General features: G+C 64.2%; 50 protein-coding genes (2 of these 50 running past the window's edge). 15 read left to right on the top strand and 35 right to left on the bottom strand.

All coding sequences use genetic code 11. The features are described 5' to 3' along the window. From xerC to LPA34_RS16765, 4 genes are all read right to left on the bottom strand, one after another. A protein-coding gene (xerC, locus tag LPA34_RS16750) for a tyrosine recombinase XerC (RefSeq protein WP_228980108.1) crosses the window boundary here: on the bottom strand, nucleotides 1-476 show its 5' portion. 448 nt of this gene lie to the left of the window's left edge; only the first 476 of its 924 coding nucleotides appear in the window; its start codon is at nucleotides 474-476; its stop codon lies off the left edge, out of view. A 36-nt stretch (nucleotides 477-512) separates the two neighbouring features. Beyond that, nucleotides 513-1,232, bottom strand: coding sequence for a DUF484 family protein (locus LPA34_RS16755; RefSeq protein WP_228980111.1), 720 nt, complete (start codon nucleotides 1,230-1,232; stop codon nucleotides 513-515). A gap of 70 nt (nucleotides 1,233-1,302) precedes the next feature. Beyond that, nucleotides 1,303-2,169, bottom strand: coding sequence for a diaminopimelate epimerase (dapF, locus tag LPA34_RS16760; RefSeq protein WP_228980113.1), 867 nt, complete (start codon nucleotides 2,167-2,169; stop codon nucleotides 1,303-1,305). Between the two features lie 89 nt (nucleotides 2,170-2,258). Further along, entirely contained in the window at nucleotides 2,259-3,143 is an 885-nt protein-coding gene (locus LPA34_RS16765) for a lipid A biosynthesis lauroyl acyltransferase (protein ID WP_228980115.1), read from the bottom strand. Between the two features lie 277 nt (nucleotides 3,144-3,420). Between LPA34_RS16765 and metK the strand changes: the two genes are divergently transcribed. Then, nucleotides 3,421-4,608 (top strand): methionine adenosyltransferase, encoded by a 1,188-nt coding sequence (gene metK, locus LPA34_RS16770; RefSeq protein WP_228980117.1) that lies wholly within the window; start codon nucleotides 3,421-3,423, stop codon nucleotides 4,606-4,608. Between the two features lie 150 nt (nucleotides 4,609-4,758). Here the strand turns inward: metK and LPA34_RS16775 are convergent, their stop codons facing one another. Further along, nucleotides 4,759-5,112: a hypothetical protein gene (locus LPA34_RS16775; protein WP_228980120.1), complete on the bottom strand. Its 354-nt coding sequence runs from the start codon at nucleotides 5,110-5,112 to the stop codon at nucleotides 4,759-4,761. 427 nt (nucleotides 5,113-5,539) lie between these two features. Here LPA34_RS16775 and LPA34_RS16780 point away from each other — a divergent pair, with 427 nt between their 5' ends. Continuing rightward, entirely contained in the window at nucleotides 5,540-6,319 is a 780-nt protein-coding gene (locus LPA34_RS16780; RefSeq protein ID WP_228980122.1) for a phytanoyl-CoA dioxygenase family protein, read from the top strand. A gap of 82 nt (nucleotides 6,320-6,401) precedes the next feature. Here the strand turns inward: LPA34_RS16780 and LPA34_RS16785 are convergent, their stop codons facing one another. Continuing rightward, nucleotides 6,402-6,605 carry a DUF3185 family protein gene (locus LPA34_RS16785; RefSeq protein WP_228980123.1) on the bottom strand — a complete coding sequence of 68 codons (204 nt, stop codon included), beginning with the start codon at nucleotides 6,603-6,605 and terminating at the stop codon, nucleotides 6,402-6,404. A gap of 160 nt (nucleotides 6,606-6,765) precedes the next feature. Here LPA34_RS16785 and mgrA point away from each other — a divergent pair, with 160 nt between their 5' ends. Next, nucleotides 6,766-7,809: an L-glyceraldehyde 3-phosphate reductase gene (gene mgrA / locus LPA34_RS16790; RefSeq protein WP_228980124.1), complete on the top strand. Its 1,044-nt coding sequence runs from the start codon at nucleotides 6,766-6,768 to the stop codon at nucleotides 7,807-7,809. Nucleotides 7,810-7,943: 134 nt separating this feature from the next. Here the strand turns inward: mgrA and LPA34_RS16795 are convergent, their stop codons facing one another. The 5 genes from LPA34_RS16795 to LPA34_RS16815 all read right to left on the bottom strand — a co-directional run bounded on the left by LPA34_RS16795 (nucleotide 7,944) and on the right by LPA34_RS16815 (nucleotide 15,856). After that, complete coding sequence (locus LPA34_RS16795) at nucleotides 7,944-8,129, bottom strand: hypothetical protein (protein ID WP_090534779.1); 186 nt, start codon at nucleotides 8,127-8,129, stop codon at nucleotides 7,944-7,946. 258 nt (nucleotides 8,130-8,387) lie between these two features. Continuing rightward, nucleotides 8,388-9,671 carry an MFS transporter gene (locus tag LPA34_RS16800; RefSeq protein ID WP_458796459.1) on the bottom strand — a complete coding sequence of 428 codons (1,284 nt, stop codon included), beginning with the start codon at nucleotides 9,669-9,671 and terminating at the stop codon, nucleotides 8,388-8,390. 169 nt (nucleotides 9,672-9,840) lie between these two features. After that, nucleotides 9,841-11,301, bottom strand: a complete 1,461-nt coding sequence (locus tag LPA34_RS16805) for an efflux transporter outer membrane subunit (protein ID WP_411179004.1) — start codon at nucleotides 11,299-11,301, stop codon at nucleotides 9,841-9,843. Nucleotides 11,302-11,372: 71 nt separating this feature from the next. Further along, nucleotides 11,373-12,662 carry an efflux RND transporter periplasmic adaptor subunit gene (locus LPA34_RS16810; RefSeq protein ID WP_407672588.1) on the bottom strand — a complete coding sequence of 430 codons (1,290 nt, stop codon included), beginning with the start codon at nucleotides 12,660-12,662 and terminating at the stop codon, nucleotides 11,373-11,375. Next, nucleotides 12,662-15,856: an efflux RND transporter permease subunit gene (locus tag LPA34_RS16815; RefSeq protein ID WP_228980127.1), complete on the bottom strand. Its 3,195-nt coding sequence runs from the start codon at nucleotides 15,854-15,856 to the stop codon at nucleotides 12,662-12,664. Before LPA34_RS16815 ends, LPA34_RS16810 begins: the two co-directional genes overlap by 1 nt. Nucleotides 15,857-16,279: 423 nt before the next feature. Between LPA34_RS16815 and LPA34_RS16820 the strand changes: the two genes are divergently transcribed. Both LPA34_RS16820 and LPA34_RS16825 read left to right on the top strand, forming a co-directional pair. Further along, nucleotides 16,280-16,492: a hypothetical protein gene (locus LPA34_RS16820; protein WP_228980129.1), complete on the top strand. Its 213-nt coding sequence runs from the start codon at nucleotides 16,280-16,282 to the stop codon at nucleotides 16,490-16,492. A 220-nt stretch (nucleotides 16,493-16,712) separates the two neighbouring features. Beyond that, entirely contained in the window at nucleotides 16,713-17,741 is a 1,029-nt protein-coding gene (locus tag LPA34_RS16825; protein WP_228980239.1) for a serine/threonine protein kinase, read from the top strand. A 21-nt stretch (nucleotides 17,742-17,762) separates the two neighbouring features. On the opposite strand, the gene LPA34_RS16830 is transcribed toward LPA34_RS16825, so the two are convergent. Further along, nucleotides 17,763-19,661 (bottom strand): DUF3857 domain-containing transglutaminase family protein, encoded by a 1,899-nt coding sequence (locus LPA34_RS16830; RefSeq protein ID WP_228980131.1) that lies wholly within the window; start codon nucleotides 19,659-19,661, stop codon nucleotides 17,763-17,765. A gap of 417 nt (nucleotides 19,662-20,078) precedes the next feature. Between LPA34_RS16830 and LPA34_RS16835 the strand changes: the two genes are divergently transcribed. Beyond that, nucleotides 20,079-20,825, top strand: coding sequence for a PepSY-associated TM helix domain-containing protein (locus tag LPA34_RS16835; protein WP_228980133.1), 747 nt, complete (start codon nucleotides 20,079-20,081; stop codon nucleotides 20,823-20,825). Nucleotides 20,826-20,843: 18 nt separating this feature from the next. Here LPA34_RS16835 and LPA34_RS16840 read toward each other — a convergent pair whose 3' ends face one another. The 17 genes from LPA34_RS16840 to LPA34_RS16920 all read right to left on the bottom strand — a co-directional run bounded on the left by LPA34_RS16840 (nucleotide 20,844) and on the right by LPA34_RS16920 (nucleotide 41,875). Beyond that, nucleotides 20,844-21,866 (bottom strand): XdhC family protein, encoded by a 1,023-nt coding sequence (locus tag LPA34_RS16840; protein WP_228980134.1) that lies wholly within the window; start codon nucleotides 21,864-21,866, stop codon nucleotides 20,844-20,846. Next, the gene (locus LPA34_RS16845) at nucleotides 21,839-22,420 is read right to left on the bottom strand and encodes a CoxG family protein (protein WP_228980136.1); all 582 of its coding nucleotides are present in this window, start codon (nucleotides 22,418-22,420) and stop codon (nucleotides 21,839-21,841) included. Before LPA34_RS16845 ends, LPA34_RS16840 begins: the two co-directional genes overlap by 28 nt. Beyond that, nucleotides 22,411-23,727 carry a vWA domain-containing protein gene (locus LPA34_RS16850; protein WP_228980138.1) on the bottom strand — a complete coding sequence of 439 codons (1,317 nt, stop codon included), beginning with the start codon at nucleotides 23,725-23,727 and terminating at the stop codon, nucleotides 22,411-22,413. Before LPA34_RS16850 ends, LPA34_RS16845 begins: the two co-directional genes overlap by 10 nt. A gap of 5 nt (nucleotides 23,728-23,732) precedes the next feature. Continuing rightward, entirely contained in the window at nucleotides 23,733-24,629 is an 897-nt protein-coding gene (locus tag LPA34_RS16855; RefSeq protein ID WP_228980140.1) for an AAA family ATPase, read from the bottom strand. A gap of 185 nt (nucleotides 24,630-24,814) precedes the next feature. Then, nucleotides 24,815-25,636 (bottom strand): FAD binding domain-containing protein, encoded by an 822-nt coding sequence (locus tag LPA34_RS16860; RefSeq protein WP_228980145.1) that lies wholly within the window; start codon nucleotides 25,634-25,636, stop codon nucleotides 24,815-24,817. 15 nt (nucleotides 25,637-25,651) lie between these two features. Then, nucleotides 25,652-28,039, bottom strand: coding sequence for a xanthine dehydrogenase family protein molybdopterin-binding subunit (locus LPA34_RS16865; protein ID WP_228980147.1), 2,388 nt, complete (start codon nucleotides 28,037-28,039; stop codon nucleotides 25,652-25,654). Nucleotides 28,040-28,049: 10 nt separating this feature from the next. Then, nucleotides 28,050-28,571 (bottom strand): (2Fe-2S)-binding protein, encoded by a 522-nt coding sequence (locus tag LPA34_RS16870; protein WP_228980149.1) that lies wholly within the window; start codon nucleotides 28,569-28,571, stop codon nucleotides 28,050-28,052. A 999-nt stretch (nucleotides 28,572-29,570) separates the two neighbouring features. Continuing rightward, nucleotides 29,571-30,956, bottom strand: coding sequence for an amino acid permease (locus LPA34_RS16875; protein WP_228980151.1), 1,386 nt, complete (start codon nucleotides 30,954-30,956; stop codon nucleotides 29,571-29,573). A gap of 276 nt (nucleotides 30,957-31,232) precedes the next feature. Then, nucleotides 31,233-31,892: a response regulator transcription factor RqpR gene (rqpR, locus tag LPA34_RS16880; RefSeq protein ID WP_228980153.1), complete on the bottom strand. Its 660-nt coding sequence runs from the start codon at nucleotides 31,890-31,892 to the stop codon at nucleotides 31,233-31,235. Beyond that, entirely contained in the window at nucleotides 31,889-32,932 is a 1,044-nt protein-coding gene (locus LPA34_RS16885; protein ID WP_228980155.1) for a sensor histidine kinase, read from the bottom strand. Before LPA34_RS16885 ends, rqpR begins: the two co-directional genes overlap by 4 nt. A 592-nt stretch (nucleotides 32,933-33,524) precedes the next feature. Beyond that, nucleotides 33,525-34,295 carry a ferredoxin--NADP reductase gene (locus LPA34_RS16890; RefSeq protein WP_228980158.1) on the bottom strand — a complete coding sequence of 257 codons (771 nt, stop codon included), beginning with the start codon at nucleotides 34,293-34,295 and terminating at the stop codon, nucleotides 33,525-33,527. 519 nt (nucleotides 34,296-34,814) lie between these two features. Further along, entirely contained in the window at nucleotides 34,815-35,459 is a 645-nt protein-coding gene (locus LPA34_RS16895; protein WP_228980163.1) for a LysE family translocator, read from the bottom strand. A gap of 121 nt (nucleotides 35,460-35,580) precedes the next feature. Continuing rightward, on the bottom strand, nucleotides 35,581-36,576 hold the full coding sequence (locus LPA34_RS16900) for an ABC transporter permease (protein ID WP_228980165.1): 996 nt from the start codon (nucleotides 36,574-36,576) through the stop codon (nucleotides 35,581-35,583). Between the two features lie 23 nt (nucleotides 36,577-36,599). Further along, nucleotides 36,600-37,625 carry an ABC transporter permease gene (locus tag LPA34_RS16905; protein ID WP_228980168.1) on the bottom strand — a complete coding sequence of 342 codons (1,026 nt, stop codon included), beginning with the start codon at nucleotides 37,623-37,625 and terminating at the stop codon, nucleotides 36,600-36,602. Beyond that, on the bottom strand, nucleotides 37,615-39,180 hold the full coding sequence (locus LPA34_RS16910) for a sugar ABC transporter ATP-binding protein (protein WP_228980240.1): 1,566 nt from the start codon (nucleotides 39,178-39,180) through the stop codon (nucleotides 37,615-37,617). Before LPA34_RS16910 ends, LPA34_RS16905 begins: the two co-directional genes overlap by 11 nt. 522 nt (nucleotides 39,181-39,702) lie before the next feature. Beyond that, a complete protein-coding gene (locus LPA34_RS16915) occupies nucleotides 39,703-40,707 on the bottom strand; it encodes an ABC transporter substrate-binding protein (protein WP_228980169.1) in 1,005 nt (334 codons plus the stop codon). A 115-nt stretch (nucleotides 40,708-40,822) separates the two neighbouring features. Then, a complete protein-coding gene (locus LPA34_RS16920; protein ID WP_228980170.1) occupies nucleotides 40,823-41,875 on the bottom strand; it encodes a LacI family DNA-binding transcriptional regulator in 1,053 nt (350 codons plus the stop codon). A 320-nt stretch (nucleotides 41,876-42,195) separates the two neighbouring features. Between LPA34_RS16920 and LPA34_RS16925 the strand changes: the two genes are divergently transcribed. Next, on the top strand, nucleotides 42,196-43,167 hold the full coding sequence (locus tag LPA34_RS16925) for an aldose 1-epimerase (protein WP_228980171.1): 972 nt from the start codon (nucleotides 42,196-42,198) through the stop codon (nucleotides 43,165-43,167). A gap of 37 nt (nucleotides 43,168-43,204) precedes the next feature. On the opposite strand, the gene LPA34_RS16930 is transcribed toward LPA34_RS16925, so the two are convergent. Together LPA34_RS16930 and LPA34_RS16935 are read right to left on the bottom strand one after the other, a co-directional pair. Next, entirely contained in the window at nucleotides 43,205-44,002 is a 798-nt protein-coding gene (locus tag LPA34_RS16930) for an endonuclease/exonuclease/phosphatase family protein (protein WP_228980172.1), read from the bottom strand. A gap of 31 nt (nucleotides 44,003-44,033) precedes the next feature. Next, entirely contained in the window at nucleotides 44,034-44,540 is a 507-nt protein-coding gene (locus tag LPA34_RS16935; RefSeq protein ID WP_228980174.1) for a hypothetical protein, read from the bottom strand. 365 nt (nucleotides 44,541-44,905) lie between these two features. On the opposite strand from LPA34_RS16935, the gene LPA34_RS16940 reads away from it, so the two are divergent. The 3 genes from LPA34_RS16940 (at nucleotide 44,906) to LPA34_RS16950 (ending at nucleotide 47,877) form a co-directional block, all read left to right on the top strand. Next, the gene (locus LPA34_RS16940) at nucleotides 44,906-45,883 is read left to right on the top strand and encodes an AAA family ATPase (RefSeq protein WP_228980176.1); all 978 of its coding nucleotides are present in this window, start codon (nucleotides 44,906-44,908) and stop codon (nucleotides 45,881-45,883) included. Between the two features lie 365 nt (nucleotides 45,884-46,248). After that, nucleotides 46,249-47,355: an NAD(P)/FAD-dependent oxidoreductase gene (locus LPA34_RS16945; protein ID WP_228980177.1), complete on the top strand. Its 1,107-nt coding sequence runs from the start codon at nucleotides 46,249-46,251 to the stop codon at nucleotides 47,353-47,355. A gap of 210 nt (nucleotides 47,356-47,565) precedes the next feature. Beyond that, nucleotides 47,566-47,877 carry a high-potential iron-sulfur protein gene (locus tag LPA34_RS16950; protein ID WP_228980180.1) on the top strand — a complete coding sequence of 104 codons (312 nt, stop codon included), beginning with the start codon at nucleotides 47,566-47,568 and terminating at the stop codon, nucleotides 47,875-47,877. Between the two features lie 70 nt (nucleotides 47,878-47,947). Here the strand turns inward: LPA34_RS16950 and LPA34_RS16955 are convergent, their stop codons facing one another. After that, nucleotides 47,948-48,250 carry a hypothetical protein gene (locus tag LPA34_RS16955; RefSeq protein WP_228980182.1) on the bottom strand — a complete coding sequence of 101 codons (303 nt, stop codon included), beginning with the start codon at nucleotides 48,248-48,250 and terminating at the stop codon, nucleotides 47,948-47,950. Here LPA34_RS16955 and LPA34_RS16960 point away from each other — a divergent pair. Beyond that, complete coding sequence (locus tag LPA34_RS16960; protein ID WP_228980184.1) at nucleotides 48,210-49,490, top strand: MFS transporter; 1,281 nt, start codon at nucleotides 48,210-48,212, stop codon at nucleotides 49,488-49,490. The genes LPA34_RS16955 and LPA34_RS16960 overlap by 41 nt on opposite strands. 54 nt (nucleotides 49,491-49,544) lie before the next feature. Here LPA34_RS16960 and LPA34_RS16965 read toward each other — a convergent pair whose 3' ends face one another. Both LPA34_RS16965 and LPA34_RS16970 read right to left on the bottom strand, forming a co-directional pair. Beyond that, nucleotides 49,545-51,062 carry an amidase gene (locus LPA34_RS16965; protein ID WP_228980186.1) on the bottom strand — a complete coding sequence of 506 codons (1,518 nt, stop codon included), beginning with the start codon at nucleotides 51,060-51,062 and terminating at the stop codon, nucleotides 49,545-49,547. 159 nt (nucleotides 51,063-51,221) lie between these two features. Beyond that, nucleotides 51,222-51,920 carry a dienelactone hydrolase family protein gene (locus LPA34_RS16970; protein ID WP_228980188.1) on the bottom strand — a complete coding sequence of 233 codons (699 nt, stop codon included), beginning with the start codon at nucleotides 51,918-51,920 and terminating at the stop codon, nucleotides 51,222-51,224. A 578-nt stretch (nucleotides 51,921-52,498) separates the two neighbouring features. On the opposite strand from LPA34_RS16970, the gene LPA34_RS16975 reads away from it, so the two are divergent. Continuing rightward, a complete protein-coding gene (locus LPA34_RS16975; protein WP_228980191.1) occupies nucleotides 52,499-53,644 on the top strand; it encodes a branched-chain amino acid ABC transporter substrate-binding protein in 1,146 nt (381 codons plus the stop codon). Between the two features lie 158 nt (nucleotides 53,645-53,802). Here LPA34_RS16975 and LPA34_RS16980 read toward each other — a convergent pair whose 3' ends face one another. Then, the gene (locus LPA34_RS16980; RefSeq protein WP_228980193.1) at nucleotides 53,803-55,014 is read right to left on the bottom strand and encodes an MFS transporter; all 1,212 of its coding nucleotides are present in this window, start codon (nucleotides 55,012-55,014) and stop codon (nucleotides 53,803-53,805) included. A gap of 173 nt (nucleotides 55,015-55,187) precedes the next feature. Between LPA34_RS16980 and LPA34_RS16985 the strand changes: the two genes are divergently transcribed. From LPA34_RS16985 to LPA34_RS16995, 3 genes are all read left to right on the top strand, one after another. Next, nucleotides 55,188-55,850 (top strand): HugZ family pyridoxamine 5'-phosphate oxidase, encoded by a 663-nt coding sequence (locus tag LPA34_RS16985; protein ID WP_228980195.1) that lies wholly within the window; start codon nucleotides 55,188-55,190, stop codon nucleotides 55,848-55,850. Nucleotides 55,851-56,242: 392 nt separating this feature from the next. Then, complete coding sequence (locus LPA34_RS16990; protein WP_090527228.1) at nucleotides 56,243-56,542, top strand: H-NS histone family protein; 300 nt, start codon at nucleotides 56,243-56,245, stop codon at nucleotides 56,540-56,542. 277 nt (nucleotides 56,543-56,819) lie between these two features. After that, nucleotides 56,820-57,671, top strand: the 5' portion of a protein-coding gene (locus tag LPA34_RS16995) for a cation diffusion facilitator family transporter (protein ID WP_228980197.1). The gene runs 390 nt beyond the window's last position; the window shows 852 of its 1,242 coding nt (coding positions 1-852); it begins with the start codon at nucleotides 56,820-56,822; the stop codon falls past the right edge of the window.

The following is a 57,671-nucleotide window of genomic DNA, read 5'->3' on the forward strand; positions in this document are numbered from 1 at the left end:
CGGTCGGCGAACGCGATGTCCAGCCCGATCAGTTCCGAGAGCCGCAGCCCGGACGAGTAGAACAGTTCCAGCATCGCGTGATCGCGTAGCCCTTCGGCGGTGCTCGCGGGGGGCGCTTCCATCAGCGTGTGCGCGTCGTCGACGGAAAGCGCTTTCGGCAGGGTTTTCGCCTGCTTTGGCGCACGGATGGTAGCGACCGGATTCACCGGCAGATCGATCCGCCCGGCGAGCCAGCGATAGAACGCGCGCCACGACGAAAGACGATGACTGATCGAGCGCGCCGACAGGCCGCCCGCGTGCGCCCGCGCGACCGCGCCGCGAATATCGGTGGCGGTGAGCTGCTGGAGCGGGCGACCGTTCGCGAGCTTCTTCAGTTCGTCGAGTTCGTGTGCGTAGCCGCGCAGCGTGTGCTCCGACAGCCGCCGCTCATGCTCGAGGCTCGAGAGATAAGCGGCGACGGGATCGGCGGGATTCACGGTCTCTGGGTGCGAGGGGTGGACGCGGGCAGGCGTTTAGCGCGGCAACAGGCGGCTCAGCGCCGCGCTGGCGAGCGCGCCGATCTGCGTGAGGAAATCGGTTGCCATGCCGTCGTGAAAGCGCCGGGTATCCGGCGAGCCCATCACGAGCAGACCGAACGCGCTTGCATCGGCGTCGGCTTCCGGGTCGCGCAGCGCGAGCAGCGCGATGGAAGCGATGGATTGCGCCGGAGCGTCTTCGGCAGGAACGTTGTTCTCGTCCGGGACCGCCGTGAGCGCGGGTGCGAGCCATTGCGCGGCCTCGAAACCGGTGTTCGCGCCGCAATACGGCGTGGCCAGACTATTCGCGAAAATGCGGACTTCCTCGCCGACGTGGCGCGCGAATTCCGCGTGCGCGTACGGCTCGGAGACGTCCCACACGCGCAGCGCCGCCTGTGGCACGTCAAAGATGTCGCGCAGGCCGTCGGCGATCGTGCGCGGCAGCGCGTGCGGATCGCGTTCTGACATCACGCGCGTCGTCCAGCGGCTGAATCTGGCCGCGATGCTGTCGTTTTCGTGACCGTAGCGCAGCAGCTCGGCGAGCCGCCGTTCAAGGTGTTTGTTCTTGTCGCGCAGCATGTCCATCTGCCGTTCCTGCAGCGACACCGCTGCTTTCCCGTGTGGATTCGCCAGGCGGATGGTCGCGAGCATTTCCGCGTGTTCGGCGAAAAAATCAGGGTTGGCAAGCAGGTATTCGGCGACTTCGCGATCGTTCATGGTTTCGGCTTAAGGGATGCGCGGGGCGTGGAGTGGTTAATGATGGATTCTTGATGGATTTTGTTTGCAGCTAGCCGGCCAGCTCGATCTCGCCTTCGAACACGGTCGTGGCCGGGCCCGCCATCATGAGCGGCGCGGCCTCGTCCCGGGCGCCGTTCCATGTAATGGTCAGCGCGCCGCCATGGGTATGCACTGTGACGGGCGAATCGAGCAGCCCGCGACGGATGCCCGCCGCGACCGCCGCGCACGCGCCCGTGCCGCACGCGAGCGTTTCGCCCGCACCGCGCTCATGGACGCGCAGCCTGATTTCGTTGCGCGTGACGATCTGCATGAAACCGGCGTTCACCTTCTGCGGAAAGCGCGGATGCTTTTCGATCGCGGGGCCGTCGGTGCCGACGGCAAACGCCTCGACGTCGCCGACGATCTGCACCGCGTGCGGATTGCCCATCGATATAACCGAAATCTCACGCGTGGCGCCGTTCACGTCGAGCGGCCAGAGCGTGTCGCCGCCTTCACGGCGCCCTTCGAGGCCACCGGCATCGAACGGGACGCGCGCGGGCTCGAACACCGGCGCGCCCATATCGACGGACACGTCGCCGTTCTCCTGCATGGTGAGCGTGACAAGGCCGTTCTGTACCTGCACGCGCACGGTGTGTTTGTCGGTCAGATGCGCGTCGCGCACGAATTTGACGAAGCACCGCGCGCCGTTGCCGCAATGCTCGACCTCGCCGCCGTCGCAATTGAAGATGCGATAGCGAAAGTCGACACCTTCCACGGTGGGTCGTTCGACCAGCAGCAACTGGTCGGCACCGACGCCGAAATGACGGTCCGCGAGCGCGCGCACCTGTGCCGCCGTCAGCGAGACAGGTTGCGTGTAGCCGTCGAGCACGACGAAGTCATTGCCCGCGCCGTGCATTTTGGTGAATTTGAGTTTCATCCCACTATTGTAAGGGACGCGCGAGTATGCGCGTGGGTGCCGGTTACGACATTGGTCATCTGGCCAGGGTGCCACCAGATGCGCCGCGTTCAGTAAACGCTCGGGTCACCGGGCGGGCGCGTCTTGAAACGCTTGTGCACCCAGTAGTACTGCTCCGGCATGTTAGGGATCTGCTCCTCGAGAAACGCGTTCATGCGGCGTGCATCAAGGTCATCGTCGCCGGTGGGGTAGTTGTCCCACGGCTTGAATACGTTCAGCCGGTAACCCTTGTAGTTCGGCAGCACCTCGCCGATGAACGGCACCACCTGCGCGCGGCCCACTTTCGCGAGCCGGCCGACGGCGGTCAGTGTGCACGCCGGCACGCCAAAGAAGGGCACGAACGTCGAATTGCGCATGCCGTAATCCATGTCGGCGCCGAGCATCACGGGCTTGCGATCGCGCAGCCAGCGCAGCACGATGCGCGCGCTGTCGGCGCGGCTCGCCATTTCGGCGTCGAACCGGCTGCGCGCGGCCTTTGCCACGGCTTCGAATTCCGGATTCGACATCGGCTGATAGAGGGAGCCGCAGGTCCGATGCAGCGAATAGTTCAGGAAAATCGAGCCTGCCTCGATGCCGACGAAATGCAGGCCGAGAAAGAGCGTAGGCGGCAGATCGGGATCGTTCAGATCGATTGCGCTGTTCACCTGCACCAGCTTTTCCAGTTTTCGCGCCGAGCCGAACCACTGGACGCTACGTTCCAGATAACTGCGGATCGCGTGGCGAAAGTGCTTCCGCGCGACGTCTGCGCGGCGTTCGTCGCTCCATTCCGGGAAGCACAGCTTCAGATTGATATGAACAATGCGTTTGCGGTTACTCGGAATCTGATACAGCAGCCAGCCGAGGCCGTCACCGAGACGCGCGACGAAACCGTACGGCAGAAGCGCAAATAATTTCAGCAGCGCGATCCCGAATTTGGCCCCATAGCGGCTCAGCATGCGGCTTCCCCGTGTGGGGTGCAGCACGGAAGCGTCTTCAGGAAATCAGAAAAAAGGACGTAATACATCACGCGAGGTCGTTCTGTGACAATCTGAGGAAGTCGCTATAATAAGGGCTTCGCCGAGTTAATAGACAACTTGCGGGGCGAAGCTGACGGGTGCCAACACAGTGTTTGCGCGTCCGACGGTTTGTAAATCCGCTAAAGCGTCGCCGCTTCAGGCCTCCGGAGCTGGCTACGTGAAACTCAACCGTAACCACATAACAGGAGTCTGCAACGTGGCAAACGATTACTTCTTCACCTCCGAATCCGTTTCCGAGGGTCATCCGGACAAGGTCGCCGACCAGATTTCGGACGCGATTCTCGACGCTATCCTGGCACAGGACAAATATTCGCGTGTTGCAGCGGAAACGCTGTGCAACACCGGTCTCGTCGTGCTGGCCGGCGAAATCACCACGACGGCCAACGTCGACTACATCCAGGTCGCGCGCGAAACGATCAAGCGCATCGGCTACGACAACACCGATTACGGCATCGACTACCGCGGTTGCGCGGTGCTCGTCGCGTACGACAAGCAGTCGCCGGACATCGCCCAGGGCGTGGACCGCGCGCACGACAACAACCTCGATCAGGGCGCGGGCGACCAGGGCCTGATGTTCGGTTACGCGTGCGACGAAACGCCGGAACTGATGCCGCTGCCGATCCACCTGTCGCATCGTCTGGTCGAACGCCAGGCCAATCTGCGCCGCGACGGCCGTCTGCCGTGGCTGCGTCCGGACGCGAAGTCGCAGGTCACGGTGCGCTACGTCGACGGCAAGCCGCATGCCATCGACACCGTCGTGCTGTCCACGCAGCATTCGCCGGACATCGAACTGTCGACGCTGCGCGAAGCCGTGATCGAGGAAATCATCAAGCCGACACTGCCCGCCGAGCTGATCAAGGGCGACATCAAGTTCCTCGTGAACCCGACTGGCCGGTTCGTGATCGGCGGCCCGCAAGGCGACTGCGGCCTGACCGGCCGCAAGATCATCGTCGACACGTACGGCGGCGCGGCACCGCACGGCGGCGGCGCGTTCTCGGGCAAGGATCCTTCGAAGGTCGACCGTTCGGCGGCTTATGCCGGCCGTTATGTCGCGAAGAACATCGTCGCGGCGGGCCTGGCTTCGCGCTGCCTGATTCAGGTGTCGTACGCCATCGGTGTGGCGCAGCCGACTTCGGTGATGGTCAACACGTTCGGCACGGGCCGCGTGTCGGATGCAACGATCACGCGTCTGGTCCTGGAACACTTCGACCTGCGTCCGAAGGGCATCGTCCAGATGCTCGACCTGCTGCGCCCGATCTACGAGAAAACCGCTGCTTACGGTCACTTCGGCCGCGAAGAGCCGGAATTCTCGTGGGAATCGGCCGACAAGGCGCTCGCGCTCGCGGAAGCGGCCGGCACCGAACCGGTTGCCGCACTGGCCTGATCCTGGTCCTGCACGCGAAGTTTGTGTTCTACACAGAAAAACCCCGCCGGCCTGCGCCGCGCGGGGTTTTTTATTGCAAATCCGGAAAATTGTGCTGCGGCGGTCTGGCCTTGCGCCAGCCGGGCTCAACGCCCGGCCACAGCCTTTGATTCAATGCGTCGCAAACGTAAACCAGCCCGTGCTCGTGACCGACACGCGACGCGGGCGACGGCTCGTGCTTCGAACCACCGCGGCCGGACGCGCGTTCAGCGTGCGCAGGGTCGTCGGCTTGCGCAGCAGCGTGCGCAGCGAGAAACGATGTGAACCGCTACTTACGCGAAGCGCCGCGAAAAACGAGTGAAACCACATGCGAAGACTGTCGACGGGCTTCGCGTCGCGCCATTGCCCGGCGAGTGCGCGCGTACGCGCTGAATGATGACGCAACGCACGCATGACGTGGCGGCGCGCGGGACGCGCAGCCTTCAACGCGGCGCGGGTAAGACTGGTGCTCGATAAGGTGTGCATGGTTTCAGTCAGAAAAATAGGGCATCGGACAAGCGATGGCAGGTGCGTTGAACGAAGCACCAAACAGGCCAGCGGGGTCGATGGAGAAACCGGGAAATGCGTGGATCGATGCCGCGGCAGCCGTCACAGGCCGCGCGCGCACCGCAGAGGCGGGATGGGCAATCAACATGCATGCAGGCTACACGCGATTCATGACGCCAGGAAGTCGGGTTTTTCCCCTTGAGAGTGCGGAAAATGCAGGTCATAACCCTGTTGCAAACACGGGCCATGAACTGCAATCGCGCGCCCGTGACCGTTTTTCGTGCGGGGCTGCCCCTCGGATGTGCGATACGTCAAGGTAGCCGTTTGCGCGGTCGCCGATCGCGCGCGCAGCAGGATCGGGTACGTTTTACAATCCGGTATTAGCCAGCCGAACCGGAATGTCTCCATGTCAGTACAGTCGCATCCTTCGCTTCATTCGAAAAAGGAACAGGTACAGGTGCTGCGCGAACGCGGCTTCGTGGTCGTGCCCGGCCTGCTTTCGCCAGAGCGCTGCGCGCAGATGAAGCAGGTGGCGCAGCGGCAGTTGCAGGAGGCCGCCGCGCCGCTCGAATTCGAGGCGGATCTGCGCTATCCGGGCGCGCCCGAATCGAAGCATGCGCCTGGCGGACACACCGTGCGGCGCCTGCTCGATGCTTACCAGCGCGATCCGCTCTTTCGCGAATGGGCGACCGCGCCGGAAATTCGTGGCTGGATGGAACTGTATTTCGGCGAGGAGCCGCGCCTGTCGCGCGCGCATCACAACTGCATGATGACGAAGCACCCCGCGTACGGCAGCCTGACGGGCTGGCATCGCGACGTGCGGTACTGGTCGTTCGAGCGGGATGACCTGGTGTCGGTGTGGGTCGCGCTCGGACCCGAAACGGTCGACAACGGCGCGCTCTGGTTTGTGCCGCTGTCGCACACCGCGCCGTTCACGTCGGAGCGCTTCGATCAGGCGAAATTTTTCCGCTCCGACCTGCCCGAAAATCAGGCGCTGATCCAGACGGCGATCTCGCCGGAACTGCAGGCCGGCGACGTCGTGTTCTTCCACTGCAACACGCTGCATTCCGCCGGCAAGAATATCAGCGACGACGTGAAATTTTCGCTCGTGTTCACGTATCACGGCGCGAGCAATGTGCCGCTGCCCGGGTCGCGGTCGGCGTCGATTCCGGAAGTCGCGTTCTGAAGCTCGACCGGCGATCTTCAACCGGTAACCGCAAACGATGAGCGGTGTTTCAATCGTCAATCGCCGCTCATCGCGCGCGGATCTAGCGCTTGCCCGACACGACGAGACCGGTGAGCCCGGCAAGTGTCGCGACCACGCCGCCTGCGATCAGAAAGATCGTCTTGTTTGTCGGTGCGCCCGTGAAGACGCGCGAGACATCGTTGCTGAACGAGTGGAACGACTGGCCACCGAAGTAAAGCAGCACCACGCCGCCAACGATCAACGCAAACGAGATCGCTCTGGTCATGAAAATCCCTCATCGTTAAACATGGTCGCCGCAGTTTAGGCGAGCGACGTGGCAACGTCCATCCTTCGTCCCGCAGTGTGGGGCGATGCAGTCGACGCCCCGATTGGCTACCATACACAGTTCAGCACGCCTTTTCAGCCTCTATCAGGGAATTCCAGCGATGGCTTACGAAGCAGCATCAGAACGCTATTCGGACATGCAATACCGCGTCTGCGGCAAGTCGGGGCTCAAGCTGCCGGCGCTGTCGCTCGGCCTGTGGCACAACTTCGGCGATACGACGCCTTTCTCGACGCAACGCGACATCCTGCGCACCGCGTTCGATCTCGGCATCACGCACTTCGATCTGGCGAACAATTACGGGCCGCCGTACGGTAGCGCGGAAACGAATTTCGGCCGCCATTTCAAGGACGATTTCAAGCCGTACCGCGACGAACTGCTGATCTCGTCGAAGGCGGGCTGGGACATGTGGCCGGGTCCGTACGGTCAGGGCGGCGGCTCGCGCAAGTACGTGCTCGCGAGTCTCGATCAGAGCCTGCAGCGCATGGGCCTCGATTACGTCGACATTTTCTATTCGCATCGTTTCGACGCCGACACGCCGCTCGAGGAAACCGCCGGTGCGCTCGCTACTGCGGTGCAACAGGGCAAGGCGCTGTACATCGGCATTTCGTCGTATTCGCCGGCAAAAACGCGTGAAATGGCGAAGCTGCTCAGCGAATACAAGGTGCCGCTGCTGATCCACCAGCCGGCGTACAACATGCTGAACCGCTGGGTCGAGCATGAACTGCTCGACACGCTCGATGGCATCGGCGCCGGCAGTATCGCGTTCACGCCGCTCGCGCAAGGTCTTCTGACCGGCAAGTATCTGAACGGCGTGCCGCAGGACGCACGCGTCAACAAGGCGGGTGGCGGTTCGCTCAAGCAGGAGCATCTGAGCGCGCAAAACATGGAGCACGTGCGCAAGCTCAACGAAATCGCGCAACGCCGCGGCCAGAGCCTCGCGCAGATGGCGCTTGCCTGGACGCTGCGCGGTGGCCGCGTGACGTCGGCACTGATCGGCGCGAGCAAGCCGGAGCAGGTGCGCGAGAATGCCGGTGCGTTGAAGAACCTTGAGTTTTCGAAGGAAGAACTGGCTGAAATCGATCGTTACGCGACCGAAGGCGGCGTCAACCTGTGGGAAAAGCCGTCGACCGATCAGCACGTCTGACCGGCTGCGCGGCCCTCGCGTTTGATCGCGCAGGTGTATCCGGAAAGCCGCCGCAAGGCGGCTTTTTCACGTGTGCTTCACGCGCGCTTCACGTATGCGGAGCGCCTGCCCCGGCGATCCGCGTGATCGGGTAGCTAGACCAGTGCGGGTAGGCCTTCGACCAGCAACACCGCAACGACCACGCCGAGTAGCGCGCCCAGCACGCGCAACACGTTATGCCTGAACTCGGTTGCACACGGGCACGCGCCAAGAAAGAGCGCGCCGGCTAGCGCCATCGGAATGACCAGAATGAAATCACCGATCGTGAAATAGGTCGTCATGCCCGTCTCCTTATGTGTTGCTGCATATTTCTGCGCGAGGCCCGCTGTAGTTGTAATGAAAGCGGAGCAACCGCGTGATTTGAGTATAGGCGACGGTTTGACGGACAGCGCCGTGATGCGGCGCCGCAGCGCCGCGTTTCGCATAGCCGGAGCCGCGCCAGGTGGGGCCCGACGCGATCTGGCACCTGTTTGAAGCGGTCACGAAAAAGTGTGACGGTGCCTTGCAACGACCTTTCGATGCGCGCTGCGGATCATGGTTTACGCGAGGCCTTGCCGTTCGCGCGCGCGCAGCCACCACGCCCCCGCGATGCCGCACAGCAACAGCAACGTGACGAGCGAAACCACGCCGTTCCAGCCGTGCTTCGCCCACACGTGTCCGCCGTACGAACCCACGATGCTTGATCCGAGGTAATACGCGAGCAGATAGAGCGCGGCGGCCTGGCCTTTCGCCGTTTTCGCCATCCGGCCGACCCAGCCGCTTGCCACTGCGTGTCCGGCGAAAAAGCCGAACGTCAGGCACGCGATGCCGGCCGCGATCGCCAGGATCGGTTGCAGCATCGTCAACGCCACGCCGCTCAGCATGAGCACGAGGCTTGCTATCAGCACGCGTGCCCGGCCGAACGTATCGGCCATGCGTCCCGACCACGGCGAGGCGACCACGCCGGTGAGATACACGACGAAAATCGAGCTGATTTCGGCCTGGCTCAGCAGGTACGGCGGCGCGAGCAGCCGGTAGCCGATGTAGTTGTACAACGTGACGAAACTGCCCATCAGCACGAACGCCATCAGGAACACGACCGGCAGTCCGGCGGTCGTGAAATGCTTCGCGAGCGCGGCTCGATGATGCGAAAAACCCAGCCCGCGACGAGGCACGAAATGGCGCGACGGCGGCAGCAGCGTGCGAAACGCGAGCATCGCCAGCAGGCCGAGCACGCCGATGACGGCAATCGACACACGCCAGCCGAACAGGTTCGCGACGACGCCCGTGATCACGCGCCCCGCCATGCCGCCGATCGCCGTGCCGCCCACGTACAGTCCCATCGCGAGGCCGAGGCCCTCGGGATGCACTTCCTCGGCGAGATAAGCCATCGCGACGGCCGGCACGCCGCCGAGCGCGAGCCCTTCGAGCGCGCGCAGCACCAGCAGCTGATGCCATTGCGGCGCGAAAGCCGCCGCGAGCGTGAGCACCGACGACGCCGTGAGCGACGCCGTCATCAGACGATGACGGCTCCAGCCTTCCGACACAAAGCCCGCGACGAAAATCGCGAACGCGAGCGTGGCCGTCGTGAGTGAGAGCGAGAAGCTGCTTTGCGCGGGGCTGACGCCGAACGCCGTCGAGAACGCGGGCAGGAGCGGCTGCACGCAATAGAGCAGTGAGAACGTCGCGTAGCCGGCGAACAGCAGCGCGAGACTTGCACGCCAGTAGGTGCGCGTGCCGCGCTCCAGGTACGGAATGCCGGAAGCGTCGTCCGGCGCATGACCCGAAGCAGTTGAAGAAACCGCCGGATCAGGCAGCCGGTCAGGTTTCTGTGAAGCGTTCACGAAGCGGTCTCCCGGAAAAGCAAAGACCTCAACGATACGCCGGTCACGCGTGAGAGGTGGCCGGCGCGGGCAATCGATGGCGTTCCCGCGGCTGCGCGAAACGCGCGCCGCGCACCGGATTCGATGCAACGCAACGCAACGCCGCTCGCCACGCGTACCGCGCGCGTCGCTATCCGCGCGTTGCCGGCGCGCTGGACACCGCACCGGTCGATGTGCCCGAAGGTGCATCGGGATGCACGATCTGCTCGTCGGTGGGCAGTTGCGACGCGTCCCAGCCGCCGCCGAGCGCCTTGATCAGCGCGACGCTCGAGGCCATCCGGCGGCGCGCGATGGCGACCGACTGGCGTTCGTTCGACAGCGCCGTGGTCTGCGCGACGACGACATCGAGATAGGTGATCGCGCCGTTTTTGTAGCGGTCCGAGATCACCGCGAGCGCGCGCTCCGCAGCCGTCACGGCATCGTTCTGCGCGAGCGCTTCCTGTTCGAGCACGCGCAATGCGGCGAGATTGTCCTCGACGTCGCCGAACGCGCTGAGCACGGTCTGACGATAGTTCGCGACGCTTTCGTCGTAGTGCGCCTGCGCCTCTGCCTTCACGGCCGCGCGTCCGCCGAAGTCGAGCAGCGTGCCCGCAAGCGTCGGCCCGAGCGACCAGAAGCGCGAGGGCGCCAGCAGCCACGAGCTGACGTTCGTCGCTTCGAGACCGCCGGTGACGGACAGCACCAGGTCCGGAAAGAATGCCGCGGTCGCAACGCCGATCTGCGCGTTCGTCGCGGCCATCTGGCGTTCCGCGGAAGCGATGTCGGGCCGCCGTTCGAGCAGCGCCGACGGCACGCCAGCCGGCGCCACGACCGGCACCGCAACGAGCGGCGCGACGGGCAGCGAGAACGTCGACGGACTCTGGCCCGTCAGGATCGCGATCGCGTGCTCGAGTTGCGTGCGCTGCACGTCGAGATCGATCGCCTGCGCCTGGGTGGTTCGCAGCTGGGTTTCCGCCTGCGCGACATCGGCGTCGGTGGCGATGCCGCCCGCCCGGCGATGCTGCGTCAGGTCGAGCGCATCGCGATATGCCTTGATCGTGTTGTCGAGCAGCTGATGCTCCTGATCGATACCGCGCAGCTCGAAGTAGTCGGTGGCGAGTTCGGCCTGCATCGACAGAAGCGCGGACTGCGCATCGGCGGCGCTCGCCTGCGCGCCCGCTTTCGCGCCTTCGACGCTGCGCGAGATGCGACCCCACAGATCGGGTTCCCACGATGCATCCGCCTGCACGAGGTAGTCGTTGAGCGTGAGGCCGGCGGTCGATTTGTGCAGCACGTTGGCCGACGAACGCGCGCGCGAATAGTCGCCGGATGCGGTCACGGACGGAAAGAAGCTGGAGCGGAACTGCGCGACCGTGGCGCGGGCCGCGCGAAAGCGCGCCTGCGCGGCCTGCACGTCCTGGTTTTCGGTGGCGACGCGCGTTTCGAGCGCGTTTAGCGCCGGGTCGCCGTAGACTTCCCACCACGCGCCGCGCGTGCCGAGGTCGGCGGGTTGCGCGGGCTTCCAGCCGGTGCCTTCGAGTTCCTTGTATGTCGCGGCGGTGGTCGAGGTCGGTTTGACGTAGTCCGGACCCACGACGCAGCCCGCAAGCATCGATGCCGCTGCAATCGCTGCCAGCGAAAGACGCAGCCCGCGCCGGTGAGACGAACGATGAAGTCGCATGTTCACTGCCCGGCCTGCCCTGACGAAGCGCCTTGCGCACTGGCCGTCGCCGTGGCGGACGCGCCCGCTGCGCCGCCTGCGCCATTGGGCCCGCCTGCGTTCTTCCGCTCGACGATGCGCACGGGTGCGCCGTTGACGATCGAATCCTGCGGATTGAGGATCACCTGCTCATCGCCCTGCAAACCCGATGCAACGGCCACGCGCGTGCCGAAGTCCGTCCCGAGGGAAACGGTCACCAGCTTGACGTGGTTGTCGGGCGTCACGGTGGCGACTTTCACGCCATCCGGCCGGAACAGGAACGCGTTGCCCGGCAGCGTGAACCGCGCGGCGCCCGTGCCGAGCGCGAAGTGCACCTGCGCATATGCGCCCGGCAGCAGATCGCCGTCGTGATTGTCGACATCGACTTCGACGAGCATCGTTCGCTGTGTCGCATCGACGGATCCAGCCGTGCGCGCGACCTTGCCTGGATAGTGTTTCGCGGGCGTTTCCGTGAGCGTGAGGTATGCGTTCTGCTGCGCATGGATCTGCTGCGCGTAAGCCTGCGGCACGTTGACGTACACCCGCAGCCGGTCCGCCTGCGCGACGTGGAACAGCTCTTTCGCCGGACCGCCCGAGCTGCCTGCATCGATCAGCGCGCCGACGTCGACGTTACGCGCCGTCACGATGCCGTCGAACGGTGCGAAGACCTTCTGGAACGACTGCGTCTTTTCGAGCCGCGCGACGTTGAAACGCGCCGCGTCGAGCGTCGCTTTCTTCGCGAGCATGTCGCCGACTTTCTCGTCGGTTTCCTGCTTCGAGACCGAGTTGCTTTTCAGCATGTCGGTCCAGCGGTCGGCGGTCGTTTTCGACAACGCGAAATTTGCCTGCGCATTGGCAAGATCGGCGCGCGCCGCGCGCAACTGGTCGTCGACTTCCGGTGTGTCGATCTCGGCGAGCAGCTGGCCGGCCTTCACGTGCGCGCCGATGTCGGCGTACCACTTGCGCAGATAACCGTTCGTGCGCGCGTAGATCGGCGTGTCGAGAAACGCCTGCACGTTGCCCGGCAGCACGAGATCGAGCGCCGCATCCGACTTTTGCGGATGCACGACCTGGACGCTCGTCTGGCTCGCGTGAACCGCATCGCGTTCGAGCGCGGCGTGCGCGCTGCGACGCGACCAGATGCCCTGCGCCGCGAGCACCAGCACGACGACGATCGCCACCACGACGGGCCAGCGCTTGCGCTTCGGCATCGCCGTTGCTTTAGCCTTCAGGAGGTGCGCGTCGTCGTGACGCTCCGGACCTTTGCCTTCCATCAATGCCCCACATCAGGATGTTTTTGAACCACGTTTTCCGACGCGCGTAGACGTCGCGCCGAGAGCTGTCTATAGATCAGCGAGAACACCACCGGCACGAAAATCAGCGTCGCGAGCGTGCCGACCGCGAGACCGCCGATCACCGCCCGGCCGAGCGGCGCGTTCTGCTCGCCGCCTTCGCCGAGGCCGATCGCCATCGGCACCATGCCGATCACCATCGCGAGCGCGGTCATCAGCACAGGACGGAATCGCGTGAAGCCCGCTTCGATGGCGGCGCGTGTCGCGTCGCCGTGTTCGAGCAGCTGTTCGCGGGCGAAGCTGATCACCAGGATCGAGTTGGCCGTCGCGATGCCGATACACATGATCGCGCCGGTGAGCGCGGGAATCGACAGCGTGGTGTGCGTGAGAAACAGCATCCACACGATGCCCGCGAGCGCGCCCGGCAACGCGGTGATGATGATGAACGGATCGAGCCACGACTGGAAGTTCACCACGATCAGCAGATACACCAGCACGATCGCGAACACGAGACCGGCGAAGAGGCCGGAGAACGAATCGTTCATCGTCTGCACCTGGCCGCGCAGCTTGATCGTCGAGCTCTTCGGCATGTCTGCTTTCGAGTCGGCGATGATCTTCGAAATGTCGTCGGAGACGCCGCCGAGATCGCGGCCGTCGGCGGTGCCGTAGATGTCGATCGTCGTTTGCGCGTTGTAGTGGTTGATGACGGCGTTGCCCGCTTCGCGGTGCATCGTCGCCAGCGAGCCGAGGATGTTGCTCTTGCCGTTCGCGTTGAGCGGAATATTCGCGAGCGCCTGCAGCGAATCGATCGTGTATTGCGGCGCTTCCGTGATCACGTTGTAGCTGACGCCGTTCAGCGGATTGAGCCAGAACGTCGGCGTCGTCTGCTGGCTGCCCGATAGCGTGATCAGCAGGTTGCTCGCCACGTCCTTCTGCGTGAAGCCGGCCTGCTGCGCGCGCGTGCGATCGACGTCGATGAAAATGCGCGGCAGGTCGGAGGGCTGCTGGATTCGGGCGTCGGCAAACCCGGGCACGGTGCGCAGGCGGTCGAGCAGGCGCGCGGCGAACGCACGGTTACCCTGCACGTCGCGCCCGACGATCTGGATATCGATCGGCGACGGCATGCCGAAGTTGAGCGTCTGGCTCACGATATCCGCGGGCAGGAACGCGAACTGCACGCCGGGAAATTCGTCGCTGAGCGTGCGGCGCAGGAGGCGGACGTAACCGGCGGTCGGATGATGATCGGCGTTCAGCGTGATGAGCACGTCGGCGTCGGACGAGCCGATCGTGCCCGTGTTGCTGTACGACAGGTTGATACCCGACACCGGCAGGCCGATGTTGTCGATGATCGAATGCAGTTCGGCAGGCGGAATCAGCTGACGAATCCGTTTGTCGACGCGATCCGTGACGACCGCCGTTTCCTCGACCCGCATGCCGGTTTTCGCGCGCAGATGGAGCGCGATCGTGCCGGCGTCGACCTGCGGGAAGAAGTCGCGGCCGAGAAACGGCATCAGCAGCATCGACGCGCCGCAGCACGCCAGAAACGCAATGACGAACACGCCTGGTTTCGCCACGCGCGCTTCCAGAAACACGCGATAGCGGTTGCGTACGTTCTCGAAGCCGCGCTCGAACGCGAGATGCGCGCGCATGAACGGATTGTGCGTCGTTTCGCTTACGTGCAGGTCTTCCTTGCGATGGTGATTGCGCAGCAGGTATTTCGCGAGGGTCGGCACGAGCGTGCGCGAAAAGAAGTACGACGCGAGCATCGCGAAGACGACGGCTTCGGCAAGCGGAACGAACAGATAATGCGCGACGCCCGTCAACAGGAACATCGGCACGAACACGATACAGATCGCCAGCGTCGACACCAGCGTGGGGATCGCGATCTGATGCGCGCCATCGAGAATCGCCTGCTCGAGATTCTTGCCCTGCTCCAGCTGATGGCTGATGTTTTCGATCGCGACGGTCGCGTCGTCGACCAGAATCCCGACCGCGAGCGCGAGCCCGCCGAGCGTCATGATGTTGATCGTTTCGCCGAGCGCGGACAGCGCGATGATCGACGTGATCATCGAAAGCGGAATCGACACGGCGATGATCAGCGTCGCGCGCCAGTTGCCGAGAAAGAGCAGGATCATCAGGGCGGTGAGGCCGGCGGCGATCAGCGCTTCGCGCAGCACGCCCTGCACCGAGGCGCGCACGAACAGCGACTGGTCAGCGACAGGATCGATGTTGAGCGACTCGGGCACGAGATTGCGCAGCGTCGGCATCATGTCCTTGATGCGCTGGACGATTTCGAGTGTCGACGTATTGCCGCTCTTGTTGATCGTGAGGAGCGATGCGCGCTGGCCGTTCACGCGCACGATGTTCGTCTGCGGCTGGAAGCCGTCGCGCACGTGCGCGACATCGCGGATATAAACGGTGCCGTTCGCGGTGGACTTGATCGGAATGTTGTTCAGGCCGGCGAGCGAATCGGGGCTCGCGTTCATCGTCACCGAATATTCAGTCGAACCGATTTTCGCGGTACCCGAGGGCAGGATCAGGTTTTGCGCGGTAATCGCGTTCACCACGTCCATCGGCGACAGGTTGCGCTCCTGGAGCTTGCGCGAATCGATGTCCACCATGATCTGGCGCTGCTTGCCGCCGTACGGCAGCGGCGCCGACGCGCCGGGTATGGTCGCGAGCTGCGTCTTCAGGAAGTTATTGCCGAAGTCGAACAGCTCCTGCTCGGTAAGCGTCGGCGACGACAGCGCGAGGCGCAGGATCGGCACTGTCGACGCGTTGTAGCGCAGGATGAACGGCGGCGTGATGCCCGGCGGCAGCGAGCGCACCTGCGACTGCGACAGTGCGGTGACTTCCGCGAGTGCCTCGTCGATATTCGCATGTGGCTGGAAGAAGATCTTGACGACAGCGATGCCGTTCAGCGAGGTCGATTCGACGTGCTCGATGTCGTTCACCGCCACCGAAAGCCCGCGCTCGTAGTTGAGCACGATGCGCTTTTCCATCTCGTCGGCGGGCAGGCCGTTGTACGACCAGATCACCGACAGCACCGGAATGTCGATGTTCGGGAAGATATCCGTCGGCGTGCGCATGATCGTCAACGGTCCGACGATCAGCAGCAGCAGGGCGAGGACGATAAAGGTGTACGGGCGCCGTAGCGCGAGTCGAACAATCCACATTGAACGGCGCGGGTCTGGGCTGGTCGGTTGAAAGCCGGGCTGGCTGCGCCGCGTGCACGGCCTGCGTTGCGCGAACGATGGCCGCGCCCGGCATGCGCGACAGCAATATAACGCGTATCGTAGTCCTCATGCGTCATTTTCGGATACGGGTTCCCCAAGGTTTATGATTGGTCCATTACGACGCATTACACAAGGGACCGCTGATTGGGATTTCGTAAGTGGAATGTACGAATTGAGGGGTGTTGGGCCCTTATTTTTCGCTTTCCCGGGCGGTACAAAACGTGAACAATGAGTTTGAAGGCCTTTTTCGCGGTTCGCGCGATGCAGGTTAGGTGCGCACGCAACGTTTCTGGCAACGCGGCGCTTTTTATCGCCACACGACCGGCGCTTCATTCAAGCCGGCAAAGAGAACGGGGAAACATCATGCAAGTCGGTTCTATCGTCCGCACCGTGCATATCGCCGTGCCCCAGGGCGCACGCGGCATCGTCATGCGCATTCTTGGCGACATGGCCATGGTGGCGTGGTACGCCGGTGAACCCGGTACGTCGATCCAGCTGAACACCGAACCCTTCTTCCTTGAAGACCTGATCGACACGGGCGAGCAGGTTCGCCCCGCCAGCGCGCAGATGCACTGAACGCGGTGCCGCGCGCAGCGCATCGACGCAGCGCGCAGTCGGGATAACGTTGTGTCCGGGGCGCGGAAAGCGTTGGCGCCCCGCGCGCCTGCTGCCTGCATCGGGGGCTTGATGCACACGCCGTTACATCCAGTGATGCGCTGGCATGCCCCTGCGTGACGCGTCACGCGTGTCACGTGTGTCGCTCGTCATCGCGGACGGCGCGGCGCACAATGCGGGCATGAACGACGACACTCCCGATCTCCAGGACGGCGCTTCCAGCACTGTCCCTTTCGCCCGGCTGACGCCGGAATGCGTGCTCGATGCCATCGACAGCGTCCTGATTCCCGCCGGCCAGCGCACCGATGGCCGCATGCTCGCGCTCAACAGCTACGAAAACCGCGTCTTCCAGGTGGGTGTGGAAGACGGGCCGCCCGTTGTCGCGAAGTTCTACCGTCCCGGGCGCTGGACGGACGAAGCCATTCTCGAAGAGCACGCGTTCGTCGCGGAACTGGCCGCGCGCGAGATTCCCGCGGTGCCGGCGCGCGTCGATAACGGCCATTCGCTGCATACGTTCGACGGCTTCCGTCTCGCGATTTTCGAGCGCCGCGGCGGACGCGCGCCCGATCTCGATCGCGACGGCACGCTCGAATGGCTCGGACGTTTTATCGGGCGTATTCACGCGATGGGCCAGCTCGAGCCGTACAGGTCGCGCCCGGCGCTCGATATCCAGAGCTTCGGCTACGAGCCGCGCGATTTCCTGCTGGAGCATCGCTTTGTCCCCGATGACGTTCGGACAGCCTGGGAAACGGTGGCCAATCTGGCGCTGGAAGGCGTCGAGCGCGCGTTCGAGCGCGCCGGCGATATCCGCTCGCTGCGCGTTCATGGCGACTGTCATCCGGGCAACGTGCTATGGACCGAAGCTGGCCCGCATTTCGTCGACTTCGACGACAGCCGGATGGCGCCCGCCATCCAGGATCTGTGGCTGCTGCTGCCGGGTGAGCGCGCGGCAGCGTCGCGCGCATTGACGGACCTGCTGGCCGGATATGAAGACTTCTGCGAATTCGAGCCGCGCGAGCTGTATCTCGTCGAAGCGTTGCGCACGCTGCGGCTGATTCACTATTCGGCGTGGCTCGCGCGGCGTTGGGACGACCCCGCGTTTCCCGCGGCGTTTCCGTGGTTCAACACGCAGCGCTACTGGGAAGACCGCATTCTCGAACTGCGCGAGCAGATCGGCGCGATGCAGGAAGGGCCGCTCTGGCCGGTTTGATTTTCGGCGCCCGGTGGTCGCTCACGGTGAGCTGGTCGCGACGCGCGCGCCATCGAGCGTCGATTTCACGATGACCTGCGCGCGCACATCGCGTCCGAGAGTTTCCATCGCCGGGCGCATCTGCGCGAATTCATCCGGCGAGCAGACGTCGCTGTCGAAATGCGTGCTGCCGTCGCGGGTGACGTCGATGACGTGCGTCGCCGGATCGAACGTGTACTGCGAGCGGAAATCGAGGAAACGGTCCTGCGTCTGCGCCGGCTCGGGCATGTCGAGCACGCGGAAGTTCGCCGGCAGCGTGATTTGCGTGTGCTCGTGCAGTTCGATATTGCGGCACACGAACGGCTGCGTGCGCTGGCGTTCGCCGAGCCAGTAGCGCGTGTCCGATTCGAAGCCGCCAGCGAGGCTCGTGAGCGTCGGAATCGATGCCGCCGTGCCGGGCACGACGAGATTCTCCAGCGTGCCGCGCATCGTGAGCACGAGCGGGCCGCCGGTCGCGGCGAGGTTGCTGGTGGTGAGCGTCGCCGCGCCGCGCAGGTTCGCATTGCGCAATTCGCCCTGAAGCGATTCCTCGCGCTGCGCGGGCGTTTGCAGGCGCAGCATCGTGCGACCCTGTTCAGCCGCCCAGCCCGTCGCTTCCAGCCTGTAGACGAACGTCGCCGAGCCGTCCGGCATCACGACGATCGACAGATCCGTGCGGCGTGCCATCGTCGCTGTCGAAGGTGTCCGTGCGAGCACGCCTTCGTTCACGAGCAGCGCCGGGCGGTTCATGTCCGTCGACGGCAGAAAACCGAACTCGACGTTCGTCGCCGTGGAATCGGCGTAGAGCTGCAGGTCGGGCAGCCACGAAATCACGTGATTGATGACGCCGTAGCCTGGCACCGTCGGCAGCGAATAGATGGTGCCGCTATTGATGAGCGCCGGCTCGTTGCGGATGCCGACGGCGTCGAGCAGCGCGCCGTAGAGCGCGACATGGTCCTTGCAGTCGCCGTAGCGGTACGCGAGGATTTCGCTCGCGCGATGCGGAATCACCGCGCCGCGCCCGACATTGATCGCGACGTAGCGCACGTTGCGGCGCATCCAGTCGTAGAGCGTCTTCGCCTTCGCGCGCGGTGTGGTGTCGTTCGCGGTGAGCGTGCGGGCCAGCGTGACGACAGCGGGATCGGCCGCGCTCGCATCGACCGACGAAGCGCGGTACGTCGCCGCGAACGCCGCGTAATCGGGAAACGTCGACACCATCAACCTGTCGCCGTACGACACGTACGCCACCGAGCCATATTCGAGCCGCCCGAAATGCGCCTTGTCATAGCGGAATTCGTAGCGCGTGCGTCCATGCGCGGTGACCGGCGCGATCGTCGTGAAGCCGCGCGCGTCGGCATATAACGGCTTGCCGGCGGGCAGATCGTAGATGAGCCTGAAATTGTGCGTCGGTGCGAGATCGGGCGGCGTGAAGTCGCTGAAATGGCCCGGCACGATCGGCACCTTCTGCGTTTTCCGGTACGTCAGATGGACGCGCGCGCCCGGTTCGACCGCCGGAAAGACGATCACCTTTTCCTGGATGTCCTGAAACATCGGGGCATCGAACGAACGCGCTTCCTGCACGTCGCGTATCTGCTCCGGCCCGACGTCGTGCCGTACGCCGTCCGCGCCCGTCGTCCAGGCTTCTACGATGTCGACGTCCGCCATGTTGCGGTTGAACCAGATGTACTGCTGCGCAACCCGCGCGACGCCGGCTTCGTTGTTCACGAGTAGCGTCATCGAATCGAGTTTGGTATAGGAGCCGTCCGCGTTGACGGTGAACGTCTGCGTTTCGCCTTCGTTCGTGTACGGCTCGACCGGCTGGGCCGAAGGCGTGGCGTATACGGCACGGGCGGCCGTCGACCAGACGAGCGTCAGGATGCAGGCAAGCTGAAGGAAGCGCATGGTGTGTTCAGGCATCCAGACGAACAGCGACAGCGGTTAGGGGCGGGTTCGTGTACTTAAAGGTCTGACGAAGCCAAAGTCAAGCGGTCACCCCGCATAGCGCGAGCGAACGTCTTCGGTGGGCGTCGTGGCGTGGGTCGCCGGTCTGTCATGCGCCGTAACGGCTGGACACCCCACGCCGGATTGAGAAAAAATCCGGTCTGTGTAATGATAGCCATTCTCATTTGAAAGGTTCCGCCAGCCACTGTCACATTTCTCCTCTGTGATGGCCAGCCAGCCACGCCTTTTGCCGGATGCGGCCGCTGTTCCAGTCTTGCCCATCTGATGCAATCCACCCTGTTTCACGCCAGCGGCGCGCCCGGCAGGGCCATCGTCGCGCGCTGTCGTGTGCTTTTGCCTTTGCGCCTGGAGCCTGATGTGAACGCGCCTGAATCGATCGAAGTACAACCCGTCGCGCCGGCCGGCACGACCCGCTACAGGCAGCACGCTGTCGAGCCGGACCATCATCTGATGGACGATGCGCAGCAGGCCGCGCGCCGGCAGCGTTCGCGCCGCGCGACGTTTATCAAGTGGCTGCGCAAGGTGCATGGCTGGGTCGGCCTGTGGGGCGCAGCCATCGGGTTGCTGTTCGGCGTATCCGGCTTCTTGCTGAACCATCGGGCGGGACCGCTGAAGGTATCGTCCGGCGAGCCGCAGGTCGAACAGCTGCAACTCGCGCTTCCCGAAGGCAGCCGGTTCAGGACGCCGATGGACATGGCGCACTGGCTCAAGGGCGAACTGAAGATCGACGGCAAGCCGGGCAAGCCGCGTCGCGAGCCGGCGCACCGGGCGGCGTGGGGCGACCATAGCGTCGTGCAGCCCGAGTACTGGCAGGTCGGCGTCTTCGGCACAAAAGAAAGCGTGCAGGCGGAATACTGGGTGGGCAACGACTACGTGTCAGTCAGGCGGGCGCAGAACACGTTCCTCGGCGAGCTGAACAACCTGCATCGCGGTGTCGGGATGAGCATCGGCTGGGTGCTGTTTATCGACACCTTCGCGGGCAGCATCCTGCTGCTGTCGCTGACGGGCGTGCTGCTGTGGACGGAGTTGAACCGCCGGCGCACGGTCGGCGTCGTGCTGGTACTCGGATCGATCGCGGCCGCCGTGCTCACCGGCATGTTCTAAGGCGCTTTCGCGCGATGGTCACACGCTGCAGGCCGCGTCGCCGCCCGCGGCGACTTCCCGCGCGGCCTTCGCGCCTTCCACCTGAAGCAGCGTGGGCAGCGAGACCCCGTTCTTCGCCGCCGTCACTTCGGCGAGAATCGACACGGCGATTTCCGGCGGCGTACGGCTGCCGATATAGATGCCAACCGGCCCGTGCAATCGCGCGAGTTCGGTTTCGTTCAGATCGAACTCCTTCAACCGCTCGCGCCGCGCCGCGTTGTTGCGCCGCGAGCCGAGCGCGCCGACATAGAACGCGGGCGTTTTCAGCGCCTCCATCAGCGCGAGGTCGTCGAGCTTTGGATCGTGCGTGAGCGCGATCACGGCGCAGCGCTCGTCGAGCTTCATGTCGAGGACCGTATCGTCCGGCATCGTGCGGACGATCTTCGTGCCCGGAATATTCCACTCGTCGGTGTACTCCTCGCGTGGATCGCACACCGTGACCTGATAGTCGAGCCCGACCGCGATTTGACAGAGATAGCGCGACAGCTGTCCCGCGCCGATCACGAGCATGCGGTAGCGCGGGCCGTGAATCGTCAAAAGACGCTGCTCGTCGAAATCGACGCCGTCGGTGGCCTGCGCCGTTGTGAGGCGCGCGGTGCCGGTCGCCATGTCGACCGTGCGCGCCACGAGCGCGCCGCGCTCCACCGAATCGCACAGTTCGGCGATACCGCTTTCCTTCGTCAGCGGTTCGAGCACGAGCTGGATCGTGCCGCCGCACGGCAGGCCGAAACGGTGGGCTTCCTCCGCGGTGATCCCATATTTGACGGCTTCAGGCCGTGTCTGCTCGATGCCGCACCGGCGCACGCGATCGATCAGATCGTCTTCGATACAACCGCCCGACACCGAGCCGACAACGAGACCGTCGTCACGCACGACGAGCATCGCGCCCTCGGGACGCGGCGACGAGCCCCACGTTTTCACCACTGTCACCAGCAACGCGCGATGCCCCTGTTCGAGCCAGCGGGCGCTGGATTTCAGAACTTCGAGATCCACGCTGTCCATGATTTCTTCCCTTTTCCTGCGTCTTCACCGGCGGCCTCGTCTGGGGATTCCGGTTCCTCACCGGAATCCGGCGGACCTGCTTCGGACGCGCCGGCATCGCCAGCATCGCCCTCGCCTGTTACCTGCGCGCTGAAGCGTTTGAAGAACTCGCCTGCGATCTTGCGGGCCGCGCCGTCGACGAGCCGCGAGCCGATCTGCGCGAGCTTGCCGCCCACCTGGGCGGTGGCGGTGTAGGACAGTTTCGTCGACGTTTCGCCGTCCGCTTCGAGGGTGACGTGGGCGTTGCCCTTGCCGAAGCCGGCGGCGCCGCCCTGTCCCTCGAAGACGATCGTATAGGTGTTCGGCGCATCGATGTCGGTGAGCAGCATGCGGCCCTTGAAGCGCGCTTTCACCGGTCCGACCGATGCGCTCATCGACAGCGCGTAGGCGTTCTCGCCGTCGGGCTCGATGCTGTCGCAGCCGGGGATCGACGCGCGCAGGATCGCGGTGTCGTTCAGCGCTTCCCACGCGCGTTGCTGCGGGACCGGCAGCGTATAACTTTCGGTCAGTTCCATGCGGATGCTCCTGCTGTTATCGTGCCTGCACCGGTGGCGCGAGGCGCGCGCGTGAGTTGCGCGAGGTCGCGGCCAAACGCGGCGAGGCTCTCCAGATTATGAACCGGCCGGTGCGCGTCCACATGCGGCAGCATGGCCTGCACGCCGCGCGCCCTCGGCGCGAACGCGCTGTAGCGCAGCAACGGGTTCAGCCAGACAATGCGATGCGCGAAGCGGTGCAGCCTGGCCATTTCGGTCTCGAGCACGTCGATCGCTTCGTGATCGAGGCCGTCGGTCACGAGCAGCACGGTGGCTCTGCCGGTCAGCACGCGCCGTGCCCAGCGCCGGTTGAATTCGGCGAGCGCCGCGCCGATCCGCGTGCCGCCGGACCAGTCCACCACCTGCTCCGCGATCGTCGCAATCGCGACATCCGGGTCGCGTTCGCGCAGCGCGCGCGTCGCGTTCGTGAGGCGGGTGCCGAACAGGAACACCTGCAGCCGTTCGCGCGATTGCAGGAGCGCATGGCAGAAATACAGCACGGCGCGCGAATAGCTGCTCATCGAGCCGGAGATGTCGAGCAGCAGCACGAGCGGCGGCTTGCGTTCCACGACCGCGCGGTATTTCCACACGGTCCAGTCGCCGCCCGCGCGTACCGCATGGCGTGCGCTGGCGCGCAGGTCCGCATGCGTGCCGCGCGACGAAGCCTTGAGCCGGCGCGTCGGTTCCGTCGCGAGCGGCAGGCGCTGGCCGCGTATCAGATGGCGCAGCGTGCGCCATTCGTCGGCGGTGAGCGTATCGAAGTCGCGGTGACGCAGGCGCTCTTCGGCGCTGAAGGTCACATGCGCGTGCAGTTCGTGCTGTTCGGTTTCCTGCGGCCGGTGGCCGGGCTTCGACGGCGGCGGCCGTACCGCGAGCGCATCCGCGAGGCGGTTGTTGCGGCGCGGTGGCGGCAGGCCGCCGCGCACTTTCGGCAGCAGCAGCGCGCGCAGCTTGCCTTCCCAGTCCGGGTCGCGCCAGAAGAGGTCGAAGGCGGCGTTAAAGAGATCGCGCTCGTCGGGGGCGGAAACGAGCAGCGCCGCGAGCGCCGCGCGCACATCGTCGCGGCGTTCGAGATCGACCCAGTGCAGTGCCGCGAGCGCGTCGACGGCCTGGGCCGGCGACATCGGCAGGCCCGCGCCGCGCAGCACGCGCACGAAATGCACGACGTTGCGCGCCAGCGTGGGGGTGTCCGGCGCGCTTTCGGCGAGCGGGCTGAGCGCAGCAGCGGCGAGGTCGTATGCGGACCTGCCGGTGACATCGGGAGCATCTGACGGGCGCGGGTTGGGCATCGCCGCTACTCCGGCACCGCGAGACATTGCGCGATCTGCTGCGCGTCGATACGCGCGAGGTCGTCCTGGTACTTGAGCAGCACACCAAGCGTGTTCTGTACGGATTGCGGATCCAGCTCCGTCACGCTTAGCGCGGAAAGTGCGCGGCACCAGTCGATCGTTTCGGCGATGCCCGGCGCCTTGAACAGGTCCATGCCGCGCAGCCGGTGCACGAAATTGACCGCGCGCCGCTGCAGTTCCGCCGACGTTTCCGGCGCACGCGCGGCCACGATCGCCAGTTCGCGGTCCCGGTCGGGATAGCCGATCCACTGGTACAGGCAGCGGCGCTTTAACGCGTCATGTACTTCGCGCGTGCGGTTCGAGGTCATCACGACGAGCGGCGGTTGCGCCGCGCACACCGTGCCGTATTCAGGAATCGACACCTGGAAATCGGAGAGCAGTTCGAGCAGAAACGCTTCGAACGGTTCGTCGGCGCGGTCGATCTCGTCGATGAGCAGCACGCGGCGCGCGCCCGGGTGATGTTCGTCGGGCATCAGCGCCTGCAGGAGCGGGCGCTTGAGCAGGAATTCGCTGCGATAGAGCGTGTCGTTGCCGGGCCGCTCGCCGGCGGCTTCGGCGAGACGCAGCGCCATGATCTGGCGCGGGTAATCCCATTCGTACAGCGCGCTGGCCGTATCGAGCCCTTCGTAGCACTGCAGGCGCAGCATCGTCGTGCCTAGCATGCCCGCGGCGGCCTTCGCGAGTTCGGTCTTGCCGACGCCCGGCTCGCCTTCGACGAAAAGCGGCCGCTCCATGCGCAGCGCAAGATAGAGCGCCGTCGCAAGCTCGCGGCTCGCGAAATAGCCCTGAGCGGTGAGCTTTTCCAGGGTGGCGTCGATCGAATCGGGCTGCGTGGTTGTCATCGGTGAACTCATGGCGCGGCGATACTGCGAAACGGCGGATCGGGCGGCGAGGCGGCGGGCGACGAGCGGCGGTTGACGTACAGCGCCCGGCGCGGATCCATGTTAACGCCGGACCCGTGCCGCCCGCTGGCAACCGCTGCTTCCGGTCATTCGCCAGTTACCAGCCGCTTGCCGCGTAAAGGACTTCAGCCGCTGCTGCTGTCCCCGCCGATCGCCCGCGCCGCCAGCACCGGGATCAGATGCGCGCGATAGTCGGCGCTCGCGTGCATGTCGGTGTTGAGGTTGCTGGCGTCGATCGTGACCGCGCGCGCCGCTTCCTGCGTGAAATTCGCGCTGAGCGCCTGCTCCAGCGCCGTCGCGCGAAACACCGACGAAGCCGCGCCCGTTACCGCCACGCGCACGCCACCCGTGCCACCCGTGCCACCCGCGCCTTTCGCGACGAACACGCCCACCAGCGCAAAGTGCGAAGCCGGGTTGTGAAACTTCTCGTAGGCGCTGCTTTCGGGTACCGGGAACTCGACGGCGGTGATCAGCTCGTCCGGTTCCAGCGCGGTCTCGTACATGCCGACGAAGAAATCGTCGGCGGTGATGCGCCGCCTGTCGGTGACGACGGTCGCGTTCAGGCCGAGCACCGCGGCCGGATAGCACGCCGCCGGATCGTTGTTCGCGAGCGAGCCGCCGATCGTGCCGAGCGCGCGCACCTGGCGGTCGCCGATGTGCGCGGCGAGCCCGGCGAGACCGGGCAGCACGCGCTGGATGTCGGCGTTGCCCGCGACGTCCGCGTGACAGACGGCGGCGCCGATCGTCACCGTTTTCGCGTCGACCTTGATCTCCTTCAACGCGGCGATGCGCGTGACGTCGATCAGTTGCGAAGGCTGGGCAAGGCGCAGGCGCATCGTCGGCAGCAGGCTTTGTCCGCCCGCGAGGTATTTGGCGTCGCTGTCCGCGTTCAGGGCCGCGACGGCGGCTTTCGCATCGGATGCGCGTTGATAGTCGAATGCATACATGTCGGCTTCCTCCGTTCAGGTCGTCGGGTTTTGAGCGGCGCGGATCGCGGACCACACGCGATGCGGCGTCGCCGGCATTTGCAGGTCCGTCACGCCGAGCGGCGCGAGCGCATCCAGGATCGCGTTGATCACCGCCGGCGGCGAGCCGATCGCGCCTGCCTCGCCACAACCCTTCACGCCCAGCGGGTTGTGCGTGCACGGCGTGCCCTTCGACGTCTCGACGGTGAAGTCCGGCAGATCCGACGCGCGCGGCATCGCGTAATCCATGTACGAGCCGGAGAGCAGCTGGCCGCTCTCGTTGTCGTACACGCAGCGCTCGAGCATCGCCTGGCCGATGCCCTGGCCGATCCCGCCGTGCACCTGGCCTTCGACGATCATCGGATTGATCACGTTGCCGAAGTCGTCCACGGCCGTGAATTGCTGGATGCTGCATTCGCCGGTGTCCGGATCGACTTCGACTTCGCAGATGTACGCACCCGACGGATACGTGAAGTTCGTCGGATCGTAGAACGCGCTTTCGTCGAGGCCCGGTTCGAGCTTGTCGAGCGGGTAGTTGTGCGGCACGTACGCGGCGAGCGACACGTCGGCGAATGCCTTCGTGCGGTCGGTGCCGGCGACGCGGAACACGCCGTCCCTGAACTCGATGTCTTCTGCCGCGGCTTCGAGCAGATGCGCGGCGATCTTCTTCGCTTTCGCTTCGATCTTGTCGAGCGCCTTCATGATCGCCGAGCCGCCGACCGCGATCGAGCGCGAGCCGTACGTGCCCATGCCGAACGGAATGCGTCCGGTGTCGCCGTGCACGATCTCGACGTTTTCGAGCGGAATGCCGAGGCGGTCGGCGACCACCTGCGCGAACGTCGTTTCGTGACCCTGGCCGTGGCTGTGCGAGCCGGTGAAGACCGTGACCGACCCGGTTGGATGCACGCGGATTTCGCCGACTTCGAAGAGCCCTGCCCGCGCGCCGAGCGCGCCCGCGATGTTCGACGGCGCGAGGCCGCACGCTTCGATGTAGCACGAATAGCCGAGGCCTCGTCGCTTGCCGTTCTTCTCCGACTCCTGCCTGCGCGCGGCGAAGCCTTTCACGTCCGCGAGTTCGAGCGAGCGGGCGAGGATGGTTTCGTAGTCGCCGGTGTCGTAGGTGAGGCCGACCGGCGTCGCATACGGAAACTCGCGGATGAAGTTGCGCCGGCGGATTTCGGCCGGGTCGAGCTTCATCTCGCGCGCCGCGGTTTCGACGAGCCGTTCGACGACGTACGTCGCTTCGGGGCGTCCCGCGCCGCGATAGGCGTCGACCGGCACCGTGTTCGTGAAGACCGCTTTCACTTCGGCGTAGATCGCGGGTGTCGCGTACTGGCCGGCGAGGAGCGTCGCGTAGAGGATCGTCGGGATGCTCGAGGAGAACGTCGACAGATACGCGCCCATGTTCGCGATCGTGTGGACGCGCATCGCGAGGAATTTACCGTCGGCGTCCATCGCGAGTTCGGCTTTCGTCACATGATCGCGGCCGTGGGCGTCGGAGATGAACGACTCCGAACGCTCGGCGGTCCATTTGACGGGACGGCGGATTTTCTTCGACGCCCACGTGAGCGCGACGTCTTCTGCATAGAGGAAGATTTTCGAGCCGAAGCCGCCGCCCACGTCCGGCGCGATTACGCGCAGTTTCGACTCCGGCAGGCCGAGCACGAACGCGGCCATCAGCAGACGCTCCACGTGCGGATTCTGGTTCGCGACGTAGACCGTGTAGCTGTCGTCCTGCGGCGACCAGCTTGCATTGACCGCGCGCGGTTCGATGGCGTTCGGGATCAGACGCTGGTTGACGATGTCGAGCGTCGTGACGTGAGCGGCTTTGGCGAAGGCGGCGTCGGTGGCGGCCTTGTCGCCGTGGCCCCACGTGTAGCAGGTGTTGTCCGGCACTTCGTCGTGAACCGCCGGCTGGCCGGGATCGGCCGCGTGCGCGGTATCGACGGCGGCGGACAGCACGTCGTAGTCGACCTCGATGAGTTCGGCGGCGTCTTTTGCGGCCTTGATCGAATCGGCGATCACGAGCGCGACCTGGTCGCCGACGTGGCGGGCCTTTGTGTGCGCGATGACCGGATGCGGCGGCTCGTTCATCGGCTTGCCGTCCACGCTGTGGATGAGCCAGCCGCACGGCAGGCCGCCGACGTTTTCGGCGGCCATGTCGGCGCCGGTGAAGATCGCGACGACGCCTGGGGATGCCTTCGCCGCGGTCGTGTCGATGCTTTTGATGCGTGCGTGCGCGTGTGGCGAGCGCAGGAATATCGCGTACGTCTGCTGCGGCAGGACGATGTCATCGGTGTACTGGCCGTTGCCGGTCAGAAAACGATAGTCTTCCTTGCGTTTGACGGAGGCGCCGATCATGCGGGGGGTATCGGGTGCGTTCATCGTCGGCTCCTCAGGCGGTGACTGTGGCGGACGCGGCTGCATCTGCGCTGGCGTTGCTGCTGGCGGCTTTCATGCCGGCGGCGCCTTCGAGGACGGCCTTGACGATGTTGTGATAGCCCGTACAGCGGCACAGGTTGCCGTCCAGCTGACGGCGCACATCGTCTGCACTGGCGTCGGGCTGGGTCTGGACGAGCGCGATGGCGCTCATCACCATGCCGGGCGTGCAGAAGCCGCACTGGAGGCCGTGGCAGTTACGGAAGGCTTCCTGCATCGGATGGAGCGAGCCGTTTGCGGCGAGGCCTTCGATGGTGGTGATGCTGGCGCCCTCTGCCTGAACCGCGAGCATGTTGCAGGATTTGATGGCGCGACCGTTGAGGTGGACCGTGCAGGCGCCGCACTGGGCGGTATCGCAGCCGATGTGTGTTCCGGTGAGGCGAAGCTGGTCGCGCAGGAACTGGACAAGCAGGCTGTGGGGTTCGACTTCGGCGGTTACCGGTGTGCCGTTTACCGTCAGGCTGATGCTGATTGCCATTGACTGTCTCCTTGGGGGATAGAGACCGGTACGAAGCTCACATTTCCATTCCACTTCCTGTTCCGACTGCCTGCTGTGAGGTTCGTGCGGGTTTGGTCTGGTTTTTATGCTTGCAGCGAAAAGTAGAACACAAATTGGAGGGAGGGGGTATTGGGGGTTTGCTTTTGCCGCCTTTGGCGGGGCGGCTTTTTGGGTTTTTCGTGCCGGAGCTGGGTGTTTGTCTTGGCCTTTCCTTGCATTCATGTCGGTCTATTAGCGTCGCCCCTGTGCGGGGCGGCACCTACTTTTCTTTGTCTTGCCAAAGAAAAGTAGGCAAAAGAAAGGCGCTCCGACAACTCATCTTTTCCAGGTGTGTCGCTCACCGGGAATGGCAACCCACGAAGTGTCGCCCCCACACTTCAGCCGGCATCGGTCCCCGCGCGATTCCGTCCCGCGCGCGGTCCATGTTGGTGACAAGGCTGTCATCCACCCGACTCCGCGCTACGCGCATCGCTGAGCGGCATAACGCTCTCCGGGCGTTCGCGCTGGCGCCGGCATCCGCACTCGCACTCGCACGCGTGCACACATTTGCAAACGCACTCACATCTGCAATCGCAATCGCGCGCTCAATCGCAATCGGCGATCGCCGGCCCCTGATGCCGGCGCCATCGAGCGGCCACTCCGCGACGCGCGCAGCGCGGAGTGGGATGAATGAGCCCTGTGTCATGGGCGGTGCTGTGCGGGAGATCAGATCGTGCGCGGACCAGCGCGGCCTGGAGCGCGAGGGCGACGCCTCACGGGGTGCCATTCCCGACGAATGACGCACCAGGAAAAGATGGCATGTCGAAGCGCCTTTCTTTTGCCTACTTTTCTTTGGAAGACGCCCCGAAGGAAGTCCCCTTGGGGGACAAAGAAAAGTAGGTGCCGCCCCGCACAGGGGCAACGCCAATAGACCAAAAGCAAAACAAGGAAAGGCCAAAAAGCCAGAAGAACAAAACAGAGCTTCGGCACGAACAACCCTCATGCCAATTTCGACCGCTTCCGCGAATATCCAAAATAAATAACCATCCCAATACCGAGCCAGACAACAAACGCGACCCAGGTAACAGCCTGAAGATTGATCATCAGAAACAGACACGAAGCCACCGCCAGCACCGGCACAACCGGCACACCGGGGCACCTGAACGCCCTCGGCAACGCCGGATGCGTCCGGCGCAATACCAGCACTGCCACCGAAACCATCGAAAACGCCGCCAGCGTGCCAATATTGATCAGCTCAGCAAGCACATTCAACGGCACCAGCGCACCAATCAAACCAAAGAAAATCCCGACGATCCACGTCGTCAGAAACGGCGTCGCAAACTTCGGATGCACCTTCGACAGCGCCGCCGGCAACAACCCGTCCCGCGACATCGCGAAAATCACCCGCGTCTGCCCGTATCCCATCACCAGAATCACAGTCAGCATCCCCAGCACCGCGCCAAGGTCGATAAAACCCGCCACCCATTTCTGCCCGGCAACCTGCAACGCATACGAAACCGGATGCGAAATATTGGCGAACTGCGCCGACGGCACAATCCCCGTCACCACCGCCGCCACGGCTACATACAGCACCGCGCACACCCCCAGCGACGCAATGATCCCGATCGGCAGATCCCGCTTCGGATCGCGCACTTCCTCGGCCGCCGACGACACGGAATCGAACCCGATAAACGCAAAGAACATCACCGCCGCCGCGCCAAATACGCCGTTCCAGCCATTCGGCATGAACGGATGCCAGTTCGCCGGCGTGACGTGAAATACCCCCACCGCGATCACCAGCAGCACGACGGTCACCTTGATCGCGACCATTACGTTGTTGATGCGCGTCGATTCACGGACGCCAATCGACAGCAACGTCGTGATGGCCATCATCACGAGAAACGCAGGCAGATTGAACAGCGTTGCGGCACCCGGCACGGCGCCCGGTGCCGCCGTCAACGCGACAGGCAGCGAGATGCCGAAGCCGGCCAGCAGCGATTGCAGATAACCCGACCAGCCAACTGAAACGGCGGACGTCGCGAGGCCGTATTCCAGCATCAGATCCCAGCCGATGATCCACGCGGCCAGTTCGCCAAGCGTCGCGTACGAATACGTGTAAATGGAGCCGGCAACAGGAATCGTCGAAGCGAACTCGGCGTACGCGAGCGCCGCGAAGCCGCAGGCAACGGCGGCGGCGAGAAAGGAAATCATCAGCGCCGGACCAGCCTGAACGGCACCCGTGCCGGTCAGCACGAATATCCCTGTGCCGATGATGGCGCCCACGCCAAGGAAAGTCAGATCCAGCGCGCCGAGCGCCTTCTTCAGCCCGGCGCTCTGCGCGCCGGCCAGCATGTGTTCAACGTCTTTCTTGCGAAAAAGGGACATTGGCGAATGTTCTCCTGAAAAGCACGCGACCCGCGCGCCGAATGTCGGGGAAAACCCGCGATTCTAGCGGACGCGCGCCCGGATTCGTCGCGGCGGCGGCAACTTGCGTAGTCGTGCGTAAAAAGGGAAACCCGTGATATCGCCCTGAATTGGGCGCGCATTTTCGCGACAGGCGGTCGCGGCGCGATTTTCCGCTCGCTATCTCAAGCGGATCGGCAGGAAGCAACCTTAATGCGGCAATACGGTCATGGCCGTCGTACTTCGGGAGGTCGGGATTTAACCCGTCATCGCCGGGTTGAGGTCGACGAGCCGGTTGCTCATCACGTAGAACGTGAGTTCGGCGTTGTTGTTCAGCTTCATCTTTTCGAGCAGACGCGTGCGGTACACGCTGACTGTCTTCACCGAAAGCGACAGCGAGTTGGCGATGTCGGTCAGCCGCTTGCCGGACGCGAGCATGCACAGCGTCTGGTATTCGCGGTCGGAGAGCTTTTCGTGCGGCATCTGTTCACCGTCGAACGAGACGTAATCCGCGAGCGCCTCGGCCATCGCGGGGCTCACGTATTTGCGGCCGGCGGCCACCTGCTGGATCGCGGCGATCATCTGCGCGGCGTCGACGGTCTTCGACAGATAGCCCGAAGCGCCCGCTTTCAGCGCCCGCACGGCGTATTGATCCTCGCGATACATCGAAAACATCATCACGGGCACGCGCGGCACCTTGCGCTTGATGCGCTTCAACACCTCGACGCCGTTCATGTCGGGCAGCGAAATGTCGAGCAGGACGATGTCGAACGCGTGCTTCGACACGGCGGCGAGCGCTTCGCCGCCCGTCTCCGCTTCGGCGACTTCGCTCGCGACGTCACGGTCGAGCAGCAGCTGGCGCACACCCTGGCGAACCACGGCATGGTCTTCGACGAGCAGGATGCGCAGGCTTTTCATCGGCGGCTTAGCAGGACGCCACGTGGCGCGCGATCGGAGCGCGATCCGGCGAGCAGCGCTTCCCACGCGAAACGGGCGCGTACGGTCGTGCCGCGCATATTGCCTTTGACCCGCGTGCCGTTTGTCTCTTGCGTGCGGCTCGTGCCGTTCATCCCGTTCATGCCGCGTGCGCACACGGCGTCGCCGCGCTCGCCCGCGTTGCGGCGCGCGCGCGGCCCGGTGCCCGCGACGATCCGCAGCGTGCCGTCGAATGCCGCACACCGTGCGCGCATGCCTGCGAGGCCGAAGCCGCCCTGGTCGCCGCCGCGTGGCACGGCGGCACGGCGGGACACGCCGATGCCGTCATCGGTGACGGTAAGCGTCAGATGGCGCCGCGAGCTTTCGAGCCTGACGTCCGCGCCGGATGCCCGAGCGTGCTTCGCGACGTTGTTGAGCGCTTCCTGCGCCGCGCGAAACACGGCGAGCGAAGCGGCGGCTGGGAGTTGCGTGAGCCGCACGTCGGCTGCGCAGACGAAGCTGGTGCGCAGGCCGGTGCGGGCGGCGAACTCGCTCACCCACTGCGACAGCGTGCCGACGATACCCGCCTCCATCTGCGGACCGTGCAGGTCGGCGACGGTGCGGCGGGTGGCTTCGCACACGGCATCGAGCGAGCGCCTGACGGCGGCGAGCGCGGCGACGCATTGCGGCGGCGCATCGGCGGGCAGCCATGTGTCGACGTTCGCGAGCGCGAAGCGCGTGGCGGTGAGTTCGGCGCCGACACCATCATGCAGTTCGCGCGCGAGCTGGCCGCGCGCCCGTTCCTGCGCCGCTGTCAATTCGGCCGCCAGTTCCCGCACGCGTGACTGCAACTGCGCGAGCTGCGGGCTGGCGGATGTCGGGACTGCATCTGACGGGAGATAGTGCGAGGTGGAAGCAACATGAGCCGCGGCCGCAAGCGCGTCGGCGGAGGAAGACAGGTCGAAAATGGCCGCACTGCCGGCTTCCCGCGCAGCGGTGGCCGGCGTATTCGCACTCATCGGAATCACTGTCGACGTATCCATGACCCTCCCATTCAGGAAGCAGCTTCAACGGTACCTGCGAGCGCCGGACGGCGACCGCAGACAAACGGCAGGCGAATGTCTGATAAATGCGCATTCCGGCACAGCCCCAACGACGGAAAATTACCACGTCTTTATGTAACGAAATTTACATTTCGTAACATCGACCCCGGTTCTTCGGCTGTTGTCGCCGGTGAGCGGTGCTGCGCCGCAATAGTATCTCAAAATAGGGAGCGATGCAGGCCTAGTAAGGCATGATCATCGCTTGCAATGCCATGATCCCTTTCCGTCGCCTGTTATATTTGTAGGAATAATACTGACATGCGAGGTAAGTATTGCGTGCGAATATGTAACAGGAAACGAGGGGAAACGCGTATACGGCGAATGGTGAAAACCACGCTTTAAACGCGGCAAACAGCAGCATCGTCATCCGCTGCCGGATCGTCTTCGAATGGCATTCAACTGCCGTCAAATGCGCGGCCGCCCGGCTATCAGAAGCGCACAAAAACAAAACCGGAGCACACGGCTCCGGTTTCTGTTTGTAGCGAGGCAACGCGATGCGGCCGGACGGCCGCGACGGTGCGGTTCGGAAGGTTTAGCCGACGAACGCCTTTTCGATCACGTAGTGGCCCGGCTTGTTGTTGCTGCCTTCCTGGAAGCCCATGCTGTCGAGCAGTTCGCGCGTGTCGCGCAGCATATGCGGGCTGCCGCAGAGCATCACGCGGTCGTTTTCGAGCGAGAAGTGCGGCAGGTCGACGTCTTCGAACAGCTTCTTCGTTTCGATCAGCTCAGTGATGCGGCCACGATTGTGGAACGCTTCGCGCGTGACCGTCGGGTAATACACCAGCTTCTCCTGGATCAGCTCACCCAGATGCTCGTGCTCCGGCAGGTGATCGGTGATGTATTCCTTGTAGGCGAGTTCGTCGACGAAACGGCAGGTGTGCGTCAGCACGACCTTCTCGTAACGGTCGTACACGTCCGGGTCCTTGATGATCGACATGAACGGCGCGAGACCCGTGCCCGTGGACAGCAACCACAGTGTCTTGCCCGGCAGCAGGTTGTCGGCCATCAGCGTGCCCGTCGGCTTCTTGCCGATCAGGACCTGGTCGCCCACCTTCAGATGCTGCAGACGCGACGTCAGCGGGCCGTCCTGCACCTTGATGCTCAGGAATTCGAGGTTCTCTTCGTAGTTCGCGCTCGCCATGCTGTATGCACGGATCAGCGGCTTGCCTTCGACTTCGAGGCCCACCATCGTGAACTGGCCGTTTTCGAAGCGGAACGACGCATCGCGCGTGCAGGTGAAGCTGAAAAGCGTATCGGTCCAGTGGTGGACGCTCAGGACGGTTTGTGGATTCAGGTTGCTCATGGCTTCTGGAATAGTGCGAAAACAGGGCTGCCAGACGAACACGCCGGCCGGCACGGCAAGGGCGATGCAGCGCGAACCCGCTTGGGGAACGATGCGCAATCCGCTATTTTACCGCGCCTGCACCTTGAGGGTGGCGGCGCGGCAGTTGCGCGGGATCAGGCGGATATCGAACGCATGACCGGCACCCGATATGGCGGCGAAATAGAACGGCAATGCGACGAAGGTGAAGCCAGGTAGTGCGGAAGATGGGCAAATCACGCGCGGTGGCCGCCATCTGGTGTCCGGAGCCCACGCGGATGCGCACGCACGCGGACAACGACGTCGCCGATGATACCGAATCCGGCGATGCGTCGCAGTATAAACCCTGCTGGCGGAAGGTCAACGCGGCCTGAAAAGCGCCCCTTTTCGCCTGTTTAGCGCCGTTTTGCCGGTTCTTCCCGTCGCAATGCACGTTGCCCCGGGCGCCGGATGGTGGACGCCTTGATTGCACGCAGCGTGGGAACCTGCGCTGCGCCGGAATCAGCTTTCCGCCGCCAGCTTCGCGCCGAGGCCGACCAGCGCCGCGCCGCAGAAGCCGTCGATCGGCCGGCGCAGCCGGCGGTAGCCGCGCTGCGTGCGCTCCGTCGCGAACATCAGCGCGACGCTAACGTACCAGCCCGCCGAAAGTGTCGTGATCATCGCCAGCACCACGCCGTAGAACCACAGCGGCGCGTGCTGCGGAAACATCGTCGCGAAGACGCTGGTCCAGAACGCGCACGATTTCGGGTTCGTGAGGCAGGTGACGAGCCCGGTGCGCCACGCGCGAAAGTGCGCGGCGGCATCGGCGGCGGGCGGCGCCGTATCGACGACCACGGGCGCCTCGTCGCGCCGTGTGGCCGCGCGCAGCAGTTTGAAGCCGAACCAGATCAGATAGAGCGCGCCCGCGATCCGGATGCCGTTGTACAGCCAGTCGATTTTTTGCAGGACGGTGGCGAGACCGAGCATCGCGAGCGCGGCCCAGATCGTCGAGGCTGTGCCGACGCCGAGCGCCGAAGCGGCGCCGAGGCGCCGGCGGCCCGCCAGCGAAAGCTGCGTGATCATGAAGAAGTTCGGGCCGGGGGTGATCGCCGCGATCAGGTAGACGACGGCGATCTGCAGCAGGATCGGAAGATAGTGGACGTGCATGTCGGTTCGCAGGAAAAGCCCGGATGCCGGGCGTTCTGGCGCGCGAAAACAGCAACGCGCGGCACGGGAAACCGCGATTTTACTGCGATCCGCTGCCAAACCCACGCGTGAGCTGCACTCTTCAGCTTGCCGCCGCGCTGCTCGAACTGCCCGGGTTGCCCGTGTTGCCCGCGCTGTCTTTCGCGCCGCGCTGTTTCAGCACACGCGCCTGCATCACGATCACGAGCAGCAGGAACACGCCGCGAATCACCGACTGCCAGTACGCCGACAGGCTGATGAATCCCATGCCGTTTTCGAAGTTCAGCAGATTGAACACGAGTCCGAGCAGCAGCACGCCGGCGATCGTCATCGCAATCGAGCCTTCGCCGCCCGTGAGCAGCGTGCCGCCCAGCACGACCGCCGAGATCGCGAACAGCTCCCAGCCGACGCCTTCGTTCGGCTGTCCCGCGCCGAACTGCGCGGCGAGGATCACGCCGGCGAGGCCCGCCAGCAGCCCGCTCACCGCGTATGCGGCGATCAGCGTGCGGTCGACGTTCAGGCCCATCAGCCGCGCCGCTTCCTCGCTGCCGCCGATCGCGAGCGTGTGTCGCCCGAAGCGTGTGCTGCGCAGCGCGAGCCAGCCGATGACGGCGGCCGCGAGCGCCACGAGGCCCGGAATCGGCAGCCCGAACAGGTCGCCCTGGCCGAAGTTCGCGAAATTCGAATCGGACGAGATCGACACCGCATCGTTGCGCCCGAGCAGCAGCGCGACGCCGTGCGCGCCGAGGCTCGTCGCGAGCGTCGTGATGAACGGCAGGATCTTGAGGCGCGTGATGACCACGCCGTTCAGCACGCCGACCGCGAGCCCGGCGAATGCGCCCGCCAGCACCGCGACCCAGCCGCCGTACGGGCTCGCCAGCGCCGCGACGACGCTTGAAAGCGCCGCGACCGTGCCGACTGACAGATCGATGCCACCCGTGATGATCACGAATGCCATGCCGACGGATATCAGCGCGAACATCGAGTTGTATCGCCAGAATGACGTGATGTTGTACGCCGACGCAAAGTGTTCGTAACGCACGACGCCGAACACGAGCAGCAGCACCAGCGCCAGCAAAACCGGGAGATTCTTTTTCATCGCTATGAAATCCTGTGTGGCTGTCAGCGCGCGCGGCGCTGCACGTACACCGCGGCAATGATGATGCCGGCCTTCACCACGAGCGCGGCGGCGTCCGGGATGCCATGCGCGAGCAGCGTGTAGCGCAGCAGCTGGATGATCAACGCGCCGATCAGCGTGCCGCCGATATACGCCTTGCCGCCCATCAACGACGTACCGCCCACCGCGACCGCCGCGATCGCATCGAGTTCGATGCCAAGTCCGACCACGTTCGCATCCGACGACGAATTCACCGAAATCGAGATCAGCCCGGCGAGCCCGGAGAGCGCCGCGCAGACGGTGTACGCGATCAGTTTCACGCGGGCCGTCGGCACGCCGCAGAGGTACGCCGCTTTCTCGTTGCCGCCGGTGACGAGCAGGTACTGGCCGAACAGCGTCTTGCGCACGATCCATACGAACAGGCACACCAGCGCGAACATCAGCAGCACCTGGAACGGTATGCCGCCCACCTTGCCGAGCGCGATCCACTGGAACGCGGGATTGTTGAACGCCTGCAGGCTGCCGTCGGTGACGACCTGCGCGATGCCACGCCCGGCGATGAACAGCACGAGCGTCGCGACAATCGGCTGCACCGACAATCGCGTGACCAGCAGGCCGTTGAATACGCCGCACGCGGCAGCGGCGAGCACCGGCAGCGTGAACGCGAGCGCGATGCCCAGCGGACCGTCGATGTTCATGAAGAGCATCGGCGCGAGCGCCCCGGAAATCGCCATCGAGGCGCCCACGGAAAGATCGATGCCGCCCGTCGCGACCACCAGCGTCATGCCGATGCCGACGATCACGATCGTCACGACCTGCGTCAGGTTGACGTTGAACGTCTGCAGCGACCAGAAGTGCGGCGTGAAGATCAGGTTGAAGAGCAGCATCGCGAGCAGCACGACGATCTCGCGCTGGATCGGAATGCGGCGGCGCGCCTTCGTTTTCGTGTCCGATGCGGGCACTGACGCTGAAGTTACCGCGGCGGCGGGCAAGGGCGCCGTGGGTTCGTTACGCAACGACTCATGCGCCATGGCGTGGGCCCTCCACTGCATCGCCGACGTGCGCCGCGCCGACGGCTTCCGTCAGTTGCGACGTGCCGTCGCTGCCGTACGCAATCGCGTCCATGATCGATGCCTCATTCATTTCGCCGCCATTCAGTTCGGCGACCGTGCGGCCGTCGCGAATCACGACGGCGCGGTCCGCCACGGCGGTCAGTTCTTCCAGTTCCGATGCCGACATCAAGACCGCGAGCCCGGCGTCGCGCAGCTCGCGCACGATCTTCGCGACGTCGGCTTTCGCGCCGACGTCGATGCCGCGCGTCGGTTCGTCGAGCAGCAGCACGCGGGGTTGCGTCGCGAGCCAGCGCGCGAGCAGCACTTTCTGCTGGTTGCCGCCCGAGAGTTCGCGGATCGGCTGGTCGGGCGAGCGCAGCTTGATGCCGAGCGACGCGATGAACTGGTCCACGATCTCCTGCTGCTTTTTCACATCGACGATGCCGTGTTTCGACAGCGTGCGCAGGCAGACGAGCGTGAGGTTGTCGCGCACCGACAGCTCGGGGACGATGCCTTCGAGCTTGCGGTCCTCGGTGAGATACGCGAGGCCGCGCGCGATGGCGTCCTGCGGCGACTTCAGCGCGACCGGCTTGCCGTCGATTTCGAGCACGCCGCGCGTCGCCGGATCGGCGCCGAACAGCAGGCGCATCGTTTCCGTGCGGCCCGAGCCGAGCAGGCCCGCGAGGCCGACCGCTTCGCCCGCGTGGACGTCGAGCGAGACGTCGTTCACTTTCGGATGCGCGGCGAGATTTTTTGCCGAGAGGGTTTGCGCGCCGCGCCGCGCGAGGTTCGCTTCGCGCGCGGCGGTGTCGTCCTGCACGACGGCGGCGAGCGTGCGGCCGAGCATCGTCGTGACGAGCTGCAGCTTGCCCATGTCGGCCATCGCGCTTTGCGCGACCGTCTGACCGTCGCGCATCACGGTGACGCGATCGCACAGCGCATACAGTTCGTCCAGCCGGTGCGACACGAAGATCACCGCACGGCCGTCGTCGCGCAGCTTGCGCACGACGTTAAAGAGCAGTTCCACCTCGCGTTCGTCGAGCGACGAAGTCGACTCGTCCATGATGACCATCCTCGCGTCGGTCGACACGGCGCGCGCGAGTGCGACCATCTGCTGGATCGCCGTCGAATGGCTGCCGACAGGCTTCTTCACGTCGATCTGCAAGCCGAACGATTCGAGCAGCGCGGCGGCGCGTTGCTGCACCGCCCGCCAGTCGATGAGACCAAAGCGACGCGGCTCGCGACCGAGGAAGATGTTCTCCGCGACCGAGCGGAACGGCACGAGGTTGATCTCCTGATAGATCGTGCTGATGCCCGCTTCACGTGCTTCCTTCGGCGTGCGGAAATCGATCTCGCGCCCTTCGAAGCGCACGGTCCCGCCCGAGCGGCGATACGCGCCGGTGAGGATCTTGATCATCGTCGACTTGCCGGCGCCGTTCTGGCCGATCAATGCATGCACCTCGCCGGCGGCCACGCTCAGTTGCGCGCTGCGCAACGCGGGCACGCCGCCGAAGCTGATCTGGATGTCCTGCATCTCCAGCAGGGGCGGCTGCCCAGGCTGTGGCCCGGTGGCCTGGAATCCGGTACCGGTATGCGTCACGTGTGTCTCCTGATGCGTGTTCCCGTTCCCCGTGGCGTATGCCCGGGAACCGGTGTGCGCAGGTGCATGAATGCGTGGAGGATCGTCCGGTGCGCGCGTGCCGGCAGGGCGGCGCGCGGCGATCCTTCTTTCATCGATCGGCATCGATCGGGATGCGGCGGGCGGCGACCGGACTGGCGTACCGCGCCAGTATTGCGCGAGTCGCGGGCCGGCGCAAAAAGAGCGTTGCGGCGAGTGCCGCACAGGCCGGTTCCGTACGCCAGCCGGCGTCCGCCAGCCGCCGTGTGCAAGCGCTGACAAAGCGAAGCGACGTTCCGCGCTGGCGCGGACACGTCGCCTCGAACCCTCCCGCTGACCGGACGCCGCGGCATCCGGTTGCAGGTCCAGCCCGGAACGGCCCGTCTCCGGTTCACCTGCCCTTCGTTTCCTGATCCGGCTTTTGCGAGGCGAATACGCCTAGTAGCCGTACTGCATGCTTTCCTTGATGTTGCTCTTGTCGTAGAAGCGGTCGGACACCTTCACCCACGTCGGGATCTTTTCTCCCTTCGCATAGCGTTGCGCGACATCGCAGGCGAGCGGGCCGAAGAACGGGCTCGACTGCACGCTTGCGCCGAGTTCGCCGGCTGCGATGGCGTCCATGCCGCCCTTGGTGCCGTCGATCGTCACGATCTGGATGTCCTTGCCCGGCTGCTTGCCGGCGGCCTTGATCGCGGCGATCGCGCCGAGCGCCATTTCGTCGTTGTGCGCGTAGACGGCGGTCACATCCGGATGCGCCTGCAACAGCGTTTCCATGACCTGACGACCCTTGTCACGCGCGAAGTCGCCGCTTTGCGAAGCGATGATCGTCATGCCCGGATTCTTCGCGATGATTTCGTCGAAGCCCTTCTTGCGGTCGTTCGCAGCGGAGGCGCCCGTCGTGCCTTCGAGTTCGATGATCTTCGCCTTGCCGCCCGTCGCCTTGACGAGCCAGTCAGCGGCGCGGTGGCCCTGATCGATGAAGTCCGAGCCGATGAACGTGATGTAGTCGCGGCCCGCCTTCGCCACCGACTGGTCGACGTCACGGTCGACGAGGATCACCGGAATGCCAGCCTTCTTTGCCTGCAGCACGACTGGTGCGAGCGGCTTTTCCTCGCGCGGCGGGAATACCAGCAGATCGACGTGCTGCGCGATCATGTTCTGGATGTCCGAAACCTGTTTGGAGTTCGAGCTGTTGGCGTCCGTCAGGACGAGCTGCCAGCCGCATTTTGCTGCCACGTCCTTGAAACTCTTCGTTTCCGCGAGACGCCACGGGTTGTTGCTTTCGGTCTGCGCGAAGCCGACCTTCAGCGGTGTCTTGTGCGGCAGTTTGGGCAGGGCGTCGTCAGCGTGCGCCGTCGAGATGCCGAAGCCGATTGCCAGTGCCAGAACCGATCCGACGAGCGGACGTACCCGCTGCGGACGCTTTTGCTTGAGCGACGCCATGTCTTCCTCCAGTGCTTTGGTTTAATTGCTTTTTGCTTTGCGATGCACCGGTCTCAGCGACGCGTTTGTCACATCGTCCGGATACGTCGATTATTCCATCGCAAATTATTATTGGTCAATCACTAATAATATTAATTACAGGCGATATTTCTTCAGTAATTACCCTAACAGAGGCGCGCTCCACGAGCGGTCCGTCGAGCTTTACCATGCGATGCCGGACGGGCGCGCCGGCGGCGCGGTTGTGCTCGTCCTGCAGCAGCGTTTCGACGGCCCAGCGACCGAGTTCATAGTTCGGCAGCACGACGGTCGAAAGCGGGGGATGGGTGTGGCGCGCGATTTCCTGATCGTCGTAGCCGAGCACGGAAACGTCTTCCGGCACGCGATGCCCGAGCTGCTTTAACGCCTCGATGGCGCCGAGCGCCATCAGGTCGTTCGCGCAAAAAATCGCGGTGGGCGGATTGGGTTCGCGCATCAGCGAAAGCGTCTGTTCGAAGCCGGTGCCCGAACTCCAGTCGCCGTCGCGGACCATCTCCTGCGCGAACGGCAGGTCGGCCGTGGCGAGCGCGGTGCGATAGCCCTTGAGGCGATCCTTCGCGGCGTCCTGCCAGTGTTCGCCGTTGATATAACCGATGCGCCGGTGTCCCGCGCGCAGCAGATATTCGGTCGCGACATGGCCGCCCGCGACCTCCGCCGGCACCACCGAGGAGAAGCCGCCTTCGCTCGTGTAGCAGTTGAGCAGAACGGTCGGAACCTGCGACAGCGCGGCCGGCGGGCTGACCTTGCGCGTGTACACCGTCGCATAGATGACGCCGAATACGTTCGGGCTGGCGAGCGCCGCGTCGAGCACCTGCTGCTCGATGTCGGCGTTGCCGTGTGTGGAGTAGACCGCGAGCATCTTGCCGTGTGCATACGCGGCATCGCGCGCGCCGTCGATGTTGACGACCGGATGCGGGCTCGTCGAGATTTCGTCGGCGATGTAGACGATCAGGCTGCGCTCGTCCTTCGACGGTTGAACGGCATCGCGCGTCGACAGACGGTAGCCGAGGTCGGCCGCGGCCTTCAGCACCTTGTTGCGCGTGGCTTCGGAAAATTTGGCGCCGGTGGCGTTGTTGAGAACGAGTGAGACAGTCGATTGCGACACGCCAGTGAGCTTGGCGATGTCGGTCATCGTCGGACGTCTTTGAGTCGATTTTTTCATTGAGCAAACCGCGGGTGACAGCGGCAAAAACAGGTGACGCCGAAGGCGTCGGCGGTCTGACGGTACCACTAATAATATGCGTCGGGCAACGCGCGCTAACCCGTGCGCGCCGGTTCCATGAAGGTCTTCCGGCTGGCTCGTTAGTGCATGAATTATTACTAATAATATTGACGAAAGGCGCTGCGCCGTGCGATTCTCGGTCGCGCGAGCCTTGGAGGCGCGCCGGCTGCGCCTGTCGCGCGGCATGCGACACGACACAAGAAGGCGTCTGCCGTCTTTCGAGAACAACAATGCGCAATGCTTTCCCGAATCCCTCTTCCGACAGTGCATCAGCCGACGCGGCGCTCGACGACCCGTCGCTCATCGCGCTTCGCAGCGGCAACACGGAACTGCGCGTGGCGCCGCGGATCGGTGGCTCGATCGCGGCGTACTTCGAGACGACCGATGCGGGCCCGGTTCACTGGATGCGCCCGGCGACCCGCGCTGCGCTCGACGCGCGCAACCCGCTTCAGATGGCGAGTTTTCCGCTGTTGCCGTATTGCAACCGCATTCGCGACGCGCGCTTCGATTTCGACGGCCAGTCGATCGACCTCTCCGGCGACGGCAACACGTTCGCGCATGCGCTGCACGGCAACGCGTGGCGGCGCGCGTGGCGCGTCGGCAAGCAGACCGCGACGTCCGTCGAACTGCATCTGGAACACACGCCCGACGCTTCGATTCCGGGCGACTGGCCGTTTGCGTATCAGGCGCGGCAGATAATCGAGCTGATCGGCGACGTCCTGCGTGTGACGCTGGGCGCGCGCAACCTGGCCGATCGTGCAATGCCGTTCGGCATGGGACATCACCCTTATTACCCGCGCACCGCGAATACCGTGGTGACGGCATCCGTCGATGCAATGTGGCACGCCGATCCGGACGTGCTGCCGACGCATCTGGGCGCGCATCCTGCCGTCGATGCGCTGCGCGACGGGCTGTCCGCGGACGCGTTCGATCTCGACAACAACTTCACGGGCTGGAAGCGCGAGGCGGTGATCGCGTGGACGGACGAACATCGCAAGCTGACGCTCACCGCCGACGAGACGTTCGGGCAGATGGTGGTGTTCGCGCCCGCGAGCGAGGCGCTGCTGTGTGTCGAGCCGGTGTCGAATACGACCGACTGCTTCAATTCACCGGCTGACGCGCGGGAAAACGTTGGCGGCTGCGTGCTGAAACCCGGCGAATCGATCACCGGCGTGTTGCACTGGACGCCCGCCAGGTACTAAACGGAACGCGGGCTGCGACAGCGGGATTACAAGCGCCTCAACCCACCTGAAGCCGCGCCATATACGGCAGATGATCCGACAGCCACGCGGTTTCCTGCGCAGGCTGGATCCATTCGATCGGCTTCATGTCGCGCACGAACATCTTGTCGAGCGCGAGCGCCGGTGAGAACGCCGGGAACGTGCGCGCGGATTCGCCGAGCAGCGTCGCGACTTCGTGCAGGCCGTGTTCGGCGAAAAGCGGCACGGAATCGTTGCGCCAGTCGTTGAAATCGCCGGCGAGCACGAGCGGGCCGGTCGGCGCTTCCTTCGCGATCCAGTGCGCGATCCAGTTCATCTGACGCAGCCGGGCGGCGCGCGTCAGCGCGAGGTGCGCGCACAGCAGCGTCACCGAGTGACCGGCAAACGTCGCGCGCGCAACCAGCAGGCCGCGCCGCTCGAAGCGATGTGCGGAAATGTCCCAGCGTCCGCCCAGATCGAGCGGATGGGGCGACAGAATGGCATTGCCGTGTCGCCACGAAGGCTTGAACACATTGGTGCCGAGCGCGATCTGCAATTGCAGCGAACTCGCGATTTCGGTGGCCTGGCAATGCCAGATATCGTCGATGGGCTCGCCCAGCGGCGCGCCGAAATTTGATGACAGCACCGGCGACGGCATCCGCCGCGCCATGGCTTCCTGCAGAAAATAGGCATCCGCGTGGGTCGACTGAACCCAGCGCTGCATCGCCTGCCAGGCCTGCAGGCCAAGCGGCGAGCGACCTTTGTGCAGGTTCCAGCTCACCGCGATGAAATCCTTGGGATGCGCGTTCTCGCGTATCAGTTCTTCGGGGTTTCGCATGCCGCGTTATCCGCTTCTTCTTTCGTCAATGTCAGGGGTTGGTCACGAGGCTCGCCTTTACACGGTAGACCAGTGTCGGGTCCTTGTCGACGATAGTCCAGGTGACCCACTGGCCGTCCGGCACCGTCAGCCCGGGATGGCTCGCCGCAACCCGACGCGGCTGCGGCGGCAGCTTGCAGCCCGTATCCGTCTGGCGCGCGCCGGGTTCCTCGATGGTTTCCTGCGCGTCGATCGCGAGCGTGACTTCGGTCGCCGAAGCCTGCAGTGGCGAAACGGTCAGTGTGCGGGACAGATCGATGCTGCCGCCCGGCGCATCCTTGCAGCCGACGTTGTGCGTCACCACGTGGTGATGCGTATCCGTGCGCGCCTGGCCGACGGTCGTCGTGCCATCGAATGCGTCGATCTGCTGACCGTCGCTGACGACCTGTAACTGCCACTGCACCGACTGCTGCGCGGGGCGCTGCTGCGCCCCGGCGTGAGTCTGGATCATGAGCGACGCAGTGCCGAACATCACGGCGACGACGCGGGTTTTCCACATGAAGAATCTCCGGGAAGGCTGCTTCCGGCGGGATGGGCAGGCGCCCATCTTACGCTCGATCGGGCCAATCGATTTCTGACACAGGGTACGGGGCGGGGTTCAGCAACGCCCTGTTTCAGGTGGTGACGCACAGGCCGCACTTCAACTGTTCCGACACCTGATTCGCGATGGACGCACGCGGCGTTCCCCCGTCCGCGGACGGGTTTCAGCGCGGCTGCGCGGGCGGTGGCGCTGTTAGCAGCACACCCTTCCGGCTGCTCGCTTGCAAGCGGACAGGGTCTCGATACACTGAAAATCAGGCGACGTCATGCCGGTGTCGCCGCGGCGGTAAAGCCCGGCAGATACGCACAAAAACGGGGTGAGCGATGACGACAGCCATGGTCAGACAGGAAATCGCGGTGGCGTCGTTCAGCCAGGTCTATGACCTCGATCGGGTCGAGACGGCGTTGAACGATCTCAGCGAAGGCGCGAACGACGCGCTGCGCGCCACCTACGAAATGATGCTGAAGGTCGGCAATCTGCGCTTTTGCGTGAAGCCGAACCGGATGCCGTCGATCGACGATCTGATCGGCGCGTTGCCCAACTTCGCGGAGCCGCTCGACGACGTGCGCCGTCAGGTCGCGCTGTGTCTCGAAACCGAAGACCGCCTCGAACTGATGCCGATTCTGCTGCTCGGCGATCCGGGCATCGGCAAGACGCATTTTGCGAAGCAGCTGTCGCGGCTGCTCGGCACGTCGTATCACTACGTGGCGATGAGTTCGCTCACGGCCGGCTGGATTCTGTCGGGTGCATCGTCGCAGTGGAAAAACGCGAAGCCGGGCAAGGTGTTCGAGGCGCTCGTGCGCGGTACTTTCGCGAACCCGGTGATTGCCGTCGACGAAATCGACAAGGCCACCGGAGACGCGCAATACGACCCGCTCGGCGCGCTCTATGCACTGCTGGAGCACGACACGGCGCAGACCTTCATCGACGAATTCGCCGAGGTGCCGATCAATGCCGCGCACGTGATCTGGATCGCCACCGCCAACAGTGCGCGCGGTATTCCGGAGCCGATCCTGAACCGCATGAACGTCTACGAGATTTCGCCGCCCGACCGCGACGGCGCGCGCCGGATCGCGCAGGCGATCTATCACGAGATCCGCTCGGCGCACGGCTGGGGCCAGCGCTTTCCCGCCGAACTCGGCGACGCCACGCTCGATGCGCTCGCGCAGGCTTCGCCCCGGGAGATGCGTCGCGCGATCCTCAATGGTTTCGGCGCTGCACGCATCGACAGTTGCGACGAGATCGGCGTCGCGCATATCCGGCTCGACTCTGGCGCTCGCCGCAAACCGATCGGGTTTTGACAAAATGTCGTGTTTGACCCGGTTTTTACGTCGTTTTATGCAAAAAAACCGCTCTCGGGCGGTTTTTTCTGTCCGGGCGGCAAAGATTCATGCGCTTTTCATCGTTCCGGATGCCGGATTATTCTCTTTACAGAAATAGTCAATTTATTTTATCGATCTGGATTTTTGATAGCCGATGCCAGCGAGCCGGCCGTCCACAAGGTCGCGGGCATTCTGCATTCCGCGTTCTGAACGCCGACGTACAATTTTGATCAGTACAGGAGATACGTTCGACAACGCGCGGTGCGACGCGCGAAACGGCCGCATCCTGTTTTCGGAATTCATCGGTCGATCAGGTAGCGCGGGCAAAATTCGCGTCAAGGGACATGGACCAAATCGAATGTGTAGTAATCGGCGCAGGCGTGATCGGCCTCGCCGTGGCGCGCGCGCTGGCGGCGCGCGGACGGGAAGTGATCGTGCTCGAAGCGGCCGAAGCGATCGGCGTCGGAACGAGCTCGCGCAACAGCGAAGTGATTCACGCAGGCCTCTATTACCCGCGCGGCTCGCTCAAGGCGTCGCTGTGCGTGCGCGGCCGCGAAATGCTCTACGACTACTGCGAGACGCATGGTGTGCCGCATCAACGCTGCGGCAAGCTGCTCGTCGCGACGGCGCGCAACCAGGTGCCGCAACTCGACAGCATTCTCGCGCGCGGCAAGGAAAACGGCGTACTTGATCTCGTGCGCATCAGCGGCGATGAGGCGCGTGCGCTCGAACCCGCGCTCGAATGCGTGGAGGCGGTGTTCTCGCCGCAGACGGGCATCGTCGACAGCCATCAACTGATGCTCGCGCTGCAAGGCGACGCCGGGCGCAGCGGCGCGATGTTCGCGTTTCACGCGCCGGTCGACGCCGTCGAGGCGAACAACGGACGTTTCGTCATCAAGGTCGGCGGCGTCGCGCCGACGACGATCAGCGCCGCATGCGTCATCAACAGCGCCGGCCTGCAGGCGAACCGGCTCGCGTGCAGCATCCGTGGTCTCGATGCGCGGCACGTGCCGCCGCTCTATCTGGCGCGCGGCAATTACTTCAGCGTGTCCGGGCGTGCGCCCTTCAGCCGGCTGATCTATCCGATGCCGAACGATGCCGGGCTCGGTGTTCATCTGACGATCGACCTGGGCGGCCAGGCGCGTTTCGGCCCCGACGTCGAATGGGTCGACACGATCAGCTATGACGTCGATCCGCGTCGAGCCGAGTCGTTTTACGCCGCGATCCGCGCGTACTGGCCGCAATTGCCGGATGGCGCACTGCAGCCGGCGTATGCGGGCATTCGTCCGAAACTCTCCGGCCCCGGCGAGCCTGCAGCCGATTTCCTGATTCAGGGGCCGGCAGCGCACGGTGTGCGCGGACTCGTCAACCTGTTCGGTATCGAATCGCCTGGATTGACGGCCTCGCTGGCGATCGCGCAGCGCGTCTGCGAACTGGCCGGACGCGCCTGAACCGCAGGCTGCGTTTCGCGTGAACGATGGCTGCGACAGGCCGGGCGCAGGCGAAACGACGCAGAACCGCGAGGCTGCGCGGATTCGCGCAGCCGCTATGAATTTGCTTATCCCTGACATTTGGGCTGACCCGTGCCCGCTTCATTGTTATTCTTGGAAACCGCTGTCGTTAGAACGGCGTTCAGTTCAATAACATGGAGTGAGTCCCCCATGAAGTCATCCCGTCGTACGTTTCTGATCACGAGCCTTGGCGTTGCGTCGTCGCTCGCACTGTCCCGCCAGGCGTTCGCCGACGCCCCGAAAGTCACCGAAAACGATCCGACCGCGCAGGCGCTCGGCTACAAGACAGACGCGAGCAAGGTCGACAAGGCGAAGTTCGCCAAATACGCGGCCGGCCAGGACTGCGGAAACTGCAGCTTCTTCCAGGGCAAGGCGGGCGATCCGTATGGCGGTTGCCCGATGTTCGCCGGCAAGCAGGTGGCCGCGACCGGCTGGTGCAGCGCATATAACAAGAAGGCCTGATCGTCTCGCGGGCCGCACTGCGGCTGGATCTTGCGGAAAAGCAGGGCAGCATCTCCCCCGCGAAGCGGTTTCACCGGATCGGCAGGCGCCGGTCGCATAATGCGACCGGCGCTTTTTTATAGTTGAAAACACCTACGACGATCTTTACACTCGCAGGGCATTTGCGATCGACGCGCTTGCCGGTGACAAGACCCGCCGGCGGCAACGCACGACGGGACACCTTACGAAGGCTGGAGATCCGGATGGCACACGCGTCAAAAGAAACGTCGAAGGGTGCGCCGAAAGTCGCATCAGCATCAACAAGCGCATCAAAAGGCGCATCGAGACAGGCGTTGAAAAGCCTCAATACGCGCGCGGTGATCGCGGCTGTCATCGGCAATGCGCTCGAATGGTACGACTTCGTCGTATTCGGCTTCCTCACGGTTGTCATCGCCGGACTGTTTTTCCCTTCCGGCAGCGAATATTCGTCGCTGCTTCTCACTACCGCGAGTTTTGGCGTCGCGTTCGTCATGCGGCCGGTCGGCGGCATCGTGCTGGGTCTGTACGCGGATCGCGCGGGTCGCAAAGCGGCGCTTTCACTTGTCATCGCGCTGATGACGCTCGGCATTTTCCTGCTTGCGATCGCACCGCCGTATTCGGCGATCGGCATTGGCGCGCCGGTGATGATCGTCGTGGGCCGGCTGTTGCAAGGCTTCTCCGCGGGCGGCGAATTCGGCAGCTCGACGGCCCTTCTGATCGAAGCCGCGCCGTTTTCGAAGCGCGGCTTTTACGGCAGCTTCCAGATGGCGAGCCAGGCAGCCGCGCTGCTGCTCGGCGCGGTAGTGGGCGCGGCGGTGACGCGCGGCCTTTCACCCGAAGCGCTCAGGGCATGGGGCTGGCGCGTGCCGTTCATCGTCGGCCTCGTGATCGGACCGATCGGGTTTTATATCCGCCGCAATCTTGCCGATTCCGAAGCGTTCCTGCACGCGAAACAGACCGCCCGGCGCGCGACGCTCGGCGAAGTCTTCAAAAGCCACAGCCGCGAAATCCTGTGCGGACTCGGCTCGGTGATCGCGCTGACGGTGACGATCTATGTACTCATCAGCTATCTGCCGACGTTCGCGGTCAAGCAGCTGAAGCTGCCGTATGCAGACCCGTTCCTTGCGCTGATCGTGGGCAACCTGCTGCTGACCGTGCTGTGTCCGGTTGCCGGCGCACTCTCCGATCGCATCGGACGCAAGGGTCTGGCGTTGTGGTCGCTGATCATCACGCTCGTGATGATCTATCCGCTTTTCTCGTGGCTCGAAGCCGCGCCGAGCGTCTCGAAGCTGATCCTCGTGCAGGCGATGCTTTCGGTGGCGCTGTCGGGTTACTTCGGCCCGTTCGGCGCGATGATCGCGGAACTGTTCCCGGCGAACGTGCGCTCCACCGGGTTATCGCTCGCCTACAACATCGCGGTGATGGTGTTCGGCGGCTTCGGACCGTTCTTCGTGACATGGCTCATCAAGACCACCGATACGCCGCTCGCGCCGACTTACTACGTGATGGGCGGCCTCGCGATTTCGATCGTCGCGGTGGCATGCATTCCGGCGATGCGTCACGCGGACCTCGACGCGCGGCGCAAGCCGGCATGAAATCCCGAGCGTCGCGAGGAACGCGCGCGTGACCACGGCAATCCGCGCGATCGATCAGTCGCGCGCCTGCATCAACGGCGGACGGCGATCGAACCACGGACGTGCCGCCTCGAGTTGCGAGGCAAGACGAAAGAGCGTTGCCTCGCCGCCGTCGCGCGTTGCGAACTGCACGCCGACGGGCAGTCCGCGCGCGTTCCAGTAAAGCGGCACCGACATCGCGGGTTGACCCGTCAGATTGAATAGTTCGGTGCAGCCGGCCCACGCGAACGCCTTGTTCGACGTTTCCACCAGCATTTTCTTCATCAGCGCTTCGATGGGCATCGTGGTGAGCGCGCGCATCTGCATGCGTTCGACCTGCGTCGGCAGCATCTCGCCGATCTTGATCGGCGCGGCCGCGAGCGTCGCGCACAGGATCACGTCGTAGCGCGTCAGCAGGTCGGCCATTTTCGCGGTAATGCGCTGCTGTTCTTCCAGCGCGCCGGGCAATGCACGCTCGCCGAGCTTGCGGCCGATGTGCGCCATCGCCCACGAAGCAATTTCGAATTCGCCGCGCTGCGGTTTGCGTCCTGTCGTGCGCTCCGCGTCCAGCACGACGTCTTTCGCGATCACCGACCAGATCGTCAGGAACGCATGCCGGACAGCGTCGAAATCGATCCCCAGCGAAACGGGTTCGACATGGTGACCCAGCGATGCGGCGAGCTGCGCGGCGTCTTCGAGCGCGGCACGTGTGTCGGCCGACAGCGCGGGTGCGAGCATCGGGTCGGTGACGTAGGCGATGTGAAGCGGCTTGCACGGCTCACCAGTTGCGCCGAGAAACGTGCCCGGCGCGCCCTGGGGCAGCGCGGCATTGCCGGCGGTGAGATCGAGCAGCAACGCGCTGTCGCGCACGCTGCGCGACACGGCGTGATCGACGCCGAGTTCGCCGGGCATCTGCACGGGCGCGGGCGGTTGCCTGCCGCGTGACGGCTTGAAGCCGAACAGCCCGCAGCAGGACGCGGGAATGCGTATCGAGCCGCCGCCGTCGGATGCGTGCGCGATCGGCACGATGCCGGCGGCGACCGCGGCCGCCGCGCCGCCGCTCGAACCGCCGGGCGTGTGATCGAGGCTCCACGGATTGCGGCACGGGCCGAACAGTTCGGGCTCCGTGTAGGGCATCTGGCCGATCTCGGATGTGCTCGTCTTGCCGAAGATATTGAGGCCGGCGGCACGGCTCAGCGTGACGATGGGCGCGTCTTCGGCGGGGACGAAGTAGCGGTAGTGGCGGCTGCCGAGCGACATCCGCAGGCCGGCGACAGGTGCGAGATCCTTGATCAGATAAGGCACACCGGCGAGTGCGCCGCCCGCATCGCCGTTGTGTTGGGGGACGCCGTCGTTCGCCGCATCGGCCGATGCGGACGCGGACGCGCGCTGGCGCGCGGCGTCATAGTCTTTCAGCACGAGCGCGTTGATCGCGGGATTGACCGCTTCGGCGCGGGCGATCGCGGTGTCCAGCAGCTCACGCGCGGTGACTTCGCGCTTGCGCACGAGTTCGGCGAGACCGATGGCGTCATGAGACAGATAATCGGATTGCACGACCGGCGCCCCCGCGGATGAATGGTGATATGTATGGCGTCGAGATGACGTCTGTATTGAATGCCGGACTAACCTCTGCTCGCGCGCCGTGGCTGCCGCCGGCGGCATGACGGATCATGCCGCCGGCGGTTTCGGCGTGATACGCGCGATGAAAACGGCTTACAGATGCTCGCCGAGGAACGTCAGCGTGCGGCCGTGCGCGAGTGCGGCGGCGCGCGGGTTGTACGAATCGCGGTCCGTGCAGTTGAAGCCGTGATCGGCGTTCGGATACAGATGGAATTCGACGTCGTCGCGACCGACGAAGCGCTCCTTCACCTGGCCCACCGCATCGATCGGAATACCGTGGTCGAGTTCGGCGTAGTGGAACTGCATTGGCACCTTGATCTTCGATGCTTCTTCGAGCCGGTTCTGGATGCCGCCGCCGTAGTAGGACACGGCTGCGTCGATGGTGCCCTGCGCGGCCGCGAGATAGGCGAGCCGGCCGCCGAAGCAGTAGCCGATCGCCGCGACCTTGCCTTTCACCTCCGGCAACGCGCGCAGCGCCGCGGCGCTCGCGCCGATGTCCGCGACGGCGAGCTCGACATCCGTCTTTTGCAGGATCTCGATGCCCCTGTCGCGGTCCGCGCCTGTGTAGGTCAGTTCCACGCGCGGCTGCGTGCGCCAGAAGATGTCCGGCGCAAGCGCGACGTAACCGTCCTGCGCATATTGATCGGCAACAGCCCGGATGTGGCTGTTCACGCCGAAAATTTCCTGAATGATGATGACGGCCGGACCCGATCCGCGCTTCGGCAGCGCCAGATAGCCCTGAAAGCTGTCATTACCGGCAGCGATGTCGATCCATTGGGAAGTCACGCTCACATCGATCTCCTTGAAGGGGGGAAGCCATGGCCATGGCGGCAAAAGCGGGCGGTCAGTGTGCCACCAAACGCGGCATGTTGCAGCGGCCCCGGGCGCGCTGCGACGGACCGCCTGCCGGTCGTGCGTGCGGGATCGGCAACGGGGCGGCATGATGCGCGTCCCGACGACGAAATTCGCCGCTTTTGCGAAGTGATCGAAGCAGTGCGGGCGCATTCGAAACATTAACGGTAATGGCGTCGCCAACCTTTAGTGCAATCTTTATAGAGCAAACCCTTGTATCGCGCAAACCCGCATGGGCCAAGCGTTTCCGGGGGGCGGCGAAGCGCCGGTTCAAGACGTGTGGGATAAACGCTATTAGTAGTGATCCCACTTTCTCAAAAAATTCCCGCAAATTAATTTGATGGCCTACACTTGCCCGCAAGTACGGGTAGCCATCTGCCAAAAACAGACCGGCTGACGTGCTGGCCAAGTGCATGAACGATGCAACCGGCGTGATCGTCCACGGGATGAAGACACGTGCAGGAAGCGGGGAACACAGGGCGATTACGTTGTTTTTGGGACCGAAACTGGAGACTTATATGAACATCAAGATTCAAAAGCTGTTGCCGATCAGCGCTGCGGCGATGCTGTTCGCGACGTTGGCAACATCGGCTGCAGCCGACACGATCGTCAAGATCGGTCACGTTGCACCGCTGACGGGCGGTATCGCCCACCTGGGTAAGGACAACGAAAACGGCGCACGTCTGGCAGTTGAGGAAATCAATGCAAAGGGCCTGACGATCGGCGGCCAGAAAATCACGCTCGAACTGGATGCGCAGGACGACGCAGCTGACCCACGTACGGCTACGCAGGTCGCACAGAAGCTGGTCGACGACAAGGTTGTGGCAGTGGTGGGCCACCTGAACTCGGGCACGTCGATCCCGGCATCGAAGATCTACAGCGATGCGGGCATCGTGCAGATCTCGCCGTCGGCAACGAACCCGGCTTACACGCAACAGGGTTTCAAGACGACCTACCGCGTCGTTGCAACCGATGCGCAACAAGGTCCGGCGCTGGCTAACTACGCAGCCAAGGGCATGAAAGTGAAGAGCGTCGCGATCGTCGACGACTCGACCGCTTACGGCCAGGGTCTCGCCAACGAATTCGAAAAGACCGCCAAGTCGCTGGGCATGAACGTGATGTCGCATGACGCGACGAACGACAAGGCTGTCGACTTCCGCGCGATTCTGACGAAGATCAAGGGCGAAAACCCGGACGCGATCATGTACGGCGGTATGGATGCAACCGGCGGCCCGTTCGCCAAGCAAGCCAAGCAGCTTGGCCTGCGCGCGAAGGTGCTGGCGGGTGACGGCGTGTGTACCGACAAGCTGGCGGACCTCGCCGGTGAGGCCACGGACAACATCGTCTGCTCGGAAGCCGGTATGGCGCTCGAGAAGATGGCTGGCGGTGCAGCGTTCCTCGCCAAGTATCAGAAGCGTTTCGGTCAGCCGATCCAGATCTACGCTCCGTTCACGTATGACGCTGTGTACATCATTGTCGACGCGATGAAGCGTGCGAACTCGACGGATCCGGCAAAGATCCTGGCAGAAATGCCGAGCACCGACTACAAGGGTGTGATCGGCGAAACCACGTTCGACTCCAAGGGCGACCTGAAGCACGGCGTGATCTCGCTGTACAACTACAAGGCAGGCAAGAAGACGCTGCTCGACGTAGTGAAGATGTAATACCGGCGTTCGATGTGGGCCAGGCTTGCCTGGTCTCACGCGAAGTCATGAAAGGCACGCGAAGCGCAAGTTTCGCGTGCTTTTTTCATGGTGCGATGAACCGGATGCGTGCGAATGACGACGTGAGAGCGTGACGAACAACAGCTAGCCGCCGGCAATCAGATTTTCAGCCAGCGCAGCACCCTGGGGCCGACGATCGCCACGAGCGCCGCGCACAGCGCGACCACCGAAAGGCCGATCGGCAGGCTCGTCACCTGCGTGACACCCCCGATCACAACCGGTCCGAGCAGCAACCCGAAGTACGCGAGCCCCGCGACGTGCGCGAGCCCTTCGGCCGCGTGGACGCCTTCGACGCGCGCGGCCGCCGCGAACAGCACCGGCATCATGTTCGCGAGCCCGAGACCCATTAGCGTAAAGCCAGTTAGCGCGGCCACCGGGTATGGCAGCAGCAGTGCGCCGATCATGCCGGCGCACGCGAGCGATGCGCTCGCCATGATCAGTTGCGGCGCGCCAAAACGCGCACGCACAGCGTCGCCCGCGAAGCGCGCGGCGGCCATGCCGCCCGAAAACGCGGCGTATGCCGCGCTTGCGACGGCCGGCGTCGACAGCACGACGTCGCGCATATAGACCGTCGCCCAGTCGTACATCGCGCCCTCGGCCACCAGCGCGATCAGCGCGATGCCACCCAGTGCCCACAACGCCGGCGAGCGCCAGCGGTTCACGCGCGGCGTGCCGGCGTCGGCCCGTTCGTGATGTGGCACGTGCGGCAGCACGGCGGGACACGCAACCACCAGCACCAGCGCGCACAGCCCGCCCGCGAGCAGCAGATGCACCGCCGGCGCCATGCCCCACGACAGCACCGCGCCACCCACCACCGCACCGGCCATCCCGCCCACGCTGAACACGCCGTGCAGCGACGACATGATCGGCCGCGCCAGTGCTTCCTCGACCGCGCTGGCTTCGGCGTTCATGGCCACATCGAGCGTCGCCATCGCCGCGCCGAACGCGGCCAGCACGGCCAGCAACATCCAGTACATCGGCACGACGAGAATCAGCATCCCGGCAAACGACATCGCAAGCCCGCCGGTCAGGCACGCTCGCCGTGTGCCGACGCGCGCGATCCATTTCGCATTGGTCGCCATCGCGACGATCGATCCGACCGCGACGGCCAGCAGCGCGAAAGACAGCATCGCCGGATTCAGGTGGAAACGGTCGCGCACGGTAGGCACGTGAACACCCCACGAGCCGTACATCATGCCGGCGACGAAGAAGAGCGCCATCGTTGCATAGCGTGCGCGCTCGCGCGCGGCGTCCGGCAGACTGCTGTGGGCGGCGGGCGGGGTGGCGAAAGCGGAAGGACGGTCGGACACGGAATTTCCGTTCTGAAAGAGAAAGCGCGCTGAAAGCGAAATGACGATTCTATCGAAGCAGGCGGACCCGCGTGTGAATCCGCTGAACTACTATCTACTTCCATGTCGATCCGCCGGCACGTGTTGAAACCGGTGCGCCGGCGGTTTTCACGCCCCTTCCGGAGGTCGTCCGCTTGAATATTCCCGCACACGCGCCGCTGCATCTGCTTCATCAGGTCGCCGTCGGCACCCTGGCTACGCGCGCGCGCCAGCCTCAAGGGTATCCCTATCCGACCGTACTGCCGTTCGCACCCGATGCGAATCACCGGCCGACGATCCTCGTCAGCCGGCTCGCGGAACACACGCGGAATCTGCAGGCCGACCCGCGCGCCGGGTTCCTGGTCGTGCACGCGCCCGAAGGCGATGTGCTGAACAGTCCGCGCGTCACGCTGCTCGGGACCTTCGAAGCGGTCGATCCCACGCCGGAACGCGTGCAGCGCTATCTGCGTTATCACCCGGACGCTGAACAGTATCTGACGCTTGGCGATTTCACGTTCTGGCAGATGTCGCTGGAGCGGATACGCTATATCGGCGGCTTTGGCGCGATGGGCTGGCTCGACGCGGGCGATCTCGACCCGCTCGATCCACTCTCACCGGATGAAGAATCCGCGTTGACGGAATTCTTCGATCACCATCCGGGGCGCGGCGGCGAACTCGACCTCGCGGGTATCGATCGTTACGGCGCCGACCTGAAAATCGGCGGCCATCGCACGCGCTTTATGTTCGACGCGCCGAAACTGGATTCCGCCAGCTTGCACGACGCGCTGGCGGACTGCATCGAGCGACACGCCGATTAAATGCCTTGTTTCGGGAAAACACCTAAACAAGCGGTTTGAAGGTTGGTGACCGCACCATTGTTTACCTTGATACCGGGGAAAGTTCCCATGGGATGAGATGTTGCGGTTAAATATCTGGACTTATTTTCATGATTTGAGAAGTAATCGTGATATTCATGAGATGACTCGCAATTTTCTTCAGTGAAATATGAATTGCTGCCAAATGCCAGATTCGTGAACGTGAAGGCAACACGTGAAGTATTCTGAAACGGACAATAATAATTTTCTTCAACGGCTTTTCTCCTGTTTCTATTTTGTGTTAATCTCGCCAGCAAAATTCCGAGGCATGAACATCTACTTACAGCGAGCAGGCAAAAGACCGGCCGCCAATTAACCGAACCACAAGGGAATCTATGTCTTCGTACAAGGAACTACTCGCTCAGCGAGAGAAGCTGGAAAAGCAGATCGAAGAAGCGAAGTCGCGTGAATATGCGGAAGTGCTGAACGAAATCAAGCAGAAAATGGCTGACTACGGTATTACGCTTGCCGAGCTCGGCGGCGGTCGTGGGAAGGCTGCAAAGGTTGGTCGTCCGCGCGCTGGCGTGGCGCCGAAATATCGCGATCCGGATAGCGGCAGCACCTGGTCCGGCCGTGGCAAGCCACCGCGCTGGATTGCAGGCAAGGACCGCGAAAAGTTTCTGATCGCACGATAGGCACATCCTGTTTCGATCCGTTGCCATGCAGCGTCCGAATCGCTAAACGATTGCCGCACCGGGAAAACCGCGCTACCGCAAGGAGTGCGGTTTTTTATTGCCCGCGTTTTGACGCACCGCTCACACGCTACGCTGCTGGTATTCCTCAGGCGATCGGAATACGAATGCTTCGTGTTTTTATAACCGGCTGATTTGAAAGGGAAATTTTTATAATTAACTTCCCTGTCACGCGATGCCCGGTAAAATGAACACGTTCAATATTTTCCTTTCATTTTGTATGCCGCTCACCGCCGTCGATTCTTCCGCGGAAAAGCATCAGGTTGCACGCCGGAGCACGTTCGTCAGTATCGTGCTCAATGCCGTGCTGATGTCGTTCCAGATTACGATTGGTGTGATTGCCCATTCGCAGGCGCTCGTTGCGGACGGCGTGCATTCGCTCGCCGATCTGGTTTCCGATTTCATCGTCCTGCTCGCGAACCGGCATAGCGGCGCGAAACCCGACGCCGATCACAATTACGGGCACAGCCGCTATGAAACCGTGGCGTCGCTGTTTCTCGGCGGATTGCTGATCGCTGTGGGCGTTGGCATGTTGTGGCGTGCCGGAACGCGTCTCGCCAGTCTCGACGATATTCCGGCCGTCCATATCAGCGCGTTCGTCATCGCGGTGGTGGTGCTCGTTTCGAAGGAAAGCCTCTTTCACTACATGTTGCGCGAGGCGAAGCGCGTGCGCTCGGCCATGCTCATCGCCAACGCGTGGCACGCGCGCTCGGACGCGGCGTCGTCGCTGGTCGTCGCGCTCGGTATTCTCGGAAGCCTTGCGGGTGTGCGTCTGCTCGATCCGATCGCGGCGGCGATCGTCGGCTTCATGGTTGCCCGCATGGGCTGGGTATTCGGCTGGGAGGCGCTCCAGGATCTGTCCGACCGCGCACTCGACGAAGCCTCCGCCGACGACGTGCGCGCGCTCCTGATGGCCACGCCCGGCGTGCGTGACGTGCACGAACTGCGCACACGCAAGATGGGCGATTTCGCGCTCGTCGACGCGCACATTCTGGTCGATCCGGGCATTTCGGTTTCGGAAGGGCATTACATCGCTGAATCGGCGCGCATCCGGGTGCTGAAAGACCAGCGC

This window comes from Paraburkholderia gardini (assembly GCF_907164575.1).
In the GTDB taxonomy this organism is placed as follows: Bacteria; Pseudomonadota; Gammaproteobacteria; order Burkholderiales; family Burkholderiaceae; genus Paraburkholderia; species Paraburkholderia gardini.

Coding starts and splice junctions, on each gene's coding strand:
- LPA34_RS16755 (WP_228980111.1), bottom strand. CDS start 1,232: ATGAACGATCGCGAAGTCGCCGAATACCTGCTTGCCAACCCTGATTTT.
- dapF (WP_228980113.1), bottom strand. CDS start 2,169: ATGAAACTCAAATTCACCAAAATGCACGGCGCGGGCAATGACTTCGTC.
- LPA34_RS16765 (WP_228980115.1), bottom strand. CDS start 3,143: ATGCTGAGCCGCTATGGGGCCAAATTCGGGATCGCGCTGCTGAAATTA.
- LPA34_RS16775 (WP_228980120.1), bottom strand. CDS start 5,112: ATGCACACCTTATCGAGCACCAGTCTTACCCGCGCCGCGTTGAAGGCT.
- LPA34_RS16780 (WP_228980122.1), top strand. CDS start 5,540: ATGTCAGTACAGTCGCATCCTTCGCTTCATTCGAAAAAGGAACAGGTA.
- LPA34_RS16785 (WP_228980123.1), bottom strand. CDS start 6,605: ATGACCAGAGCGATCTCGTTTGCGTTGATCGTTGGCGGCGTGGTGCTG.
- mgrA (WP_228980124.1), top strand. CDS start 6,766: ATGGCTTACGAAGCAGCATCAGAACGCTATTCGGACATGCAATACCGC.
- LPA34_RS16795 (WP_090534779.1), bottom strand. CDS start 8,129: ATGACGACCTATTTCACGATCGGTGATTTCATTCTGGTCATTCCGATG.
- LPA34_RS16805 (WP_411179004.1), bottom strand. CDS start 11,301: ATGCTTGCGGGCTGCGTCGTGGGTCCGGACTACGTCAAACCGACCTCG.
- LPA34_RS16810 (WP_407672588.1), bottom strand. CDS start 12,662: ATGGAAGGCAAAGGTCCGGAGCGTCACGACGACGCGCACCTCCTGAAG.
- LPA34_RS16815 (WP_228980127.1), bottom strand. CDS start 15,856: ATGTGGATTGTTCGACTCGCGCTACGGCGCCCGTACACCTTTATCGTC.
- LPA34_RS16820 (WP_228980129.1), top strand. CDS start 16,280: ATGCAAGTCGGTTCTATCGTCCGCACCGTGCATATCGCCGTGCCCCAG.
- LPA34_RS16825 (WP_228980239.1), top strand. CDS start 16,713: ATGAACGACGACACTCCCGATCTCCAGGACGGCGCTTCCAGCACTGTC.
- LPA34_RS16830 (WP_228980131.1), bottom strand. CDS start 19,661: ATGCGCTTCCTTCAGCTTGCCTGCATCCTGACGCTCGTCTGGTCGACG.
- LPA34_RS16840 (WP_228980134.1), bottom strand. CDS start 21,866: ATGGACAGCGTGGATCTCGAAGTTCTGAAATCCAGCGCCCGCTGGCTC.
- LPA34_RS16845 (WP_228980136.1), bottom strand. CDS start 22,420: ATGGAACTGACCGAAAGTTATACGCTGCCGGTCCCGCAGCAACGCGCG.
- LPA34_RS16850 (WP_228980138.1), bottom strand. CDS start 23,727: ATGCCCAACCCGCGCCCGTCAGATGCTCCCGATGTCACCGGCAGGTCC.
- LPA34_RS16855 (WP_228980140.1), bottom strand. CDS start 24,629: ATGACAACCACGCAGCCCGATTCGATCGACGCCACCCTGGAAAAGCTC.
- LPA34_RS16860 (WP_228980145.1), bottom strand. CDS start 25,636: ATGTATGCATTCGACTATCAACGCGCATCCGATGCGAAAGCCGCCGTC.
- LPA34_RS16865 (WP_228980147.1), bottom strand. CDS start 28,039: ATGAACGCACCCGATACCCCCCGCATGATCGGCGCCTCCGTCAAACGC.
- LPA34_RS16870 (WP_228980149.1), bottom strand. CDS start 28,571: ATGGCAATCAGCATCAGCCTGACGGTAAACGGCACACCGGTAACCGCC.
- LPA34_RS16875 (WP_228980151.1), bottom strand. CDS start 30,956: ATGTCCCTTTTTCGCAAGAAAGACGTTGAACACATGCTGGCCGGCGCG.
- rqpR (WP_228980153.1), bottom strand. CDS start 31,892: ATGAAAAGCCTGCGCATCCTGCTCGTCGAAGACCATGCCGTGGTTCGC.
- LPA34_RS16885 (WP_228980155.1), bottom strand. CDS start 32,932: ATGGATACGTCGACAGTGATTCCGATGAGTGCGAATACGCCGGCCACC.
- LPA34_RS16890 (WP_228980158.1), bottom strand. CDS start 34,295: ATGAGCAACCTGAATCCACAAACCGTCCTGAGCGTCCACCACTGGACC.
- LPA34_RS16895 (WP_228980163.1), bottom strand. CDS start 35,459: ATGCACGTCCACTATCTTCCGATCCTGCTGCAGATCGCCGTCGTCTAC.
- LPA34_RS16900 (WP_228980165.1), bottom strand. CDS start 36,576: ATGAAAAAGAATCTCCCGGTTTTGCTGGCGCTGGTGCTGCTGCTCGTG.
- LPA34_RS16905 (WP_228980168.1), bottom strand. CDS start 37,625: ATGGCGCATGAGTCGTTGCGTAACGAACCCACGGCGCCCTTGCCCGCC.
- LPA34_RS16910 (WP_228980240.1), bottom strand. CDS start 39,180: ATGCAGGACATCCAGATCAGCTTCGGCGGCGTGCCCGCGTTGCGCAGC.
- LPA34_RS16915 (WP_228980169.1), bottom strand. CDS start 40,707: ATGGCGTCGCTCAAGCAAAAGCGTCCGCAGCGGGTACGTCCGCTCGTC.
- LPA34_RS16920 (WP_228980170.1), bottom strand. CDS start 41,875: ATGACCGACATCGCCAAGCTCACTGGCGTGTCGCAATCGACTGTCTCA.
- LPA34_RS16925 (WP_228980171.1), top strand. CDS start 42,196: ATGCGCAATGCTTTCCCGAATCCCTCTTCCGACAGTGCATCAGCCGAC.
- LPA34_RS16930 (WP_228980172.1), bottom strand. CDS start 44,002: ATGCGAAACCCCGAAGAACTGATACGCGAGAACGCGCATCCCAAGGAT.
- LPA34_RS16935 (WP_228980174.1), bottom strand. CDS start 44,540: ATGTGGAAAACCCGCGTCGTCGCCGTGATGTTCGGCACTGCGTCGCTC.
- LPA34_RS16940 (WP_228980176.1), top strand. CDS start 44,906: ATGACGACAGCCATGGTCAGACAGGAAATCGCGGTGGCGTCGTTCAGC.
- LPA34_RS16945 (WP_228980177.1), top strand. CDS start 46,249: ATGGACCAAATCGAATGTGTAGTAATCGGCGCAGGCGTGATCGGCCTC.
- LPA34_RS16950 (WP_228980180.1), top strand. CDS start 47,566: ATGAAGTCATCCCGTCGTACGTTTCTGATCACGAGCCTTGGCGTTGCG.
- LPA34_RS16955 (WP_228980182.1), bottom strand. CDS start 48,250: ATGACAGCCGCGATCACCGCGCGCGTATTGAGGCTTTTCAACGCCTGT.
- LPA34_RS16975 (WP_228980191.1), top strand. CDS start 52,499: ATGAACATCAAGATTCAAAAGCTGTTGCCGATCAGCGCTGCGGCGATG.
- LPA34_RS16990 (WP_090527228.1), top strand. CDS start 56,243: ATGTCTTCGTACAAGGAACTACTCGCTCAGCGAGAGAAGCTGGAAAAG.